The following is a 57,671-nucleotide window of genomic DNA, read 5'->3' as shown; positions in this document are numbered from 1 at the left end:
CGTTGACGCAAGGAAGCATCGATGCCGCGTTCTTTTCCGGCGATTCGGCGCAAGTCCCTGTGATGGCCCGGCTCACGCGCACGCGAGGCGTGCGGCTCTTCTCGTTTTCCCAGGCGGATGCGTACACGCGGCGCTTTCCCTATCTGACCGATGTCGTCTTGCCGATGGGCGCGTTCGATCTCGGCAAGAACGAGCCTCCGCGCACGGTCCACACGCTCGCGCCGACGGTCGAGCTGATCGCCCGCGATTCGCTGCACCCCGCGCTATCGGATCTCCTGATCGAGGCTGCGCGTGCGGTCAACGGCCGGCCGAACCTGCTTCAGCGCGCGGGCGAGTTTCCGGCGCCGATCGCGCACGATTTTCCCATCAGCGATGACGCCGCGCGCTACTACAAGTCCGGCAAGAGTTTTCTCTATCGGCTGATGCCGTTCTGGTTGGCGAGCCTCGCCGACCGGCTCATCGTGTTGATCGTGCCGATCGTCGTCGTGCTGATTCCGGGGCTGCGTCTCGTGCCGTCGCTTTATGCGTGGCGTGTGAAGTCGCGCATTTATCGCTGGTATGGTTCGCTGATCGCGCTCGAGCGCGCTTCGCTCAGCGACACGTCCGAAAGCGAGCGTTCGGCGCTCGTCGACCGCCTCGACGAAATCGAGGCATCGGTCAACCGGCTCAAGATGCCGCTTGCCTACGCGGACCAGTTTTACGTGCTGCGAGAGCACATCGGGTTTGTCCGGGAGCGGCTCGCGAAAAAGAGCTGAGGGGGCGCGCACGCCGCAAGGCAGCGCGCGTAAGATTCAGATACGCGCGGCGTGGCCGGGTAGTCCGGCGGCGCCGCACGGCTCGAGGCGGTCCAGGGTGCAACGGGAGACAACAATGAAGCACGGTATCGATGCGGCCATGCCGCTGTGGTTCTACGACTTCGTGTCGCCGTTCTCGTATCTCCTGCTCGAGCAGCACGACAAATGGCCCAGCCTGCCGTTCGCCCTCGTGCCCGTTTCGGTCCATGCGCTCTATCGCCACTGGGGGCAGCGACCGGCGAGCGAAGTGCCGCCCAAACGGGCGTTCACCTATCGTCACGCGCTGTTTCGTGCCGAACAGCTCGGCATTCCGTTCAAGATGCCGCCGGTGCATCCGTTCGATTCGACGAAGGCGCTGCTGCTCGCGGCTGCCATCGGTGCCGATCTCCCCACTGTTTGCACGATGTTTCGTTTTATTTGGCGCGATGGCCGCGATCCATCGACGCCCGACGGTTTCGCGGATCTTTGCAGCGCGGTCGGCATGCCGCATGGCGAGCGGCTCGTCGAACACGAGGAGACGAAGTCGCGGCTGCAGCGCAATCTCGACGATGCGATCGCGCTCGACGTATTCGGCGTGCCGACGTTCCGGCTCAATCGCCAGCTCTTTTGGGGCGAAGATGCGTTGCCGATGTTGCTGTATTGCGCGCGCTCGCCGGGCTGGCTCGAGTCGCCCGAAGTGCGGCGCCTCGGCGAGTTGCCGAACGGGATTGCCTCGTAGGGCCGATAGCCGATAGGCCGCGCCCTAGCTGCGCTGACTCGTGCGCCGGCGCTCGGCGATCCGGTATTCGGTCGGTGAGATCGCGAGCCGCTTGCGGAAAATCTTCGCGAGCCCGTCGCCGCTGCTCACCCCGCAACGGCGGGCGATCTTGTCCACCGGCAGATCGGTTGCAACCAGCAGCAGACAACTGGCGTCGAGCCGGGCACGCAGCAGATATTCCGACGGTGTGAGACCCATTTGCGATTTGAAGCGGCGCAAGAAGCTGCGCTCGCTCATCGCCGCAACCTGCGCGGCCTTGGCGACCGAAATGGGGCGGCCGTAGTTTTCGCGCATCCATCGTGCCGCGGCGTTGATCTTCTCGCGCGCGCCGCCTTCATCGAGCTCGCCGAGCACGGCGCCGAGACGCCGCCACGCGCCTGGGACCGAGCGTTCGGAGATCTCGCGAGCCGCATCGGCGCCGCGATCGCGTTTGACGATCGATAGCGCGGCAGCGATCGGGCCGAGGGGATCGTCGAGCGCGACGGGCTGCTCGATCAGCGGTGGACTTCCCGCGGCGGCGCCGATCGCGAGCGGCACGCTGGGCACGGGCGATCCCGCTTCCGGATGTTCGTTCACGGCATGGGCGGCGGCCAGGATGGCGAATCCTTCGCCGATCGCCTTCACGATGCGGGTCTTCTCGAGCACCGCTCGTAGATGGCGCAGAAAGGCTTCGTCGGTTTTGGCGAGAGCGGCGCCCGGGCCGCCGGCGATGAAGAGCACATCGAAACCGCGTGCGCCGTCGTCTTCGAGCCGCTCCGACCAGACGCGCATGGCGCCGCTGCTCGCAATACTGCCGCCGACGTCCGACACGACGACGAGTTCGTAGGGTTCGGGCGGCTCATGTGCTTCGGGCATGCCTTGCGGCTCGACGTGAGCCTGGACCCGCGGCTCGGCGCGCGGTGCCGGACTGGTGCGCGACGATGGCGGCGGAGGCTGCCCTGCATGCGTCGCGCCCGCACCGGGGGCCGAGCCTGTGCCGGGGCCCGTCGGCGCGCCTGAGTGCTCCTGCGCTGCGACTTCGCGTTCGAGTTCGATCTCGTCGGCGAGCCGGAACACCTCGGCGACCGAACTCACTTCGACGAGTGAAAACGCGTCGAAGATCAGAATAGCGATGCGTTTGGTCATGAGAGCAATATCGTCGCGACGACATCGGCGCCGCTCGCGGACATTCGCCTTGCAGCGTTCGTGGCAGCCAGCCCGGATTCCCGGCGCCCTGGTTCGACGCGGAAAAAGAATCGTGCACGGGGTGAAAGCTAATGGACTGGCTGCGTCGCATCATATGCGGCGCGGCGCGACGCGCCTCGCGCAGCGTCGGAAAAGCGCGAGATGTTGTCAGATGGTCTCGATACTTTCGCGCTGCACGGCGAAGCTCCGGCCGCGATATGCGAGCCGGTGCGCGTTCGCACGTCGGTGCGCGCCGCCCCAGGTCATTGCCCGGTGTAGCCCGCGGGAACGGTGACGTGGGACATCATGGCGTTGCGGTTCGACGAGACGACGTAGATCGGCGATTCGCTGAGTGGCAGCACGATGCGGCCGTTGCTGTAGGGCATGGATGCGGCGTTGCCCATGACATCGAGCACGGTGACATTGCCGGAGGTGCCGTCAACGTCGACCTTCAGCGAGTACGGCACGGTGTAGGTCGCACTGAAGCCGGTCGCGGCGCTCCACACGGCATTGTTGTGCGTCCACAAGGCGGTGACGATCTTGCCGCCGTTCAAGCGTTGGAACGCATAGCCGTAGACGCCCGAGGGGACGTCCTTGAGATAGCCGAGCGTAGTCGTGCCGTCGATGATGCGCGTCATGGCCGCGACGGCCATGGCGGCGGGTTTCGGGCTGATGTCGTTGGAGCCGTAGCTGCCTTTCGGGTTGGACAAATCGAAGAACAGCCCGTAGCCGGGCGGCGAGTCGGGCGTGTCCGACGAATAGAACACGTAGGTCATATCCGCACCCTCGCCGAGCAGAATCAAGTGCGTGCGCGCGACGACGGCGCCCTGGGCGAAGAGCACGTTCTGCGTGGGGTAGTTGGCGCCGTAGGCGGTACCGATGTCATAACTGATACCGGTTTCGGTCGCGAACAGTTTGGCCCCGGGTTTCAGATACTGAACCATCGCGCGACGCAGCTCGCGCATCGAAGCGGGCAGCGCATTCGCGGCGCGGGCGGCCTCCCCACTGGTTGCGAGCCGTTCGGGCGGGTGCGACGGCGAGCAGCCGACATCGTAATAACCGTGAATCGCCAGGCCGTCGAGGTAGTGCGCGAGACCCAGCGGCGCGAGGCGCTTGAGCCAGCGCGTGTTTTCGCGTACCGATGCGTTGGCGGTGCCCATGACGACGGCGTGCGGATCGGTCGCATGAATCGACTCGTAGGTCGCGCGATAAAGCGCGACGAAGTGGGCATCGGTATCGCGCCAGGGCAGTCCGCCGTCGTAGTCGGGCTCCCAGGTCGTTTGATAATAATTATTCGATTGATTCGGAAAGTAGCGCGCTCGAATGGCCGCGGAGTCCTCGCCGACCCGGCGCATGTAGCTGCGATAGGCGGCCTCGGACGACGGCGCATAGCTGTGCGTGCGCTGGCCGGTGGGACTCGCCCAGCCCGGAATGCCATCGAGCTGGATGAGCCGCATGATGTCGCCCTGTCTGAAGTAGCGCGCGAGCGTCTCGGTACCGGGCTTGAACGTATCGGCCTTTTCCTCCTCTTTCATGTACCAGTTGCGATTGTCGTTGGCCCACGAGAAGCCGAGCGTCGGGTAGAGCGGCCGATAGCCGTCTCCATCGCAGCAGGTTTCGCCGGGCGCGAGGTAGTTGGTCCCTTGTCCGCCGAAACGATGCTGATCTTCGTGCGAATAGGTCGGCGCCGGCAGCACGCGGGCCACATCGGGCAGCACGCCGAATGTGGCGATGCCCGCGGGGCGGGTGCCACGGGCCGGCAATGCAGCACCTGCGTCCGCGAGCCGCGCCGAGACCGCGAAATAGCCGGCCAGCGGCGAACGGCAGCGCAGCGTGGTCGTGCGCGCACCGGCGCTTACGTGCAGACGGCCGCTCGCGCGCACGGCATCGCGCGCGTCGTGTATTTGCCAGACGACGGTGTCGTCGTGTTCGATGTGCGTCGTGAACGCAATCGTAAAGTCCCGCTCCACGGTGAACGTGCGCGTGCCATTGCTGCCCGGCGTATCGGCTTCGAGTGCGTCGCCTTTTTCGCGCGCCGCATGCGTGCTCGCGCCGGGCTCGCAGGCGATCGATCCGCTCACGCTGAACGGCATCGCCTTGGCTGTGGCGGCCGGGGCGGCCGGGGCGGCCGCAGCGCGCGTCGGCTGCGCTTGCGCAGCGTCGGTGCGGCCGCGTTCGCAGGCCGCGAGCGCGCATGCCAGCGAGAGCAGGACCGGCGTCGCGAACGATGCGAGCCGGCTCAGGCGCGGGCGCCGATGCGCCGCGCGGTCGAGGAGGGCTGCGGGCATGAAACGAAGGCGCTCCTGGAAGACGGATTCTCGAGTTCAGCACAGTGTTCGCGCAGGGACCGTGCCCTGGCGAACATTTCGTGTGAACGATCCGCGCTCCCGTCGGAGCGGCCCGCCGCGTCACTGCGCCACGTAGCCGGCGGGAACCGTGACGTGGGACATCATGGCGTTGCGGTTCGACGAGACGACGTAGATGGGCGACTCGCCGAGCGGCAGCGTAATGCGGCCGTTGCTATAGGCCATGGACGTGGCGTTGCCCATGACGTCGAGCACGGTGACATTGCCCGACGTGCCGTCGTCGTCGACCTTCAGCGAGAAGGGCACGGTGTAGGTGGCACTGAAGCCCGCCGTTGCGCTCCACACGTCATTGTTGTGCGTCCACAAGGCGGTGACGATCTTGCCGCCGTTCAAACGTTGGAACGCATAGCCGTAGACGCCGGTGGGGACATCGTTGAGATAGCCGAGCGTGGTGGTGCCATCGACGATGCGCGTCATGGCGGCGACAGCCATCGCGGCGGGCTTGGGGCTGATGTCGTGCGAGCCGTAGCTGCCGTTGGCATTGGACAAATCGAAGAAGAGTCCGTAGCCGGGCCCATCGGGCGTATCGGACGAATAGAAGACATAGGTCATGTCCGCACCCTCGCCGAGCAGAATCAAGTGCGTGCGCGCGACGACGGCACCGTGAGCGAAGAGCACATTCTGCGTGGGGTAGTTGGCGCCGTACGACGTCCCCATGTCGTAGCTGATGCCCGCTTCCGTCGAAAACAGTTTGGCGCCAGGCTTCATATACTGGGCCATCGCGTGGCGCAACTCACGCATCGAAGCGGGCAGCGCGTTGGCCGCATCCGCCGGATTCGGATCGGTTGCATGCCGCTCGGGCGGATGCGACGGCGAATTCCCCACGTCGTAGTAGCCGTGAATCGTCAATCCGTCGAGATACTGGGCGAGGCCCAGCGGCGCGAGACGTGCGAGCCATTCCGAGTTCGTGCGCACGAGCGCGGCCGTGACGCCCATGACCATCGCGTTCGGATCGGTCGAATGCAGGCCCGTGTAAGCGGCACGGTACATCGAGATCATGTTGGCATCAGTGTCGGACCAGTGCGTCGGTCCGCCGCCGTCGGGCTCCCACGTGATCTGGTAGTAGTTGTTCGCCGCTTTCGGGAAGTAGGCCGCGTGGATCATCGCGGAATCGGTGCCTACCCGGCTCGCGTAATCCTGAAACGCTGCCTCCGAGGAGGGCGCATAACCTTCGGTCTGCCCGCCTGTCGGACTCGCCCACGCGGGAATGCCGTCGAGCTGGATCAGCCGCATGATGTCGCCCCCGCGGAAGTACGGTGCGAGTGTTCCCGTACCCGGCGCGAATGTGTTGGGACCGTTCGGTTCTTCCATGTACCAGTTGCGATTGTCGTTGACCCACGCGAGACCGAGGTCGGTGTAGAGCGGCCGATAGCCGTCGCCGCTGCAGCAGGTGGTGCCCGCCACGAGGTAGTTCGCGCCCTGGCCGCCGAACCGGTGCTGGTCTTCGCGCGCGTAGACGGGGGCGGGTAGCGTGGCCGACAAGTCGGGCAGCACACCGAACGTCGCGATACCGGCCGGACGTGTGCCGCGCGATTGCAACTGCGCCCCGTTCGACGTCAGCGATGCCGTGACGGCGAAATAGCCGGCGAGCGTCGAGGAGCAATCGAGGTTCACGGTATTCGCGCCGCTTTGCACGGGAAAGCTGCCGCTCGCGCGTACGACGTTCCAGTCGTCGCGGATCTGCCAGCTCAGCGTATCGGCTTGCCCCGCGCGTGTGGTGAAGGCGAGCTTGAAGTGGCTGCCCGTTGCGAACATGCGCGAGCCGTCGCTGCCGGGCGTGTCGGCTTCGATTGCGTCGCCGCTCGAGGACGCCGCGCTGGTCGGGCTCGATACCGATCCGCAGGTCAGCGCCTGAGCGCCGGCCGCGACGATGGGTGCGGCTGTGTTCGCTTGATTGGCTCCCGCGGAGCCCGAGCCGGCGCCGCCGCCACCCCCTCCGCCGCACGCGGCGAGCGCGAGAACCGCGCACGCGAGTGTGGCCGGCAAGGCGACGTAGGGAGGGGGAAAACTGGAACGCTCGGTGAGCAGGGACGGAAGGAGGCGGGGGGCACGCTTTGACAGCGCAGTTGTTTTCGTCTTCATTCGTAAGGTATGAAAAAAGCCGCGCCGTAAAAAGGGACGAGCGCAGGCATCCCGCATCGCAAGAGCGATGAACGGGGGCCGCCAGAAGGCGGCGCAACCAAGGGAATGACGCGGTGTGTCGATTCGGCACGAAGAGGCGCGACCCGCTTAGGCGGGGCCCTCGACCGCAAGAGCGGCCTTGCCGGAACGGCTCGTGACGCCAGGCGATGAAGAATCGGGCGCGACGGCGATGTGCAAACGTTTGCGTCTGACGAAACCGTACTGGCCGGCGATTCGGTGGACGAAAGACTACCCCGATTCGGTAATTATCGGGAGTGAAACATCTAGCTTATTTGCGCAACGCCAAGTGGCGGATTCGTGCTGGGCCTGGCGTCTGCGGCAACGTCGGGTCGCGGTCTCGGACAGTCCGCAGACGTTGCAGAGATGAATCGATTCGTTGTGGCTGCCGGACATGGCGCAAGGTTTGCCGGTCGCGCAGGGGCCCTTCGCATCTTTCGTGCCCCGGCGAAGCGCGCTGCGCGCAAAGCCCGACTCATGGGCGCCTGGGAGCGGCCAAGCCCGCGGGAAGCCGTGTCGCCTTTCGCCAAGCCGCTGCAATCGGCTTTACTGAGCAGATTAATTAGTGAAGTTATGACATCTCAATGAAGGCGGTCAATGTCTGAAATAGTTGTATATTCGAGCCGCCATTAAATGAGTCATAAATGAAACATGAAAGCGGCAGCACTGCTATCGTTTTGTATTACAAAATAGGAAAACCAGAACTGTGGCGTCCTAAATCGACCGTTTCCGCCATTAGGCGTTATGCGCCAGTGTGGCTTGCGCCACAGATGCCCGGCGCGACTCCGACTATCTTCCTATCGTGCGTTTGTTCGGAAGTGTCTTCGAGGTCTGGTTCGCTAATTGCGGAGCAGATCCGGCAAGTCCTGATTGCCGCGAAGGCGTGACCGTCGCCGCGCGCGGTTCCATCGGCTCGAACGAGGCCGAATCCAGCAGTTCATTCAGCCACATAAGGAGACCGGGTTCGCTCGACGAGGAGCGGGCTTGGGCGTCGGCGGCGTTGCGCCGGCGCGCAGGCGTTCTTTAGCTAAATGATGTGCAGAGGATTCGGAAATTAATCGGATTTGTCTGGTTACGGTAGGAGTGTATTTCGGCAATGGCAGAGAGGGCAGAGGTTTTCGAAGACACCGGACGGCATCAATGCCGCCAAGATGCCGTTCGATTACGTCACGTAATCCGCCAAATGGATACCTGCTGTCTATGATGCACTGCGAATTGCCGAAAAGGGGCTGCCGTTATGCAGGCAACGAATATTGAGGGAAATACCATGCCTTACGCGAGTATCGAACCCGCTGTGATGGGTTGGTTGCGTGCGTCGCAAACGAGCGCCGCGCACACCGCCACGCGCCGTATCGCGATCGTTCTGTTCGACGGCTTTTCGCTCCTCGGCACAGGCCTCGTTGCCGAAGTCTTCCATATGGCCAATGAGATCGTCAGTACACGCTCCAGCGACGAGTGGGTCTACGACGTGACCTTCCTCTCCGCGGGCGGCGGCAACGTGACGTGCTCGTCGTCGGTTCGCGTGTGGACCGATGGGCTCGACGCGCGGCACTTCAGCGGCTTCGATGCGCTCTTTGTCGCAGGCGGCAGGGGTGCGACGGCCGCGGCGCATGACGAGCGGCTGATCGGTTGGCTGCGCCGCGTGCAGGTCAAGACCGCCAATGTGCGCTCCATCGACGAAGGACACTTGCTGCTCGAAGCGGCCGGGATCGGCAATCGCGACAGCGAATATCAGTTCAACTCCTATCTGAAGCAGGCCGGCCGCGACGCCCCCATCGCGGACACAGGCGACCGGCTCGCCCCGATGAAAGGTGCGCTGACGATGGTCAAGCGCGACCTGGGCCTCGACATCGCGCGCAGCGTCGCCGAGCGGCTGATGCCGGGCTCCAGCGCCCGCTTCGTGCCGATTCTCGGAGACGCCGGTGCAGCCAGTGCGGGCGACAAGATTCGTGCGGCGGCGCGTTGGCTCCAGGACAACTGCGAACGGCCGATTTCGATCGCGGATGCCGCGCAGGTTGCCGCCATGAGCGAGCGCAACTTTTTGCGCCGCTTCAAGCTCGAGCTGGGCATGACGCCGTCCGACTATCTGCTGCAGGCGCGTCTGGCGATCACCTGCAGCTTGCTGATCGACTCCGAGCTGCCTGTCGACAAGATCGCCCGCCGCAGCGGCATGGGCAACGGCGATCGGCTCGCGAAGATCTTCCGCAAGCGCATGATGATTTCGCCGACCGAGTTCCGCATGCAAAGCCGCCGCGACGTGGGCGGTTAACGGGAGCATGGCATGAGAACTCCCGAACAACGATATGGCGGTGGGGTTGCCGGGTTGTCCGCTCGTGGACCGATTGCCGCGCTCGGCGCCCAGCTCGCGCGCGAAAGCACGCCGTGCCGGCGGATCGTCCCCGTGGTGCTGGCCGGTGGCTCGGGCACGCGATTGTGGCCGATGTCGCGCGAGCACTATCCGAAGCAACTGATCGACGTCGTCGGTGCCGATACGCTGTTGCAGTCGACGGTACGCCGGCTCGACGGTTTTCCGGAGGAATGGGAACTAGCCGAATCGCCCATCGTGGTCTGTGGCGGCGAACACTGCTTCATCATCGACGAGCAATTGCGCGAGAGCGGCGTCACCCCGCAGCTCATCGTCGAACCGGCGCGCCGCGATACCGCGCCCGCGCTGACGATGGCTGCCGCGCTCACGTGCTCCCACGGCCGTGACGCGATTCTCGTCGTGATGCCATCGGATCACGCGATTACGGATGTGGCCGCGCTGCAATCTTCGATCGAGCTCGCCGCGCGCTATGCGCAGCGCGGCGCGATCGCGACGCTCGGTGTGCCGCCGACACGGCCCGATACCGGCTTCGGCTACATCCGCATCGGCGACGCGTTGGGCGACGGCGCACATCGGATTGGCGGCTTCGTCGAGAAGCCGGCGGCGGAACTCGCCGCGCAGTATCTCGCCGCGGGCAGCTACTGGTGGAACAGCGGCATCTTCGTCATGCGTGCATCGGTATGGCTTGCGACGCTGCGCGCACTGCAGCCCGCGATGCATGACGCGTGTCTCGCGGCGTTCGCGAGCGGCGCGACGCAAGACACGCGTTTCACACCGGGTGCGCAAGCATTCGCGCAGACACCGGCCGATTCGATCGACTATGCGGTGATGGAGCGGCTCGGCGGCGCCGATGCGCCGTGCGAGGGCGTCGTCGTGCCGCTCAACGCGGGCTGGTCGGACCTCGGCTCGTGGGATGCCGTCTGGGATGCGCTCGAGAAGGATGCGCAAGGCAACGTGGCACGCGGCCGCGTCGTCTTCGAAGGCGCGACATCGACCTATGCGCATTCGCAGGGCCGGCTCGTGGCATGTGTCGGAACGGCCAACATCGTTGTCGTGGAGACACCCGACGCCGTGCTGGTCGCCGACCGGTCGCACGTGCAGCGCGTCAAAGGGCTTGTCGCCCGCATCAAGGCCGATCATGCGCCGGAGGCCGATGCGCACCGCAAGGTACGGCGTCCGTGGGGCTTTTACGACTCCATCGATCATGGCGACCGCTTCCAGGTCAAGCGCATCGTCGTCTCGCCTGGCGCGCGGCTATCGCTGCAGATGCACCACCATCGCGCCGAGCATTGGATCGTCGTGCGCGGCACCGCGCTCGTCACGCGCGGCGAGGAGCAGTTCCTGTTGAGCGAAAACGAATCGACGTTCATTCCGCTCGGCGTGCTCCACCGGCTCGACAACCCCGGCAAGATGCCGCTCGAAATCATCGAAGTGCAATCGGGCGCCTACCTCGGCGAAGACGACATCGTGCGTTTCGACGACCAATACGGTCGATGCGCGCCGGCCGCGGCCGAGGACAACCATGGGAGCAATGCGAGCAGCAACGTCAATGGCACCGGCCACGGCCACGGCAGTGGAAACGGCAATGGCGCCAGCAACGGCAACGGCAGTGTCCATGCCGCCAGCAATGGCGACGGCAATGGACATGCGGGCGACCACCACGGCAGCGACCGCCCCGGTAACGACCAGCGCCGCAACGGCAAGGGCCTGGCGTCCTGACGGCCGCCCGATGCTCGCGGAGATACGAACATGCGTGACTTCCAAGGCCTCTTTGCACGATTGTGCGACGTCGCGCTGATCGTCGCGGCGGCGGTCCTGGCGTCGCATTTGCGGTTCGAGGACTGGGCTCGAGACGGCTTTGCGGATGCGTTTGCGCTTTACACCGCGGCCTTTGCGCTCGTGCTGTTCCCCGTGTTCGGCGTCTACGAGTCGTGGCGCGGGCGCTCCAAGCGCGTGTTGGCGGGCCAGGTCGCGCTCGCATGGATCGTCGTGCAGGCTTGCGCGTTGATGGTCATGTTCTCGCTGCGCCAGATCGATTTCATTTCGCGCCTGTGGTTCGCCTACTGGAGTGCATTGGCCGCCGGGTCGCTGATCGCCTATCGCCTCGTCGCGCATGCCCTGCTGGCGCGGCTGCGCCACGCCGGCCTGAATCTGCATCAAGTCGCGATCGTCGGATGCGGTACGCACTGCGAGGGCATCCTGCGGCGGATCGAAGCGGCACCGGCGACCGGTTTCCGTGCAACGGCCGTCTATCTGCCGAACGGCGATCCGCGGCACGAACTGGCCGCGCTCGATCATGCAGACCCGAAGGTGGAGCGGTTCGACGATTTCGATGCCTTCGTCAAGTACGTGCGTGCGAGCGATCTGCACGAACTCTGGCTCGTTTTGCCGTTATCCGAGGAGCGCACGATTTTGCGCGTGGTGCGCGAGTTCCACGAAGATCTCATCAACATTCGCTTCATGCCCGATATTCGCGCCCTCGCCCTGTTCGATACGAGCGGCATCATCGATCTGCTCGGCGTGCCCGCGATCAATCTCATGGCCTCGCCGCTCTCGCCGAGCGCCATGTTGAAAAAGGAGATCTTCGATCGCGTGTTCGCGCTGTGTGCGCTGGTCGGCCTCGCCCCGCTGCTGCTGGTCATTGCGATCGCGGTGAAGGTTTCGTCGCCGGGTCCCGTGTTCTTCCGGCAAAAGCGCAAAGGTGCCGACGGACGCGTCTTCACGATCTACAAGTTCCGCTCGATGCGGATCCACGATGAGAAACCCGGCGTGGTCAAGCAAGCGGTGCGGCACGATCCGCGCGTGACGCGCGTCGGCGCCTTCTTGCGTCGCACGAGCCTGGACGAACTGCCGCAGTTTTTCAATGTGTTGAAAGGCGACATGTCTGTCGTCGGACCGCGTCCGCATGCGCTCGAACACGACGATCTCTATCAGAAGGTTGTCGCCGGCTACATCCATCGCTATCGGATCAAGCCCGGCATCACCGGCTGGGCGCAAGTCAACGGATATCGGGGCGAGACGGACCGCATCGAAAAAATGGAGCGGCGCGTTGCGCACGATTTGTATTACCTCGGCAACTGGTCGTTCGCACTGGACATGCGAATCATCGCCGCGACCGTCGTGAAGGGATTCAGGCATACCAACGCATATTGACGGTCGATGAAGAGCGGCGTCTGCACCGGCACGTTGCGGGCGGGCGCCAAAACCAATAACCGGCACGGGAGGGAAGGGTCATGTGCTATTCGGTCGAGCGCGTTCGCGCATACGTAATGGTTGGGTTCATCGCGCTGGCGGGCACGCTCGGAGCGTGTTCCATCGTGCCGGGTCAGCGCATGGATACCCCGGCGACCGTCGACGAGACGGGCGGCGAGTACAGCAAGGAGCCGGTGCAGAAGACGCAGATTCCAATCACCGACATCAACCTCGCGTTGATTCGGCAAATGGGCACCCAGGCGGGCCAGCCGAAGCTTTCGCCCGACATCCTGAGCTTGTTCGGCAAGGCGGGCCCCTACACGGTCGGCCCGGGCGACGTGCTGCAGATCACGGTCTGGGATCACCCCGAGCTTGCGGCCGCGCTCGGCCAGCCGGCGGCGACGACGCGCGACGCGGACGCGGCACCGGGCTTCGTCGTCGACGAAGCGGGCAACATCCAGTTCCCGTATGCGGGCGTCGTGCATGTGGCGGGCGACAGCACTGAAACGATCCGGCGCAAGATCGTGTCGCGTATCAGCCGGGTCTACAAGAGCCCGGAAGTGACGGTGCGTATCACCTCGTACCGCGCGTCGCAGATCTACGTCGACGGCGAAGTCGGCAAGCCGGGCGCCCAGCAGATCAACGACATCGGCATGACGCTCACGCAGGCCATCGGCCGCGCCGGCGGGTTCACGGGAGCCGCCGATCAGGGCGAAGTCACGCTCGTGCGCGGCGGCACCAGCTACCCGATCAACTTCAACGAGATCGTGAAGAGCGGGCACAACCCCAACGATCTGGTCTTGAAGCCCGGCGACATGCTGCGGGTCGGTTCGCGCGACGAGCACGGCGTCTATGTGATGGGCGAGGTCAACAAGCCGGCGACCGTTCTGCCGATGCGCAGCGGCAGGCTCTCGCTCGCGCAGGCGCTCTCGGAGGCCGGCAGCATCAACCCGAACACCGCCAAGGCCAAGGAGCTCTTCGTCATTCGCACGTCGTCGACGGGCAACCAGCCGCAGATCTATCACCTCGACGCAACGTCGCCCGTTTCGATGGTGCTCGCGAATCAGTTCGCGTTGCAGCCGAAGGACGTCGTGTATGTCGATAACGGTGGGCTCGTCAAGTTCAACCGCGTGCTGAATCTGCTCTTGCCGGCAATCAACGCGGGGCTGACGGCGGCCATCGTGACGAAATAGTGCAACCCATTCGTCCCGTCGTGCGCGGCGCGGCATGACGGGACGGTCAGCAACGGGGCAACGGATATGGCTATGAATTTCGAAAACCGCTACACCGACGTGACGGCAGCCGACGAATTGCGCCTGACGGACTATCTTCAGGCGATCGTCGGAAACTGGCGACTGATCGCGACGATCACGCTGGCCGTGACGCTGGTTTCAGTGGGCTACGCGTTTCTGACGCGGCCCGTATACAAGGCCGATGCAGTCATCCAGGTCGAGGACGTCCAGAATGGCGAAAACGGAGGCGGCGGCAATCAGCAGCAACAGATCGAGCCGCTCTCGCGGATGTTCACGCGCAAGGCGACGACCGCAGCCGAAATCGAACTACTGAAGTCGCGCCTCGTCACCGAGGCGACGGTGCGCGATCTGCACCTCGATACGACCGTCGAACCGCGGACCGTGCCGGTCATCGGCTCGATCCTCGCTGCGCTGACGACGGGCAAGTGGGGTTTCAAGGTCGATCCCTTCATGAACCTCGGCGGCTTCGCGTGGGGCAACGAGAAAATCGGCGTGACCCGCTTCGATACGCCGAAAGCGCTTTACGGCAAACCGTTTACGCTGGTCGCCGGACCGTCGGGCACCTTCACGCTCGAAGATGGCGATGGTATTGCCCTTGCCAGCGGCCGGGTGGGCGAAGACGTGAAAGCCGCGACCGCGGCCGGCACCGTGCTGTTGCATGTCGATCAACTCGCGGCTCGCCCCGGTACGCAGTTTCATCTGACGCGGGCATCGACGCTCGACACGGTCGAGCACTTGCAAAAAGCGTTGCGTGTGGCGGAGACGGGACTGCAATCGGGTGTGATCAACGTGACGCTGCAAGGCGAGAACGCGCAGCTGACGGCCGACATCGTCAACGGTATCGCGCGCCAGTTCATCAAACAGGACGCGGATCGCCGCTCCGCCGAAGCGGAGCACACGCTCGCCTTCCTGGACGAGCAACTGCCGCAGTTGCGCCACGAACTCGATGCGGCGGAGCAGCGTTACAACAATTTCCGGAACACGCATGGCACGGTCGACCTCAGCGAAGAAAGCCGCTTGCTGCTGCAGCAGATCGTCGACAACAAGACGAAGCTCGCTGACTTGCAGCGCCAGCGCGCCGATCTCTCGCAGCGCTTCACGGCCAACCATCCGGCGGTGGCCGCGCTCGATGCGCAGATCGCGCAACTGCAAGGATCGCAGGGGCAGATGTCCAAGAACGTCGCGCAACTGCCCGATACCGAGCAGACGGCGTTGCGTCTGTTGCGCGATGTGCGGGTCGATACGGAGCTCTATACGAATCTGCTGAATAGCGCTCAGCAACTGCGCGTCGTCAAGGCGGGGCAGGTCGGCAACGTGCGCGTCGTCGATTTCGCCGAGACGCCCGATCAGCCGGTCTGGCCGAAACGCTACATCGTGATTCTGATCGGCTTGGGCGGCGGACTCTTCCTCGGCATCGTGGCCGCGTTCGTGAAGAAGGCGCTTTACGGCGGCGTGGAGCGTGCCGACGAGATCGAGAACGCGATCGGCGTGCCGGTTTTCGCGGTGGTGCCGCGAAGCGGCTTGCAATTGCGTCTGCAGCAAAACGTGATGATGCGCCGGCAGGGCTTGCATGTGCTGGCCGCGCAATCGCCGCAGGACATCGCCGTCGAAGGCGTGCGCAGCCTGCGCACCACGCTGCAGCTCTCGCTCGATCAAGCGCGCAACAACATCGTCATGCTGACGGGTTCCCGTCCCGACGCGGGCAAGTCGTTCCTGTCGGTCAACCTGGCTGCGCTCGTCGCATCGGCCGGTAAGCGCGTGCTGGTGATCGACGGCGACATGCGGCGCGGCGAGGTGCATTCGCACTTCGGCGTGCGCCATCAGCCGGGGCTCTCGGATGTCCTGCGCGGGGCCGAGCCGGCCTCCGTCATCCAGCGCGAAGTGCTGCCGGGTCTCGACGTGCTGACGAAAGGCACGCTGCCGAGCCACCCGTCCGAGCTGCTCATGAGCGAGCGCTTCCGCGATCTGCTCGACGCGCTCTCGCGGCATTACGACCTGGTGATCATCGATACGCCGCCGGTGCTCGCGGTCACCGATTCGACGGTGATCGGCAAGTACGCCGGTACGTCGTTGCTGGTCGTGCGGTATGGCCGGCATCCGATCGCGGAGATCACCGAGACGGCGAAACGCCTCGAGACCGGCGGCGTGAACCTGCAAGGTGTCTTGCTCACAGATGTGCCGCCCGCCGTGCCGATGCTGGGTGGCTCGTACAACGGGGGCTACTACGGTTACGAAAGCATCGCCGAGTGAGATCGGCGATGCAAACCCACCGCGCCGGATTGGAAGCGGCGCGGCCACACTACACAGAGGATATTGGCGATGAACCAAAAGGTCGCGTTGATTACCGGGATCACCGGGCAGGACGGTTCCTATCTGGCGGAGCTGCTGCTGGACAAAGGCTATGTCGTGCATGGTCTGAAGCGCCGCACGTCGCTGTTCAATACGGACCGCATCGATCATCTCTATCGCGATCCGCATGAAAGCGGCGAGCGGCTCACGCTGCATCACGGCGACCTGACCGATTCGGCGAGTCTGCTGCGCGTGATTCAAGCCATCGAGCCTGACGAGATTTACAACCTGGCGGCGCAAAGCCACGTTCATGTGTCGTTCGACGAGCCGGAGTACACGGCGAATGCCGATGGCCTCGGGGCGCTTCGCATCCTGGAGGCGATCCGTATCCTCGGCATGGAGAACAAGGCGCGTTTTTATCAAGCGTCCACCTCCGAGCTCTACGGCCTCGTGCAAGAAGTCCCGCAACGCGAGACGACACCGTTTTACCCGCGCAGTCCGTATGCGGTGGCGAAGCTCTTCGCGTACTGGACGACGGTGAACTATCGGGAGGCGTACGGCATCTATGCGTGCAACGGCATCCTGTTCAATCACGAATCGCCCGTGCGCGGCGAGACATTCGTTACGCGCAAGATCACGCGCGCGCTTGCCCGCATTGCGGTGGGCATGCAAACGGAGCTCTATCTGGGCAACCTCTCGGCGCTGCGCGATTGGGGCCATGCGCGCGATTACGTCGAAATGCAGTGGCTGATGCTGCAGCAGGAAGAGCCCGAGGATTTCGTCATCGCGACGGGAGAGCAATACAGCGTGCGCGAGTTCGTCGAGCGTGCCGCGGCCGAGCTCGGCGTGACGATTCGCTTCGAAGGCACCGGCGTGGACGAGGTGGGGATCGTCGAGCAGGTCGCGAACCGCGAAATACGTGTGACGCCGGGCGACGTGATCGTCCGCGTCGATCCGCGCTACTTCCGTCCCACCGAGGTGGAGACATTGCTCGGCGATCCGTCCAAGGCCCACGAAAAGCTGGGCTGGAAGCCGCGCACGTCGTTCGAGGCGCTGGTGAAGGAAATGGTCCGCGCCGATTATCAGCTCGCACGGCGTGATGCGCTCGTTACGCTCGCGGGCTTCACAGCGCTCGAACACCACGAGTGAGGAGACCTGAGCGATGGACAAGGAAGCACGCATCTATGTGGCCGGCCATCGAGGTATGGTCGGCTCCGCACTCGTGCGCGAGCTCGATGCGCACGGTTATCGCAACATCATCACGCGCACGCACGCCGAACTGGACCTGACGGACCAGCATGCGGTCAACGCGTTTTTTCACGATGCCCGTGTCGACATCGTGCTGCTCGCGGCGGCGCGCGTGGGCGGCATCCTCGCCAATGCCACGCAGCCGGCGCGCTTTCTCTACGAGAATCTCGCCATCGAGACCAACGTGATCCATGCGGCCTATCGCGCGCAGGTGGGGCGGCTCGTCTTTTTCGGCTCGTCATGCATCTACCCGAAGCTCTGCCCGCAGCCGATTCGCGAGGAGTACCTGCTCAGCTCGGCGCTCGAGCCGACCAACGATGCCTATGCCATCGCCAAGATCGCCGGTCTCAAGATGTGCAACGCCTACAACAGCGAATACGGCACGCATTACGTTTCGCTGATGCCGACCAATCTCTACGGCCCCAACGACAACTACGATCCGCGCGGCTCGCACGTGCTCCCCGCGCTGATCCGCAAGGCACACGAGGCGAAGCTGGCCCATGCACCCCAACTGACGGTCTGGGGAACGGGCACGCCGCGGCGCGAGTTCCTGCACGTCGACGATCTTGCCGGGGCTACGCGCTTTTTGCTCGAGGGCGACGTGGGAGAGGGCGTCTACAACGTGGGCGTGGGAGAAGATCTATCTATTCGCGAGCTGGCCGAGTGCGTCGCGCGCATCGTCGGCTACGACGGCGAGCTGGTATTCGATGCGACGAAGCCCGACGGCACGCCGCAAAAGCTGCTCGACGTCTCCCGGCTCGCGCAGATGGGCTGGCGGGCGCGCATCGGCCTCGAAGAGGGCATCGCGCGGACTTACGAGGATTTTTGCTCGCACCATTGCGAACTCGAAACGGCTTCGAACGGATGAATCGAAAAATGACAGCAACCGTGACGATCTTTCACAACGTAGTGTGGTCGCGCCACAAGGGCGTTGTGTTTTCAGCGCTGCACTCTTTGTCGACGAGCGGAACCATCCGATACTCGATGGTCCAGATCGCCGATACCGAAACGGATCGCGTCGGCTTTTCGGACGTCGACTACTCGTTTCACCGGTACCCGATGCAAAAGCTCTTCGACGGGTGCTATGAAGACGTGCCGGCCTGGAAGATGATCGGGCGGTTGACATGGGAGGTCGTCAAGGCGAAGTCGGACCTGATCGTGCTGCCCGGCTACCACCGGCCCGAGTATTGGGCGATGCTGGCCGCCTGTATCGTCACGCGCAAGCGGCGCGCCGTGTTTTGCGATTCGACCGGGCGCGACAAGCCTCGCCGATTGGCCACGTCGATTCCGAAGCGGATCTTCTTCTCGCTTTGCGACGGTTATTTCGGTTTCGGCGAGCGCTCGCGCGAATACCTCGTCTCGCTCGGTGCGAAAGCGAACCGCATCTTCGTGCCTTGCCAGGCCGCGGCCTTGCCGCGCTCGTATTCGAGCGAGCACGCACTCGAGGCGCGTATCGACAAGCGCGGGAGCGGCGAACCGGTTTTTCTCTACGTCGGCCGGCTGTCCGAGGAAAAAAGCATCGATACGCTGATACGCGCGTTCGCGCAGCTACGGATGAGCGTACCGTCGGCGACGCTGCGAATCGTCGGCACAGGGCCGATGCTCGATACGTTGAAGACGCTCGTCGATTCGCTCGGCGTGCGCGGCACCGTGCATTTCGTCGGCAGTCTGCAAGACGAGCCGCTTTCGAACGAGTACTTCGCCGCGACGTGCCTCGTGCTGCCGAGCACGAGCGAGCCTTGGGGCCTCGTCGTCAACGAGGCGCTGAGCCACGGTTGTCCGGCTGTCGTCAGCGACCAGTGCGGCTGCGTGCCGGAGCTCGTCGTAAGGGGCGAAACGGGCTATGCATTCGAAGCGGGCAATATCGCCGCGCTGCGCGACACGCTGTTGATGGCGATGGAGCGATTCGCCGATACGCGGGCGACGGCGGAGCAGTGCCTCGAACGCATCGCGCGGTTCGATCCGCGCTCGGCGGCGGCCAATATCGCGCGCGGCTGCGCGACGATGCTCGTCGACAAGAGCGGCGATCAACCGGCGACCGGCGCGGAGCGACTGCGCCAATGAGGCTGCTCGTCTATGGTCTGAACTATGCGCCCGAGTTGACCGGCACTGGCAAGTACACGGCGGAGATGGCCGAGGCACTGGCCGTGCGCGGCCATGACGTGCGCGTCGTCACCGCGCCCCCGTACTACCCTGAGTGGCGCGTGGCCGAAGGGTGGCACGCCTGGCGTTATCGGCGCGAAACGCGCGCGGGCGTGACCGTCTGGCGCGCGCCGCTATGGGTGCCGGCGCGCCCGAGCGGTGCGACGCGTCTCGTGCACCTGGCTTCGTTCGCGCTGAGCTCGGCCGTGCCGATGGCGCGTCAGTTGCGCTGGCGGCCCCATGTCGTCATGGCCGTCGCGCCGACCCTGCTGTGCGCCCCCGCCGCGCTGGCGGTGGCGCGCATGACGGGTGCGCGTGCGTGGCTGCATGTTCAGGACTTCGAAGTGGATGCGGCGTTTGGCCTGGGCATGCTTCGGAGCCCGCGCGCGGCCCGGCTCGCGCGCGGCGTCGAGCGCTCGCTGCTCACGCGCTTCGATGTCGTCTCGTCGATCTCGGCGAAGATGGTCGAGCGGCTTTCGCGTCTCGGCGTCGACGCGTCCAAAGCGTTTTGCGCACCGAACTGGGTCGATGTCGAGGGGATCCGTCCGCTCGATCGCCCGAGCGGGTACCGGCGAACGCTTGCGATCCGCGATGACGCGAAAGTGGTGCTCTACGCGGGCAACATGGGAACGAAGCAGGGGCTCGAGCATCTCGTCCATGCGGCCATCCTGCTCGCCCATCGTACCGACATCTGCTTCGTCTTTTGCGGCGAAGGCCCGACGAAGGCCGGTATCGCCGAACGGTGTGCAGCGCTTCCGAACTGCCGCGTGCTGGGCCTACAGCCTGCCGAACGGCTGAACGAGCTGCTCAATCTCGCCGATATTCATGCGCTGCCGCAGCGCGCCGATGCGGCCGATCTGGTCATGCCTTCGAAGCTCACGGGCATGATGGCCAGCGCGCGCGCCATCGTGGCGATGGCGCGTTCCGGGACGGAGCTTTACGACACCGTCGCTCCGCGCGGGATCGTCGTCGAACCCGACGATGCGCGCGCGTTTGCGCGGGCGATCGTGAATCTTGCCGACGATCCGGCACGTCGTGCGCGGCTCGGCGCGGAGGCTCGGCGCTTCGCCTGCGAGACGCTGTCCACGGCATCGGTGTTGGCGCGCCTGGAGGCGCGGCTCATCGAATGCGCCCGGCGCGCAACGCCGGCGATCGAATCCCGGCGGGCCGGGTGACCCGCGGGGCTTCGGTGCCCCGTGTCGGTGCGGCGTACTTTTACTGATGCCCCATTGAAGTGCGCGAGCGCTGGCAGCCCCGCCGGTCCGCCGATATAACCCGTCGCTGATCCGCGCTCCCTCAAGCCTGGCTTGCATCGGCACGCTAATTGCGTTGATGCGTCCCAACGTCCGGTGGCCTGCCGCACGGCCTGTGCTGCGGGTTTTCCCCCTATCGCGCTCGGCCTCGCAGCCGGCTACCGTGGCGTTGAGCGCCGGGCGAAGCGAGATCGACCGGGCTTTCGAGTGCGGCCGCCGCGTGCTGCCGCCTCCATCGAAGAATGCTTGATACCGAACGACTGCGTCCCGATGAGGGCGATAGTCGGGCTCGACGGGGCCATGCTTTGAGCGCCAACGGCCCCGAATAACGGACGGGAATATCGGCCATGACGCAAGCCTTCTTCAGCGAGATGTTCGAGCGCGATGGACCCGCTATTGCGGGCGTGCCGCCAGCCGAGTTTCCAGGCTGCGGCGAGACACGCGCGCACTACCGTGAATTCCACGGGTGGATGTGCGCGCAAAGCGAGCAGCAGATTGCGAACAAACGCGCCGAAGCGGATCTGAACTTCCGCCGCGTCGGCATTACGTTCGCGGTCTATGGCGCAAAGGACGAGACCGGGGTCGGCACCGAGCGTACGATTCCGTTCGACGTCATTCCGCGCATCTTTCCGGCACACGAGTGGGCGGCCCTCGAACGGGGCCTGCGCCAGCGCGTTTGCGCGCTGAACCGCTTCATTCACGACGTCTATCACGATCAGGCGATCATGCGCGCGGGCGTCATTCCCGCGGAGCAGATCCTCGCCAACGGGCAGTACCGTCCGCAGATGCAAGGCGTGGATGTGGCGCGCGACATCTACGCGCACATCGCCGGCATCGACATCGTGCGTGCGGGTGCCGGCGAGTTCTACGTACTCGAGGACAATCTGCGGGTGCCCTCGGGCGTGTCGTACATGCTCGAGAACCGCAAGATGATGATGCGGCTCTTCCCCGATCTCTTTGCGCGCAATCGCGTCGCGCCGGTCGCGCATTATCCGGACCTGCTGCTCGATACGCTGCGCTCGGCGGCGCCGCACGGCGCGGGTGACCCGACGATCGTCGTGCTCACCCCGGGCATGTACAACTCGGCGTATTTCGAACACGCGTTTCTCGCGCAGCAAATGGGCGTGGAGCTGGTCGAGGGGCAGGATCTGTTCGTCGAGGGCGGCTTCGTCTACATGCGGACCACGCAGGGGCCGCAGCGCGTCGATGTGATCTACCGACGGGTCGACGACGACTTTCTCGACCCGGAGGTGTTCCGACCGGATTCGACGCTCGGCGCGGCCGGTTTGCTCGCGGCCTACCGCGCCGGCAACGTGACGCTGGCCAATGCGGTGGGCACCGGTGTCGCCGACGACAAGTCGATCTATCCGTACGTGCCGGACATGGTGCGGTTCTATCTCGGCGAGGAGCCGATCCTCAACAACGTGCCGACGTGGATGTGCCGCAAGCCGGACGACCTGCGCTACGTGCTCGATCATCTGTCGGAGCTCGTCGTGAAGGAAACGCACGGCGCGGGCGGCTACGGGATGCTCGTCGGTCCCGCGTCGAGCGCGGCCGAGATCGAGGCGTTTCGCGCCGCGTTGATTGCGCAGCCCGACAAGTACATCGCGCAGCCGACACTGGCGCTCTCGACCTGCCCCACCTATGTCGAGGCAGGTATTGCCCCGCGCCACATCGATTTGCGGCCGTTCGTGCTCTCGGGCAGCGAAGTGCGGATGGTGCCCGGAGGCCTCACGCGCGTTGCGTTGCGCGAGGGCTCGCTCGTCGTCAATTCTTCGCAAGGGGGCGGTACCAAGGACACCTGGGTGCTCGAACAGTAGGTCGCGCGGTACCGCCGCATTTTCGCTCTTGCCACGAACGCATCGGGAGACAGTATGTTAAGCCGCACCGCCGACCATCTCTTCTGGATGGCTCGCTATACCGAGCGTGCCGAGAACACGGCTCGCATGCTCGATGCGAACTATCAAATGGCGCTGTTGCCGCAATCGGACGAATACGCGGCGCTGGGCTGGCGCGCCATGCTGTCCATTTCCGAGCTCGCGGACAGGTATGAGGCCGCGCATCCGCGCATGACGAGCCGCGACGTGATCGCCTTCATGTCGAGCGATCGCGACAACCTCTCGTCGATCGTCAACTGCTTGCGTGCCGCGCGGGAAAACGCACGCGCCGTGCGCGGCGCCATCACGACCGATCTTTGGGAAACGCTCAACACGACGTGGCTCGAGTCGCAGCGCATGCTTGCCGACGGCGTGCTCGATCGCGATCCGGGCCAGTTCTTCGAGTGGGTCAAATTCCGCTCGCATCTATCGCGCGGCGTGCAACTCGGCACCATGGTCAAGGACGAGGCGTTTTACTTCATGCGCCTGGGCACGTTCCTCGAGCGGGCCGACAACACCGCGCGCATTCTCGACGTCAAGTACGAGATGCTCGAGCAACGCGGCGGCATGCTGACCCAGCCGCTCGCGCAGTCGCTCGATTACTATCACTGGGCAGCAGTGCTGCGCTCGGTGTCGGGCTTCGAGGTCTATCGCAAGGTCTACCGCGATGTGATCACGCCGGAGCGCGTCGCGGACTTGTTGATCCTCTTCGCGGACTGGCCGCGCTCGCTCGCCGCGAGCCTCGACGAAGTTCGCCAGATCATCGCGCGGGTGCGTAACGCGCGCTCCGCGCACGCCGAGGCGATGGCCGTGCAACTTCATGCCGATGTGCGGGCCGCGTCGATCGGCGACATCCTGCGTGGCGGGCTGCATGCCTGGCTGACCGATTTCCTCGTGCGGATCAACGAACTCGGCAGCCGTGTCAGCCGCGATTTCCTCGTGCCGCTCGCGCCGGAACCGGAGGCTGCCGTCGTTCAAACAGCATCTCAGTCCCAATCGCAATCATCGCAATCGCAATCGCAATCGCAATCGCAAACGCAGTCTCAGTCTCAGCCGCACGCGGCATGAGCGCCGCGGCCGAAACGTTTCCCGCTCACCGCTTCGAGGTACTCACGTGTCGATTCGCGTCGCGTTAAATCATGTCACGCGGTACCGCTACGACCGCCTGGTCGCGCTCGGACCTCAAGTCGTCCGGCTGCGGCCGGCGCCGCATTGCCGCACGCCCATCCTCGGGTATTCGATGCGCGTCGAGCCGGCGAACCATTTCGTCAACTGGCAGCAGGATGCCTTTGCGAACTACCAGGCGCGCCTCGTCTTTCCCGAGCCCACGCGCGAATTCCAGGTCACGGTCGATCTCGTGGCTGAAATGTCCGTCTACAACCCGTTCGATTTCTTCCTCGAACCGGAGGCGGAGAAATTCCCGTTCACTTATGCGAGCGCGCTTGCCGCCGAGCTTGCGCCGTATCTCGTGCGCGCGGCCGAGCCGACGCCGCGGTTTGCCGCTTTCGTCGAAAGCATCGACCGCACGCCGTGCGGCACGGTCGACTTTCTCGTCGCGATCAACCAGCGTCTCGCCGATGAGATCGGCTATTTGATCCGCATGGAGCCCGGCGTGCAAACGCCGGAAGAAACGCTCGAAAAAGGCTCGGGCTCGTGCCGCGACACTGGTTGGCTGCTCGTCGAGACGCTGCGCCATCTCGGCCTTGCCGCGCGCTTCGTCTCGGGCTATTTGCTGCAGCTCGCCCCCGATGAGAAAGCGCTCGATGGTCCGAGCGGAACGGAGGTCGACTTCACCGATCTGCACGCGTGGTGCGAGGTCTATCTGCCGGGCGCGGGCTGGATCGGCTTCGACCCCACGTCGGGGCTGCTCGCCGGCGAAGGGCATATTCCCGTCGCGTGCACGCCGCAGCCGGGCAGCGCGGCGCCGGTAGCGGGCGCACTCGACGAATGCGAGGTCGAGTTTTCGCACAGCATGTCGATCACGCGTGTGCTCGAGACGCCGCGCGTGACCAAGCCTTACGACGATGCGCTCTGGCAGGACATCGAGCGCGTCGGCGCGCACGTGGACGCGGATCTCGAGTCGATGGACGTGCGGCTCACGATGGGCGGCGAGCCTACGTTCGTCTCGGTGCGCGAGCGCGATGCCGCCGAGTGGAACACCGATGCGCTCGGGCCGACCAAGCGTGGCTATGCGGTCTCGCTGATGGACAAGCTGCGCGCCCGATATGGCGCGAACGGCTTCCTGCACGTGGGGCAGGGCAAGTGGTATCCGGGCGAGCAACTACCGCGCTGGGCGCTGTCGCTCTTCTGGCGCGCGGATGGCGAGCCGTGCTGGCAGGACCCGACGCGCTTCGCCGATGAACGCGAGCCGATGCACTACACCGCGGACGATACCGGCCGGTTCATCCGCCATCTGGCGGGCAAGCTCGCACTCGACGACACGCATATCCAGCCCGGCTACGAGGATGTCTGGTACTACCTGTGGCGCGAGCGACGCTTGCCGGTGAACGTCGATCCGTTCGATTCGCGTCTCGACGACGAGCTCGAACGCCTGCGGCTGCGGCGTATCTTCGATGCGGGCCTGGCAGCCGTGACCGGTTACGCACTGCCGATTGCGCGGGAACGGGACACGGCGGCGACACTCGCAGGCCCGCGCTGGATCACGGGGCCCTGGTTCTTTCGCGACGAGCGCATGTACCTGATTCCGGGCGACTCGCCGATGGGCTATCGGTTGCCGCTCGATGCGCTGCCCTGGGTCGGTGCGGCGGACCATCCCCGGCTGCACGAGCACGATCCGTTCGGGCCGCCGGCCGCGTTGCGCAGCGCAACGCAATTGCGTGCGCAGTATGCGTCGCGGGAAGACGCGGCAAACGACGTTGTGAAGCCCGCCCGGGCCGCTGATCGCGCCGGCGCATCGCGAGGGCAAGGCGGCGACGCCGCCGCGGCCGATGCGCGTATGCCGGAGCACGGCGAATCGGCGGCATGGCTACATCGCACGGCGCTTTGCGTCGAAGCGCGCGATCCCGTGCGCGCGGCCGGGCCGCAAGCGGAAGCTGACGCCGCGGCGGCGGGCCGCAAAGGCGGCGCGCTTTATGTCTTCATGCCGCCGCTGGCCGCGCTCGACGACTATCTCGACCTGCTGGCGGCCGTCGAGGCGACGGCTGCGGACCTGCAGGTCAAGATCGTGATCGAAGGCTATCCGCCGCCGCGCGATGCGCGCCTGAAGCTGCTGCAGGTGACGCCCGATCCCGGCGTCATCGAAATCAACATCCATCCGGCCGCGACGTGGAGCGAGCTCGTCGACAATACGGCGTTCCTTTACCGCGCCGCGCACGAATCGTATCTGGGCCCCGAAAAGTTCATGCTCGACGGACGCCATACGGGTACGGGCGGCGGCAATCACATGGTGCTGGGCGCCGCGACGCCGGCCGACAGCCCATTCCTGCGCCGCCCCGATCTGCTCGCAAGCCTCATCGGCTATTGGCACAACCATCCTTCGCTGTCGTACTTGTTCTCCGGGCTCTTCATCGGTCCGACGAGCCAGGCGCCGCGCGTCGACGAAGCCCGCAACGATCAGCTCTACGAACTCGAGATCGCGTTTCGCGAGCTGCAGCGTCAGCTCGACGGACTCGCGGCGCTGGGCGCGGGCGACGAGTCGGTGCCCCCCTGGCTCATCGATCGTGCATTGCGCAACATCCTCATCGACGTGACGGGCAACACGCACCGCGCCGAATTCTGCATCGACAAGCTCTATTCGCCCGACGGTCCTACGGGGCGGTTGGGCTTGCTCGAGCTGCGCGGCTTCGAGATGCCGCCGCATGCGCGCATGAGCCTCGCGCAGCAACTGCTGCTGCGCGCGCTCGTCGCGCGTTTTTGGCGCACGCCGTACACGACGCGTCTCACGCGCTGGGGCACCGAGCTGCACGATCGCTTCATGTTGAGCACCTTCGTGCAGATGGATTTCGACGATGTGCTCGCCGATCTTCGCGCGGCTGGCTACGCGTTCGATCGTGCCTGGTTCGCGCCGCATTTCGAATTCCGCTTCCCGCTCGTCGGCGAGTTCGATGCGAGCGGCGTCGCGCTGACGCTGCGCCATGCGCTCGAGCCCTGGCACGTCATGGGCGAGGAGGGGGGGCCAGGCGGCACGGTGCGCTTCGTCGATTCTTCGCTCGAGCGCATCGAGGTGCGCGCGCTCGGTCTCAACGAAAACCGCCATACCGTAACGGTCAACGGCGTGCCGCTGCCGCTGCAGCCTACGGGCCGTGCGAGCGAGTACGTGGCGGGCGTGCGCTTTCGCGCATGGCAGGCGTCGTCGTCGCTTCACCCGACCATCGGCGTGCATGCGCCGCTCACGTTCGATCTCGTCGACAACTGGGCCGAGCGCTCGCTCGGCGGATGCCAGTATCATGTCGCACATCCGGGTGGACGCAATTATCAGACGTTTCCCGTCAATGCCTACGAAGCGCAGAGCCGGCGGCGTGCGCGCTTCTTTACGATCGGTCACACGCCCGGGCCGATGTCCGTAAAGGCGCGCGAGCGCAGCCTCGAGATGCCTTTTACGCTCGATCTGCGGCGTGTCGGCGGCGACGACTGACCGAAGCCAGAGAGCCTTTTGCCTTTTCAATCGACCCTGCCGTTCGATGCCGCGGCCGATGTCGCCGATGCGCTCGCGCGATTGCTCGACGTTCCGACGCGCGCCGGCCATTGGGACGAGCTGCGCGATGCCACGGGCGCCTTGCGCGCGCCGTGGCGGCGTTTTTTCGGCCTGCTGGGCGTGGACGGCGTCGCGGGCCTCGAGCCTGCCGCAGCCGCTATCGCCCGGCAGATCCGCGACAACGACATCACCTATAACGTCTATGCCGATAACGGCGAGCCGCGGCCCTGGGCGCTCGATCTGCTCCCGTTCATCGTCGACGAGAACGAATGGGCGACGATCGAGCGCGGTGTCGCGCAGCGCGCGCGACTGCTGGAGGCGCTCATCGCCGATATCTATGGTGCGCAGACAGTGCTCGCTCGCGGCTTGTTGCCCGCGGCGCTCGTATTCGGGCATCCGGGCTATCTGCGCCCGATGAAGGGTTGTTTGCCGCCGGGCGGCCGATATCTGCAGATCGTGGCCGTCGATCTGGCCCGCGGGCCCGCTGGCGAATGGACCGTCATGGGGCACCGCACGCAGGCGCCGTCGGGGCTCGGCTACGCGCTGGAGAACCGGCTCATCGTTTCGAGCCTGTTCGCTCAGCCGTTTCGCGCGCTCGGCGTGCAACGGCTCGCCCCGTCGTACTCGCAGTTGATCGCGACGCTCGCGCAGGCGGCGCGCACGACGATGACCGACGACGAGCGCCAGGCCCGAGCCGGCTCGCCGCATATCGCGCTGTTGAGCCCGGGGCCGTTCAGCGAGACCTACTTCGAGCATGCGTTCCTGTCGCGCTATCTCGGCCTCACACTCGTCGAAGGCAGCGATCTCACGGTGCGCGGCGACAAACTCTATCTGAAGACGCTGGCGGGCCTCGAGCGCGTGCACGGCCTGCTGCGCCGGCTCGACGACAGCTTTTGCGATCCGGTCGAGCTGCGCGCCGAATCGAGCATTGGCGTGCCGGGCCTGCTGGAGGTCATGCGCGCCGGCAATGTCGTCGTATCCAACGCCCCGGGGGCCGGTGTGGTCGAGTCCGCGGCGCTGCACGGTTTCTTGCCCAAGATCGCCGAAGCGTTGTTCGGCGAGCCCCTCGCTTTGCCGAGCGTCGCCAGTTGGTGGTGCGGCGAAGCGGCCGTGCGCGAAGACGCATTCGCCCGGCTCACCGATGCATGGCTCGCGCCGACCTGGGCAGGACTGCCGCATCCGGCCTCATCGGACATGCCGCCCGGGCTCGCGGCCGGACCGCAGCGTCTGGCCGACTGGCGCGCGCGCATCGAGCAGGCGCCCGACGCGTTCACGATCCAGGCGCCGCTGCCTTATTCGTGCGCGCCGCGCTACGAGGACGGCACGTTATCGCACCGGCCCTGCGCGCTGCGCGTGTATGCGATCGCGGGGGCGTCGGGCGGCTGGCACGTGCTGCCGGGCGCTTTCACGCGCATGGCGGGCGACCGGCAAACGAGCGTCTCGATGCAGTCGGGCGGCAGCAGCGTCGATACCTGGGTGCTGTCGAGCCGGCCGGGCTCGACCTTTTCGCTGTTGCCCACTCCGATGAAGCCCGGCGATTTCGCCTATCGCCGCCGCACCGTATCGAGCCGCGCCGCCGAAAACCTGTTTTGGGCCGGGCGCTACAGCGAGCGCGCGGAAAACAGCGTGAGGCTCGCCCGCCTCATTCTCGGCTCGCTCGACAGCCACGATTCCGAGGAGATGCTGGCCACGCTCGTGGAGCTCGCCGCGCGCTTCGAGCTCATTGGGGCTGCCGAACCGGCGGCCCGGCCCACGCGCCATGCGTTCGAACGCGCGCTGGTGGCCGGTTTGCACGAGCACTCGGGCACGGCCAGCATCGGTCGCATCATCGCGAGCCAGGCGCGGGCTTGCGGCGAAATCCGCGCGCGGCTCTCGAACGACCACTGGCGGACGATTCTCGCCGCGCGCAACGATTTTCGCGATGCACTGCATGCGCTGTCGCTCGTGCCGCCGTCGAACGCACGAGGGGAGGAGGCGGGGCAGGGCGAGCGCTACGATTCGTACGATCGCGTCGCGCTGATGAACGCGCTGGAGACGCTCGCCATGCAGCTTTCGGCCATCAGCGGCGCGCAAGGCGATCGCATGGTCCGCGACGAAGCATGGCGGCTGCTCTTCGCGGGCCGGCACATCGAGCGCGTGATCGGGATGACGACGCTGTTGCGCGTCGTGGCCGACGCAGGCGTGCTGGCCACGCCTGCCGGCTTCGATCTGCTGCTGCAGCTTTTCGACAGCACGCTGACCTATCGCTCGCTGTATCCGGGGCGGCTCGAGGTGCCCGCATTGATCGATCTCGTCGTCGTCGACCCGACGAATCCGCGTGGGCTCTACGGCGTCTACGAGCGGCTCGCGAAGAAACTCGACGAGATCGCCGCGGCCGCGGGCGGCGCGGTGCGGCGGCCGTTCGGCGAGGCCATGCCGCCCGTATCGTCGCTGCCGACGCTCGAGCGCCTTTGCAGCACCGACGCCGCGGGGCGCTACGCGACGCTCGCCGCCCTATGCGACGAACTGGCCTCGCATGTGGCCGCGGCATCGAACGAGATCAGCAGCCGCTACTTCTCCCACGCGGACAACCCGCTGGCAGCGAGGCTATCGACATGAGCGCAGAGCTGAGGCTGTCGGTTTCGCACGTCACGACCTATCGCTATACGGTGCCGGTCGAGACGGCACAGCATCTCGCCGCACTCCGGCCGCTCGATTGCGCCTGGCAGCGTGTGCTCTCGCATCGTTTGAAGATCGACCCGGTGCCCGCTTACGAGAGTGCCCACATCGATGCGTTCGGTAACGAGGTGCGTTACTTTTCCTTCGAGGCCCCGCACGACTACCTGGAAGTCACGAGCGAAACGACGGTCGAGTTGGCCGAGCGCTGGGCGGCGCTCGACGTGTGGGCGACACCGGCCTGGGACACTGTCGCCGCCGCCCTGCGCTACCGCGCCGGCGAGCCCTATATGCCCGAGAGCGAATTCGTCTTCGCCTCGCCGAACATCGCGCTCGCACCGGAGCTGCGGGCGTACGCGCAATCGAGCTTCGCGCCCGGCACGCCGCTCGCCGTGGGCGCCACCGACCTCATGCATCGGATCCATGCCGATTTCGTCTACGCGCCGCAGGCCACCGAATTCGATACGCCCGCGCTGCGCGCGTTTCATCTACGCCAGGGGGTCTGTCAGGACTACGCGCAAGTGATGATCGGCTGCCTGCGTTCGATCGGCCTGGCGGCTCGCTACGTGAGCGGCTACTTGCGCACGGTGCCACCGGAGGGGACACCGCGGCTCATCGGCGCCGATGCATCCCACGCGTGGGTATCGGTGTTTTGTCCCGGGACCGGCTGGGTCGATCTCGATCCCACCAACGATGTGCTGGCCGATCTCGATCACGTCACGCTCGGCTATGGCCGCGACTATACCGACGTATCGCTGCTGCGCGGCATCATCCTCGGAGGTGGGGAGCATACGGTCGAAGTCGCCGTCCATGTAGCCGCGCAGTAGTCGCGCAGTAGTCGCGCCCTCGCGCGCTACCACGGCATCCGATAGACGGTCTGTCCGTTTGCATTCCCATTGGCCGGGCCCTTGAACGCGTCGCGATAGGCTGCTTGCGCGGCGGCTTGCGGCGTGCGTGCGGGCCCGTTGTCGGCCCCGGCTGCGCCCCCGTTCGCGTCATCCGCCGGGGGCGGCCGGCGACGACCGCCCGGTGGCAGCGGATCGTAGCCAAGGCCAGGGCCGCCGCCTGTCGGCACGCGCTCGGCCTTCATCAATTCCGTTTGACGCGCTTCGTCCGCGTCGCCCGCCGTTGGATACGGATTGCTATAGGCGGGGGGGCCGCCCATGAGCGCTTCCTCGTTGCCGATGCCGCGTAACTGATTGGCGGTGGTGCGCGCCGCGGCCGCTCGGTCCCCGGCCGTGCCGGGGGCTGCGGCGGCGTTGTTGTTGTTGCGGGCATTGCCGGCACCGGGCGCCCCGGCGGGTGCGCCGGGCGGCTGCGCGGCGAGCGGCGCAGCGGCAAGGAGCGCAACGCATGCGGCCGCGGACACGAGTGCGGCGTGCGCGGTCCGCGCGAGCTCAGTTCGCCGCGCTCTGCCTTCTTGCGCCCATCCGGCGCCATGTCGATGCTGCGAAAACAGTGTCACAAGCAGACTCCCTTGTGCAACGTCTGACAGCTCCCATGCTCGCGCGGGCAGACCCTGCGGCGCCGCCAAAACACCGTAACGGCCCGCCATCCGTGCGGCTGCCGACAAATCGTGGCATGCGTCGCGCTCGATAATCCCCGCACGAGAGCAAGAACATTCGAGGGCATCGGCGATGGAGCGCCATATCGACCATGACGAGGCCGCGCAAGCGCGCCTGGACAACGACGACCTGTCAGCGAGGCGGGCCGGGAGTGCGCGCGTGACAGGCGCCCCTGCCGACTCGGCCGCCGCACGGCGCGTCATCGACTTGTCGCGGGCGGGCAAGGGCAATTACGTTGCACGCCGCAGCAGGCTGATCGAAGCGATCTGGTTCCTCGTCGAAGCGTGCGTGATCAACAACAAGCTCCTGCCGATCTCCGCTGTCCGCGTTGCGCTATTGCGCCTTTTCGGCGCGAAGATCGGCACCGGCTGTCGTTTCGTGCATCCGCTGCGCGTGAAGGCACCCTGGAATCTGGAAGTCGGCGATCACTGCTGGTTCGGCGTCGATGTCTGGATCTACAACCAGGCGCCCATTCGAATCGGCTCGCACGTCTGTATCTCGCAAGGCACGTTTCTGAGCGCGGGCTCGCATGACATGTCGACGACGATGGATTTGCGCGTGGCACCGATCGTCATAGAAGACGGTGTCTGGATCACCTCGAAATGCGTGGTGCAGATGGGGGTCACCATCGGGCGCTCGGCCGTGGTCACACCACTGTCGGTCGTGCATCGTTCGCTCGATGCGGAGGGTGTTTATGGCGGCAATCCGTGCCGGCTCCTGCGCAAGCGCTTTTGATAATGCAGATAAAAAGAGCAAACATGACGGTATTGCGTAATTCATCGGATCGTATGCGCAATAATTTTTTTGGTTTTAACTTCGCTTCACCGACTATTCATAATTGAACGGAATTTCGTTGGCCGGAGGCGGCGCGAAATTGGCCGACGAGGAAAACGCACCGGCTCATTATCCCAATAAAACTGGGGAAAAAGAATGTTTGTCGATACGCGCACTGTCGACGAGGGGTACATCGTCGAAGCTACGGTTTGTATTGTTGGCGCGGGCGTGGCGGGGATTACGCTCGCGCTTGAAATGAATCGGCTTGGCATCGATACATGTCTGCTCGAAAGCGGCGGATACAAGGCCGATGATGAAACGCGGGATTTGTATCGGGGCGAAAATGCCGGCCTGCCATACTCGTTTGCCGATGGCAGCCGCAGCCGTTTTCTCGGCGGGAGCAGCAATTGTTGGGGCGGCTGGTGCCGCCCGCTCGATCCATGGGACTTCGACAAGCGCGAGTGGGTGCCGCATAGCGGCTGGCCGTTCGGGCTCGACGAGCTGGCGCCCTACTATGCGCGCACGCATGCGTGGCTCAAGCTCGGCCCGAACAATTTCGATCCGGAATTCTGGGAGCGCGCGATCGGGCGACCGGACGTGCGCCGCATTCCGCTCGTGACGGGCAAGGTCCGCGATACCGTCGCGCAGTTCAGCCCGCCCGCGCGCTTCGGCAAGCTCTATCGCAGCGCGCTCGAGCGTTCGGCAAGCGTGCGGGTTTTTCTGCATGCCAATGCGGTCGATATCGAGACCGATCGCACCGCCTCGCACGTGACGGGCATCGCAGTCGCCACGCTATCGGGCCGCCGCATCGCCGTGCGCGCGAAACAGTACGTGCTTGCCGCGGGCGGTATCGAGAACGCACGCATCCTGCTCGCTTCCAACCGTGTGCAGCCGGCGGGGCTGGGCAACGGCAACGACGTCGTCGGCCGGTTCTTCATGGACCATCCGCGCATCATGTCCGCGAGCGTCCGATTCTCCGAAGCGTGGGCGCGCAACAAGCTCTACGACATCAAGTTCCATTACCAGAACGCCGCCGTGGCCGCGTTGGGCACGCCGATCTCGTCGCAGTTCGCGTTGACGCCCGACGTGCTGCGGCGCGAGCAGCTACTGAACTCGCGCGTCTGGTTCTTCTCCCTGTTCTACGGTGAGGGCAGCGCCGGCGCCGAGGCGCTGATCCGCTGCAAGCAGGCGCTCTTGAAGAAAGATCAACCGGGGTGGCGCTTGCGCGACGATGTCGCCACGATGGCCGCCCATCCCATCGATACGGTCGGCTTTGGCTTGACGCGGCTTTTTCAGCCGCGTGCGCTGATCACCGATGTCAAACTGCAGGCGATCGTCGAGGCGGCGCCAAACCGCGATTCGCGCGTGACGTTGAGCGAATCGCGCGACCGGCTCGGCATGCCGCGCGTCAAGGTTGCATGGCGGCTCGATTCGCTCGTGCAGCGCACGTTCGACCGGACCTTCGCCTTGATGGCCGATGAACTGCGTGCGAGCGGTGTCGCGCAGGTACGGCTCGACGAGCCGCTCGAGGGCCGTGCGTGGCCGTCGTCGCTCGAAGGGACCTGGCATCACATGGGCACCACGCGTATGCACGATTCTCCGCACGAAGGCGTGGTCGACCGCGACTGCAAGGTTCACGGCATCGACAATCTGCACATTGCCGGCTCCTCCGTGTTCCCGAGCGTGGGCGCCAACTTTCCCACCATCACGATCACGGCGCTGGCGCTACGGCTGGCCGAGCGGCTGGCCTCTTCGCTCGGCAGGGTCGATGCACTCCCGGCGAGCAACGACGCGTACGCGAACGCTGGCAACAGCGACGCGAAGGTCGATTCCCTGCCGTTCGCCGCCGCGACGCTCTCGCGCATTGCAAAGGAGTGACGAGCGGCCGCTGCGATATCGCGCGATGTGCGGGCTGCCCGCGCGATCGCGCGGGCACTCAGGGGTCGGGGGCCGAGATCGTCTATGACGACGATAATCGCGCCGAACGCTCGAGCGGATAAGTCGGACGCGCCGCATCGGCCTCGAGCACGTCGACGAGCCGCCTGGCGTGCGCTTCGACGGTGAAGCGCTCGCGGAACGTCGCGGCAGCCCGCGTGCGCATGCGCGTGCGGGCTTGCTCGTCGAGCGCGAACCAGCGCCTCAAGTTGCGCTCCGTACCTGCCACGGTATCGGGGGCGACAAACCCCGCACCATCGCCGGCCACTTCGCGCCAGATGTTGACCTTGTCCGAGATCAAGACGGGCACGCCGCACGCGAGCGCCTCCACGACAGCGATGCCGAAGTTTTCCTGATGCGATGGCAACACGAACGCATCGGCGGCATAGAAGGCACCCCATTTGAGCTCGCCCTTGAGCATGCCGGCCCAGGTGACGCGTGCTTCGATGCCGGCGCGGCGTGCCTCGTCGCGCAGCGCGGCGAGCGTATCGTCGCTGCCGGGGCCGGCCAGCACGAGATGCGCGTCGCCTGCGAGCTGCGCGAGATTGGCGAACGCGCGCAGCAACAGGTCGCAGCCCTTTTTCGGGTGGATGCGGCCGAGAAAGAGAATGAGCCGCTTGCCCTCGAGCTCGGGCCGCGCCGCGAAGAACGCTGCGCGCAGCGGGGCCGCATGAGCGGGCGGTGCCGCCGTGCCATACGAAACCACCTGCTCGCGCGCGCGATACAGCCAGAACGATTGGCGTGCGAGCAGGCGTTCCTCTTCGGTCGTGAACAGGACCGCACGCGCATCGCGCAGCACGCGGTATTCGGCCCAAGGCCAATAAAGCCACTTCTTCACATGTTTGAGCGGATACGCGCGCTTGAACCAGGGGTCGAGCATGCCGTGGGCGAACACGTAGTACGGCACGCCGAGGCGTCGCAGCGCGCGCCACGCGGCGAAGCCGTGATACTGCCAGAGGCCGTTGACGACGACGGCGTCGAAGCGCGGCCCGTGCTCGCGCAGCCACGGCACCGCATGGGGCGTGCGTCCGTATTTTCCTTGCGGCGGCCCGAGTCCGGTGACGATCGCACCCGGCTGAGCGAGGAACGGCGCATCGGGCGCATCGAGCGAGGCGATCTCGACCCGATGCCCGAGCGCGGAAAGCGCCTGGACGCTTTGCCGCACGCCTTCGGCCGGACCGCCTGCTTCCGGATCGAGCGTGGCTGTCAACTGAAGGATTCTCATAGCGTTATTGCGGCTCGATACGGTCGTCGTCGCGGCGCTGCGTGAGCGCTGGCGTCGGAGCTATTGGCGCAGCGAGTGACGGCTCGTGCCGGTCGTCGACGCCGTCGCTCTGCCGCTGTTGCGCGCCGAGCGCGGTCTGAGGCACGGGCCGACCGACCGCCGGTTGATGTCGTATCGGTGCGGGCCTCATCTGCGCTCCCAGCCGACGCAACTGCACGTGCATCGCGATCATCAGTCCGAGCGACACACCGAAGACGAGTCCGGAAAAACGCGGACCGAGCGGATTGCCGCCGATCGAGGTGGCGGGCAAGGCCGCCGTGAGCAGAATCGCGCGACCGAGCACCGGTAGATAGGGAACATGCGGCATATGCATGCGCCATCGCCGGTAGGTGATCGTGCAACGATAGAGCGCGAAAAGGATGGCTACCGGCATGGCGACGCCGAAGAACAACCCGCCCGCAAAGAACTGATAGACCCAGAAGTTGTGTCCGGCCGACCAGTCATGAATCGCGTAGAAGTCCTTTTTGGTCATCTGCCCTTGCAAATCGGGCAAATAGCTCGGCGAATAGCGGTACTCGTGTCCGTAGCCCATACCGAAGAGCGTCGATACCGGCGCGGACGTGACTTCGTCGTACTGATACTTCATTTCGGCCAGACGGGTGACGGTCGTTGGATCCTTGCCCGTCGCCGTCGCCTTCTCGGCGAAGAAAAGCCGCTGTGTCCAGTGGCCGGCCACCGCCGGAAAAAACGTGGCCGCCCCGAATGCCATCCCGCCGAGCAGGATCGTGGCCACCGTCGCGCGCAGGAGCGCCCGCACGAGATAGCGCAGCGAAGGCGCGCTCATCCAGACCGCGAGCGCAAAGAGGAGCGCGGTGCCGACGAGCAAAGAGCGCGTGACACTGAGCAGTTCGATGAGAATGGTCCCCATGAACAGGACGAGCGTGAGCGCGGTGAACCGCTTGGCGATCACGAACTCGTGCAGCAGCACGCCTTGCAATCCAAGAAACGTCGCCGATACGATGCGATAGCGCACGTCTTCGAGCGGCCCGCCCGTTGCCATGCCATAGACGAACGTGAAGGCCAGCGCAATGACATTGGCCCAAAACATCGCCTTTTCGAATTGCTCGACACGGCCTTCCTGCCACGGGCGGCAGGCGACGATGAAGCCCATCTGGAAAAGCACGAAGGGCAACAGTACACGCAGGTATTGCCCGATCGGGTTGTCCTGGATCAATTGCGTGACGAGACTGCCGGGAACCGCGAGCGCAATCGCGAGCCAGACGAACGAGCGCAGGCTCGAGCGGTCCGCGATGCGCGGCGCGATCAACATCAGCATCGCCCCACCGGCCAACGCCGGCACCGCCAGCAGGATTTGCGCGAGGTGGCTCGAGGTATCGCTGATGGCCTTGTAGTCCATCGCGAGCGGGCAGATGAAGATCCAGATCCACAGACTCGCGTAGCGGTTATAGCGTGACACGGGATGCCCGGCCAATGTCGATTGATAGGGGGCAGCGGTTGCCATTGGAGTGGTTTCTCCCTGATTCGTTGTGCGAGCGTCGTCGCTCGACCTTCCTCCTTCGGCTGACGCAAAAAGCAAGCCACGGGGAATGGTTTCCTGTCCGACTATAACGTTGGCCCGGCTGTTCGAAAGCGCGGCTGGCGGATCGAGACTATCGTTCGGCGTCACGAGGCAGACGGCACTGATGCGCGAGCGCAACGGTCGGGCCCCATGTCGCTGATCGGCGCGATATTGGCGGACGGCGGCAGCGGGAGCATCGGAACATCGCTATAGGCAGCGCGCTTCGGAAGCACCGCGGCGCGCAAAGACGATAAAGAGAGAACGAGGTGAAACAGATGGGCACTCTCTTCGGAGGAGCCAAGGCGATCGTCCGAAACCGAACGATCGAACTGGACTTCCTGCGCGGCATCGCGATCATCGCGGTGATGGGCTATCACTTTCATACGGTCGCTACCGGCTTTCGTGTGATACCCATCATCCAATACCCATTCACGCATTTCGGCCGGGAAGGGGTGAACCTGTTCTTCACGCTGAGCGGTTTTCTTGTCGGCGGATTGCTGCTGCGCCAGTACGCGAGCACCGGCGTCATCGATGCACGCCGCTTCATCGTCAGGCGGATCTTCAAGATCTGGCCGGCCTACTATGTACTCATTGCGTTTCATATGGTGGCGGGCCGTCATCCGCTGAGCACGTTCGCCGTGCAAAACCTCACGCATTTGCAGAACTACCTGGGGACGTCGATTTCCCAGACCTGGAGCCTCGCAGTCGAGGAGCACTTCTATCTGCTGCTGCCGGCGCTGCTGCTCCTGTTCGCGCGGTGGAAGCTGCGTGCCAATGCGATCCTCGCGATGCTCGGCTTGATTTGCCTCGCGGTGTTGATCGGGCGTTCGATCGTCGTCGCCAACGGCGGACTCGACGCCGCGTTCTTCCAGACGCAATACCGCATCGACAGCCTGCTCGCGGGCGTCATGCTCGCGGCCGTGTATTGGATGAAGCCCGACCTTTATCGCCGCCTCGCGCAAAAGAAGGGCATGCTGCTCGCGATCGTCGGTTTCCTCGTGGCCTGGCTCGCGTTCGCCACACGCCACGATTCGCTCGACGAGAGCATCGGCTACACCATCCAGTCGGCCGGGTACGTTGCGCTCATCGTCCTCATGCTCGAACATACGGGCGCGATGGCGCGTGTCTGGCTCTTTCGCGCGATCGCATGGGTCGGTGTCTATTCGTACGGGATCTATCTCTGGCACTCGATCGCGTTCGCACCGGCCGATATCCTGATCGCGAAGACGAGCGCGCTCGGCTTGCCGGCGCTGGTCATCTGGGCGCTCGCGCTGGCGTTTCAGATCGCCATCGCCATATCCGCTGGGTACATCACGACGCGGCTCATCGAATTCCCATTCCTGCTCCTGCGCAACGCGCTGTTCCCGGCTCAGGGCGTCGCGAGCGCCGAGCCGAGCGCACCGGTGCCCGTCGTGCCGAAGACGCCGCCGGCCGAGCCCGAGAACGTGCCGGTCGTCGGCAGCCAGCCGTCGTAGGCGTGGCGCTCAGGCCATCGCTTCTTGCAGCGTGCGTTTGAATTGATCGAGCGTGTTGCGTTCGAGCAGCCGCTCGTGCGCGCCTTCCGGCGCTTGCGTGCGATCGGCCGGATCCGCGCTGCGCGCAAATACCTTTTCGATCGCGGCTGCGATGGAGGGCGGCGAAAGATCGTCGATGACGGGGCCCAGCGTGCCGCCGCGGCAAAACCAGCCTATGAGGCCCTCGGCGGTTGCGATCACCGGTTTGCCGAACCGGTAGGCTTGCACCAGGACGCCGCTCATGCCGTAGTGCCCTTGGTAGCCGAGCCAGACGGCATCGCATGCCGAGAAAAGATCGAACTCCATCTCGTTCGTGATGAAGTGGTCCAATACGACGGGTGCAGGCGTCAAGCGCGGCGCGCGCGTGCGCAGGAATTCGCGCGTTTCGCCGTCTTGTTCTCCGGCCACCACGAGCGTCGGTGCGTCGTGCATCGTTTCGAGCGCCGCCACGAGTTCTCGAATGCCCTTGCGATCGGTGATCGAGCCGTACACGAGCAGATGACGCGCGTCGGGCGCGAGCCCAAGCTTCGCGCGGGCCGCGGCAGGGTCGTCCGCACGAGCGTCGGGAAACGGGTCGGCCAGATAACGCACGACGGCAGCGCGCTGGCCGAGCGCCTGCGCACTCCATTCGCTGAGCGTCGGGTCGATCGACAGCAACGCGCGCATGCCCTTCACACGCACGGCCTGGCGAAACAGGTAAGCCTTCACCGCGTTGACGACGCGCCGATCGGGGGCTTTCACGCCGACCGTTCTATGATGAAACGACGAGCGCATCGTGATGCCGATCCAGGGAGCGCCGCCAAACGGCGAACCGAGAAACGGCAGCGCGTAGAGAAAGTAGTCGACGTAGGGCACGACGACGAGCGAGACCGGCTGGAACTGTGCGATGAGCCGGTACGCGTAGCGGAAATAGCGGTGATGGCGCACATATGAAATGCGCTCGAGACCGGCCGCACCGCCTGGCCGCTCCTGCTGCGGATCGACGAACGCGATTTCGAGATCGTCGCGCGCGGCGCTCGTGATCTTGCGCGCGAGGCGATGGTCCTCGTTACGCGATTCGGTCACCACGACGCAACGATACCCGGCATCCGTGTACGCTTCGGCCGCCCACTGCGCGTACCGCCATCGATGTCCGGTGAAGTTGGGCTCGATGACGAGCACGGTGTCGCGCGGTGTCGGTTTGCACGTCGCATCGGGCAGTGCCGCCGGGACCGCTTCGGGTATGGCGCGTGCGCCGGGGGGAGAAATGTCGTTTTGCATCGTCTCGTCGCTCTCGTCGGTCTTGCGGCCCGAAGCTGTTGGGACACGATGACCGTACCACCGGCTGCGCTACGTCATCCGTCATTTTTGCTCACGTCATGGCGGAAAAGAACAGGTCGTCTCGCCAGGATGGCGGGTCGGGCCTACTAGATGGCGCCACCAGCCGCCGTCTACAAGGTACTTTGTGCTTTCTACTTCTGAATCGGGGCAGTTTTTCCAACGTGAGCGCATCGTGGGGCAGGGAAGTGAGATCGAGCATGTTTGCGACGCTATCGATGCGAGCGGGGCTGGGCACGAGCGCGGCCACGTGGGTATTGCTGCAGCAGGTCGCGGTGCGTGGCCTCGTGGCGCTCAAGTTTCTCGCCATCGGGCGCATTCTCGGGCCGACCGCGATCGGTAGCGTCAGTGTGGCGCTGCTCGCCGTGGCGATCGCCGAGTCGCTGTCCGACACGGGACTTGCGCAAGCGGTCATCCAGGGGCGGGAAGCCCCGACGCACACCGAACTGGGCGCGGTGTGGACAACGCTGATGGCGCGGGGCGCGTTCGTCGCGTTGCTGCTGCTCGCGCTCGCGCCGGTGATGGCCGCGCAATTCCATCTCGATGGATCGATCCTGCTGCTGCAGCTTGCCGCTGTGTTGCCGCTCTTGCGCGGCGTGGCGTCGCCGACTTACTTCGTCGTGCAGCGCGAGCGCCGTTTCAAGCACATTGCCGCGGTGGAGATCGCCGCGGCATGTGCCGATTGCGCAGTGGGCCTGTTGCTGGCCATCGCGGGTGCCGGCGCGATCTCCGTGTTGATCGGCATGGCGCTCGGCGAGGCGATCAAGAGCACGCTGACCTGGGCGACGATGCGACCGCGCCCGCCCATCGCGCTGCGCTGGCATGGCATTGGGCACTATGTCGCGTTTTCCCGCTGGATCTGGGCGAGCAGTGTCGTGAACCTCGTGCTCAATCAGTTCGACAAGCTCGTGGTCGGCAAGATGCTGGGACCGGCGCAGCTCGGTGCCTATCAGATGTCGTCGCGCCTCGCGCAAATGCTGCTCGCCGACGCCGCGATCGCCATGTCGCAATACCTCTTTCCGACTTTCTCGGCCCATCATCGAAGCGACGCGGCGCGCGCCGCACGCATTTTTCAGCTCTATCTCGTGGCCGCCGGCGTCGGGCTCGCGCTGATCGTCGTGCTGTTGCGATGGCTCGCGGCGCCGCTGTTTTCGCTCGTGCTCGGACCACAATGGATGCCCGCGGTGCCGCTGTTCCGAATCTTCGTCATCAACATGGCGCTGGGCGCATTGATCGCGGTGCTCGTGTCGTACCTGCGAGCCGTCGGCGATGCGCGCGCGGCGACGCAGGCTTCCGTGATGCAGGTCGTCGTGCTGTTCTCGGTCGTGCCGCCCGCGACCCACTACTGGGGCGTGACCGGCATTGCCTGGGGAATGACCGCGGGACTCGCCACGGCAACGCTATGGATGCTGTACCGAACGGTAAGGGCCAGATGATGCGGATTCTTCATCTCGTGCTCGCACCGCGGTTATCCGGCGCAGAAGTGCTCGCCACCGAGCTCGCCTTGCATCAGCGGGCCGAGGACCACCATGTCTCGTTGACATCGCTGTTGCCCGCGCATGACGATTTCGAGCAATTGCGGCGCCAGCTTGCGCAAGGCGACGTGCCGTGCCGCTTTCCGCTCAAGCGGCACGGCATGGCCGGCAAGCTCTGGCATCTTTACCGGGTCGTTCGCATCGTGCGGCCCGACGTGATCTTCGCGCATGCGACGATACCGGCGTTCTATGTCCGTGCGTTGCCGATCGCAACGCCCATCGTCTACATCATGCATTCGGCAACGAACGACTTCGAGCGGAACCTGTTCCGACGCGTCGAGCGGATTTTGTCGGCGCGTGCGCGCGCGGTGGTCGGCGTCTCGCGCACGAACGTGGACGACTACATCGCCACGGTGGGGCCACACCCGCACATGATCGTGATTCCGAACGGCGTCGACCCGGCGCGCTTTCTTCACGACGCCGCGGCCGAAGCGAGCGGCGGCGCTCCGCAAATCGTGCAGATCGGACGTTACACGGCGATCAAGAACCAGTTGCAGACCGTGCGCGCGTTCGCGCAAGTGATACGCGAAGTGCCCGACGCCCGGCTCCTGCTGTGCGGCGTGATCGAAGATCCCGCTTACCATGCGCAAGTGATCGAGCTCGTCCTGATGCTCGGTCTCACGCATGCCGTGGCGATAGAGGGCCCTCGCACCGACGTCTCGCGGATGCTCGCGCAAGCGAGCGCATTCGCGATGCCTTCGCACTCGGAAGGGCACAGCATCGGATTTCTCGAAGCGCTCGCATCGGGCATTCCGGTGGTGGCGAACACCATCGAGCCGTTCCGTTTCGCGAACGACTTTCCGGGCGTGCAGCTCGTCGACACCGATGACACGGCCGCCTACGCGAGCGCACTCGTCGCGGCGCTCAATCAAAGCCGCGTACAACGCGAACTGACGGGGCTCACGCTCAAGGATTCGGCCGAGCGCTATCTCGACGTTGCTCGCAAAGTGGTCCGTCAAGGCGTCGTTTTCTGATCATCCGGATATCGTGCGCGCCGCGCACGCCGTCGATGCAGGCATCGCGTCAGCGCGATGTCACAGCACGACGAGCCGCACGCCGATCAGTACGAGCACGCCCGCCAGCAGATTGCGTAGCAGCGTTTCGGGTGCGCGTGCCGATAAGTGGCTGCCCAGCGCGATGCCGGGCAGCGAACCGATCAGCAGCGAGAGCAGCATCATCCAATCGACCGAGCCGAGCAGCCAGTGCCCCATGCCCGCGGCGAGCGTGAGCGGTACGGCGTGGGCGATGTCGGAGCCGACGATGCGCGCTGTCGGCAGCGACGGATAGAGCAGCAACAGCACCGTCACACCGATGGCGCCCGCGCCGACCGAAGTCAGCGAGACGAGCACGCCGAGCACGGCGCCCGTCAGGATCGTCAATGCGGTGGTGCTGCCGGCGGAAGGCTGGCGTCGCGTGCGGGCCGCGAATCGCATCAGCTGCGGGCGGAACACGAGCGCGATCGACGTGATCAGCAACGCGGTGCCGAGGATATGCTGCAAGAGCGCTGTCGCGCGCGGCGAGTGGATGCCGTGATGCTGGAGCCACCACAGCGTGAGCGCCGCTGCCGGCACACTGCCGGCGGCGAGCCGGCCCGTGATGCGCCATTCGACCGACCCCTTCAGACCGTGCACGAGCGTGCCCGCCGATTTGGTCGCGGCTGCGTAGAGCAGATCGGTGCCGACGGCCGTCGCCGGATGCACCCCGAACAGCAGCACGAGCAGCGGCGTCATCAGCGAGCCTCCGCCGACGCCGGTCAATCCGACCAGGAATCCGACTGCCAGGCCGGATACGGAGTACAGGAGATCGATATGGGGCAGAGCCATGTGCGATAGGGTGTGGCCGCGACAAAGCGGCGCGAAAGGACCGGAAAGCGGATCGAAAGCGGCGACGCGGTGGCGCTGCACACGCACGATCGACGCGCGAAAACAGCCATTGTCGCAAAAGTGGCGCCGGAACGCTCGATAAGGTCAGATAAGACCGGTCTGTCGATTTACGCCAGCCGTGCGCGGGCGGGCCGAAACCCACTACAAGATGGCGAGCGCACTGGCCCTGCCGCACGTTACTTTGGTGCGCGGGCGGCATGCGGCACGTCCAATGCATGCCGTACATGGGGCGGATTTTTTGCCCTTATTCGCCACAGGGACACTATGCGCATTTTCCAGTTGATCCTCGCGCCGAGGCTTTCTGGCGCCGAGATGCTCGTGAAGGGCATCGCGATCGACCATCAGCAAAGCGGACACAGCGTTTGCATCGCTTCCCTCTTGCCGGCGCACGGCGATTTCGCGCCGGCAGCAGGCGAGCTGGCGGCGCATCGTGTCACCTGTGTCTTTCCGCCCCGGCGCTACGAAAAGCTCGGCCGCCTGCTGTTTCTCTATCGCGCGATTCGCCGCTTCAAGCCCGACGTGATCTTCGCGCACGCCACGATTCCCGCCCTGTACGTGCGTGCGCTACCGGTACGCGTGCCGATCGTCTGGGTCATGCACTCGGGCGTCGACGATTTTCAGGACAACCGCCTGCAGCGTGCGGAGCGGCTTTTGTCGTTGCGCGCCAAGGCTGTAATCGGCGTATCGCAGAAGAACATCGATGAATATCGGCGCGCGATCGGCCGGCATCCGCCGCTCATCGTCGTGCCGAACGGCGTCGACGCGGAACGTTTTCGCCATCGCGAATCGGTGCGTGGTCCGCGCGGCGAGGCGGGTTCGGCCGGCGCGGCAACGGGCGGCGATGCCGCCAAGCGCATCGTCCAGATCGGCCGTTATATTGCCGAGAAGGGGCACCTCGACACGGTACGCGCGTTCAAGCGGGTGCTCGATGTCGAGCCCGATGCGCGGCTCTTGCTGTGCGGTGTCGTGGACGATGTCGCCTACCATGCCAAGGTCTGCGCGCTCGTCGACGAGCTCGGGCTTGCTTCGCATGTCGAGGTCACGGGGCCGCAGACCAATGTCGCCGAGATTTTGGCTGCCTCGAGCGTCTTTGCGATGCCTTCGCGCTTCGAGGCGCACAGCATCGGTTTTCTCGAAGCGCTTGCGTCCGGTATTCCCGTCGTCGCCAATACGATCGATTCGTTTGCCTTCGCGCGTGGATGGCCCGGTGTGCAACTCGTCGAGACGAGCGATATCGACCGCTATGCCCAAGCCCTTGCAACCGCGCTCGGCGAGCCTCGCGCGCAGCGCTCGCTCGACGGTCTGACGCTCGAGGATACGGCCGAGCGCTATCTTGCCATCGCACGGCAGGTGATCGGATAGGCGGTTCCCATCCGGTGGCCCCTCCGGCCTTCGGCAGACGCCGTCCGAGGCCTATTCCAGGCGGTCCAGCCGCAGCGTCTCCGTGTACCGGCCCGGCAACGTGCCGAGCCGTTGTTCGGTTCCCAGCGCGTGCCCGTCGGCCTCGAAGTCGTAGCGCGCCAACGCGGGAGCGCCGCCCCAGTAGTGATACTCGTCGAGGTGGGCATCGGTTCGTTCGAAGAGAACGAGCCGCGAGCGTCCGCTGCCACCTGTGCCGTTGCCGTTGCCGCTGCCCGTGTCGCGCGTAAGCGCAGGCAGCGCATCGGTCCATGCCACATCGAGCGTGCCGATATGCATGGGCGCCGACAACCGTCGCTCCGTGCGGTCTGCGGCGATCGTCCAGACATCGATGCCGCCGCGACCCTCCGGTGAGGGAGCGCGCGCGCCAAGCAGCACGAGTCCGTCCTGTCCGCTCGAATCGATCGGCCCTGCCGCGATACGCGTGAGCGCGGGATCGAACGATGCCGGCAGCACGCGGCGATCGTGCTGCGAAAATGCCCGGCCCGAGCTTATCCATTGGGACAGTGCGAGCGCATGATCGGTGCGTTCCGCTGCCACCATGGCGGCACGCTGCGAGCCGGCGACGCGCAGCGCAAAGAACTGCGTCGCGGCCGCCAGCGGCACGGCCGCCCGCCATCGCGACGGGGCATTGCCCGATGCGCCGCGGCTCGTCAGCACCGAGAAGTCGAAGCCCCGGCCGTCGACGGTGCGTTGCACCGCGAGGAGATCGGCGCGGCCGTCGCCGTCGAAATCGGCCGCCAGATACTGCTGCGTGCGCGCCGGTGCGAGCGTGGCGTCGCTGCGGTACCAGAGGCTCGGCGCGGCGAACGCGCTTCCCGTACTCGCGAAGCGCCAGAAGGCTGTCCCGCCGTGCGCGTCCGGTGCGATCGCCATGAGGTCGGCGCGGCCGGTGCCATCGAAATCGCCGAGCACGAAGCGCGTTTCGTCGAAGCATAGTGCGTCGCCGCGGCAGCTCGGCACGATTGCGTCCGCATCGAACCGAACCGGGTTGGCGTACCAGCGAGCCGCCCGCGCGGCCGGGGCGAGCGGTGCGACCCAGATATCGAAGCCGGGGCCGTCGGTCCGGCGCTCGATATAAACCGCGCTGGATCGGCCCGTGCCGGAGACATCGCCATAGAGCGCGGCGTCGAGACGCAGGTCCCGCCACGGCGCCGCCAACTCCGACGTCCAGCGATAGGCGGTCGTGCGTTGCCCGCAAGCGGCGAGCATGGGCGTGTCTCCGCTTGCGCCGAGGCAGTGGCCGAGCGGCGTACGCACGATGCCGAAGTCCCACGGTGTGAAGCGCTGCGCGAGCGCTTCGTCGTCGCACGGTTCTTCGACGAGCCGGCCCGCGCGCTCCGCGACGCACCGGCCGCTCGCCACGCTCATGAGGGCCGCGTCGTGCGGATTGCCGGGGTAGCTCGGCACGGGCCGCCATCGCCAAGCGCGCGCGGGGGTGCCGTCGCAGGCCGCGAGCGTGATCGTACGGGCGCCAGGTGCCGCGCTCGCGTTACTCGCGTCGGCACTGCTCAAGCATCGGCTCGTGCGCACGTTGACGAGATTGACGGCGGCCATGGCGTCAGGCGACGAATGCGCTCGCGACGATATGGGCGACGGGTCCGCGAACGAGGACCGGGCCGGTAGCGCCGGCGACGACGCAACGGCTCCCGGCGCGCCGAACGCGTAGCGCCGGGCCACCCAATTGCCGTTCCACTCGTATTCGCCGAAGACCTGCGCGATATCGCCGCCGTCCATTGCGAAATAAGTGGCGACCTGATCGCGTTTCATCTGGGTTGCCTGAGCGGACAGGTTCGCCGGCATACCTGCGCTCACGTAAGTGAGGTGATAGCCGATCGGCGCCTGCACGCCGGCCACGCGTGCCGCCTCGCGTGTCGCGCGTGCGGCATAGATGTGATCGGGGTGTTCCAGAAACGGAACGGTGTCGGGATTCAGCGTAAAGATTTGCGTCGCATGCGCGAGTATCGCGCCGAGCGTCGCCGTCAGCGCGGGGCGATCGTAGCGGGCCGCACCGCGGCCGTCGGCCCCCATCGGGTAGCTGGAAACGGATGCGCCCTCGTCCCACAACAGCGCGAGCGGTGCGCGCCCGCCGCGCACCTGCGCGCCCGGCAGCCGCAGCTCGTAGAGCGAGACGCGCGGCATCGCGTCGAGGACCATGCGATGCACGGGCTGGCCGGCGATCGATACCGTCGACTCCGTCCATGCGTTGCGCACTCCCGCCATGCGAGCATACGTCCGGCGGATCGCCCGCTCGCGTGTGAGCACGTAATCGAACTTCGAATTGTCCGCACCGCCGATCAGATGCACGGTGACGATGCACCATCCGGCATGCAGCCGGTCGGTGATGCCGGGATTGACGAAGAGCAGGTCGTCGTCGAGGTGCGCGACCACGGTGACCAGTGTGCCGGCGCTGCAGCCGGGCGGCAGGACCATTCCCGCCTGAGCAATGGCCTGCCGGGTGACGGCCGCGACCGGATGCGTCGCTCCATGTACTGCGGCCAGGCCGGCCGCAACGGCAATCGCGGCGAGCGCCGCGATTGCCGCGCTCAGCCGCACACGTAAACCAACGCTCACAACGAATGCGCCTGCGACTGAGCGGCCGTGCGAGACTGAGTGAGCGCGCTGACGATGAGCAGCACGAGAACGTTGACGGACAGGGCGACGAGGCCGATGTTCGTATCCTTCAGCCGCTCGGGCAGAAACGGAAACCACTGGCCGAGCGTGGCATGCGTCAGCGTCGTGATCGTGACGACGGCAACGCCCGCGACGATACCCGCGAATGCGCCTTGCCACGTCACCCAGCGCCGCGCCGCGAGGCTGGCGAGCACGGCCGGAAAGAGCTGCGTGACGAAACTGTAGCCCATGAGCAGCAGCGCGACGATCGTTTCGCCGCCATGCAGCGTGAAGCCGACCCCCACGAGTGCGATGACCGGCACCAGCACGCGGGCGAGCCGCGTCACCTGGGCGTCGCTGGCCTGGCGCGCGATGCCGCCGCGATAGATGTCGTTGGCGATCAGCGTGGCCGCGGCATTCAGAATCATCGAACCCGGCACGAGCGCGGTCAGCACACCGGCCGCGCCGATCACGCCCACGAACCAGGGGTCGAACGTCGCGAGCGAGAGCCGGAACAGCGACAGATCGATGTCGCCGCCCTTGAGGCCGGGCACCTTGAGCGTTGCCGCGAAACCGACGAAGAAGACGAACAGCAGGATCAGCTGATAGACGGGCAGCACGGCCGCGTTACGCCGGAAGATGCGCTCGTCGCGCGCGGTGAACACCGACGCGAACGTATGCGGCCACATGAAAAAGCCCAGTGCCGTAAGCGCGACCGTCGATTGGAACCAGGTCACGCTCGAGCCCTTCTCGGGGAACGAGAGGAATCCCGGCTTCGCGGCATCGATGGCGTGGAACATCGGCGCATATCCGCCGTAGTAGTGCAACGGCAGGTAGATGCCGAGGAAGAGCACGACGCCCAGAATCATCAGGTCCTTCGTCACCGAATTCCAGGCCGAGCCGCGCACGCCGGAGATCGTCACATAGGCCGTCACGACCAAGGCGCCGATCCAGATGGCGGCCGCGGGCGAGATGGCGCCGTACGAAGTCGTCGCCACGATGATGCCGAGCCCCTTGAACTGAAGGACGAGATACGGCACGAGGGCGACCACATCGACGATCGCGACGAGTACGCCGAGCCCGGGGCTCGCGTATTTGCTCGCGAGAAAATTCGGTTGCGAGACGACGCGGTTGGCCTTGGCATAACGCCAGATCGGCGGTAGCAGCCAGTACGAAAGGATATAGGCGAGCGTGGCGTAGGGGAGGATGTAATAGACGGGGGCGCCTTTGCCATATGCGAAGCCGCTGCCGCCGAGGAACGTGAACGTCGTGTAGATCTCGCCGGCCATCAACAGAAAGACGAACGCCGTGCCGAAGCTGCGGCCGCCGACCGACCACTGCTCGAGATTCATGTCGTGCCCGCGGCGGGCGCGCAGACCCAGGCCGAGCGCCAACAGTGTGAACGCCGCGATGATGAGGAGTGCGCTGCTCATGGGCGCACCTCCTCACCGGGCGATGCGGCCGTGCGGTTGGCCGGGTCCAGCCGGTAGACGAGCGCCATGATGACGGCGGTCAGCACGACCCAGGCGACGATCCATGCGAGCACGAGCGGCATGCCGAGCACGAGCGGCTCGACGCGATTGACGAATGGGACACCGAGCAAAATGCCGATGAACGGCAGCGCGGCGAGCAACCTGAGAACCATGATGAAATCACTCCTGGAAAAGGGGTGCGACATGATCGGACTGCGCGCCACGACTCTATGCCCAACATCGGTGCGCCGTAAAGACTTTCAAAAATGCCGTCCGGCGCCTGCCCACGACGCTTTTTCGTAGGGCGTCAAATCGACAGTCCCTGCATCCGGTGGGCGAAACGCGCGCGCTCGGCTTGCTCCATCAGTGCGAGGAACTGCTCGATATCCATGTGAACGAGCGCTTCGTGATCGCCCGCTTCAAAGTAGACGTCGGGCTCGCGCGCGAGGCTTTCGTCGAGATACGTCTGCATCCCGTAAGCCATGCCGACGGGCGGCAGCGCGCCGATATCGCAGTCCTTGAAGATTTCGCGAATGTCGGCCTCGCTCGCCACGGCGAGTTGCCTGCCCGTGCGCGAGCGCAGCTCGGACAGTCGCACGGCATGCGTCGATGGGAGCACGGCCGCGACATAGCCGTGTTCGTCCGCGAGAAGCACTGTCTTGGCCAGGCGCTCGCCCGGCACGTGCGCGGCGGCGGCCGTTTCGGCGCTCGAGTGGCTATAGGCATGATGCAGTACATCGTAGCGGGCACCCCGGTTGTTCAGACATTGCTCGAGCGTAGTTGACATCGACATGGCGCACCTCCGTCGTTCTAGCGAAAAACGCGTTTGAAACGCGGCCTGCATACGGTTCTCCTAGCATAGGTCGTTTGCTGCGTGCTGCTGCGGATATCGGGAGCATGCCGCGGCGCGTGCACCGGCGTAACAGTTTTTACTCATATGTAAGTGACGAGGCGTTGGAACGCGCTACATTGAACGCCGAGCCGATATGCGCAGCAGCCGGAGTCCCACGCGAGACAACATGGCCAATACAGAACATATGAGCGGCGCGGCGATCGCGCTGAATCGATTCGGGCTCGGCGCGCGCGCCGGCCAGGCCGCTCCCGACGACCCCAAAGGCTGGCTGTTGGCCCAACTCGACGCCTACGAGCCGTGGCCGCCCGCATGGGCCCAGGAGCCCGGCTCGCATGCCGCACTCGAAGCCGTGGCCGAGGCTCGCCGCGTGCGCAAGGAGGCGAAGATGGCCGCGAGCACGGCGGCCGCGAGCCGGGCCGGCGCAGCGGCAAGTCAGGCGGCCGTCCAGGCGGTGCGCAAGGAACTGCGCGACACCTATGTCTCGGCCGTCGACGCCCGTATGAACAGCGCACTGGCGACGAACACCCCGTTCGTCGAACGGCTCGTGCATTTCTGGGCGAATCATTTCGCCGTGTCGGCGGACAAGCCGGAGCTCGCGCCGCTTGCCGGCGCTTTCGAGGCCGAGGCGATTCGCCCGTACGTGCTCGGATCGTTCGAGGACATGCTCGTGGCCGTGGAGTCGCACCCGGCCATGCAGATCTATCTGGATCAGGTCCGCTCCGTCGGCCCGAACAGCCCGGCCGCGTTGCGCGTCGGCGCGCGCAACCCCGCCAAAAAGCCCGGGCTCAACGAAAACCTCGCCCGCGAAATCATGGAGCTGCATACGCTCGGTGTGCGCACGGGCTACACGCAAGACGACGTGACCGAGTTCGCGCGGGCCCTGACAGGCTGGAGCATCGCCGAGGCCCCGGGCGCGGCGCCGGCGATGAAACGCGCCGCGGGAGCCAAACCGGGCTCGGGCACCGCGATCGCCGGCACGTTCGTGTTCCGGCCTGCGCTGCACGAGCCCGGCGAACGGACGGTCATGGGACGACGCTATGCGGCGGCCGAAGCGGATACCGGTGCGACGCAAGCGCTGGCCGTGCTCCACGACCTCGCGCGGGCACCGGCGACGGCGCGTCATATCGGTTTGAAGCTCGCGCGCCATTTCTCGACGGACAACCCGAGCCCGGCCATGGTCGAGCGGCTCGCGCATGCATTCGAGGCAAGCGGCGGCGATCTGCCGAGCGTCTATCGAGCGCTCGTTGCGTCGCCCGAGGCATGGCAGCCCGTGGCGACGAAGTTCAAGAGTCCCTGGGATTGGACGATTTCCGCTTGCCGCGGCATCGGGCTGACCCGACTCGACAATCTGCATGCGGCGCCGCTTCTCGCGCAACTGGGACAGCCGGTGTGGCGGCCCGGTTCGCCGGCCGGCTACGACGATACGAGCGCGAGCTGGGCGGCGCCCGATGCGCTGATGCGTCGCGTCGAACTGGCTCAGCGCATCGCCGCGCGCGTCGGCGAGAGCATCGATCCGCGCACGTTGGCGCCGACGCTGCTTGCCGGGGCGCCGATGCCGGCCACTGCGGCGGCGATCGCGCATGCAGAAAGCGTGCCGACGGCGCTGGCGCTGCTGCTGGTTTCGCCCGATTTTCAACGGAGATGACATGACGCTCTCTCGCCGCAGATTCCTGACCCTGTCGGCCGCGGGTGCCGGCGCCATGCTGGTCTCGCCGATGCTCGCGCTGGCGCGGGTCGAATCGGAGCGCCGCTTCGTGTTCGTCATCCAGCGCGGCGCCGCGGACGGACTGAACATCGTCGTACCCTATGCCGATCCGGCTTATGGCTCGCTGCGCGGGCCGCTCGCGCTCGAGCTATCGTCGGCCGCCAAGCTCGACGGCACGTTTGCGCTGCATCCGGCCTTGCAGCGTACGGCGCAGTTCTACGCCGCCCGCCAAGCGCTCTTCGTTCATGCCGTGGCGACGCCTTATCGCGATCGTTCTCACTTCGACGGACAGAACGTATTGGAGACCGGCAGTACCGCGCCCTATCAGCTGCGCGACGGCTGGCTGAACCGTCTCGTCGCACTGCTGCCGCGCGACGCGGCCCAGGCGATCGCGTTCGCGCCGACGGTGCCCGCCGCATTGCGCGGGCGTTCCAATGTCGAGTCGTACGCGCCTTCGTCGTTGCCGGACGCCTCCGACGATCTACTCATGCGCGTGGGCGAGCTCTACTCGCACGATGCCGAGCTCGGACGGCTCTGGAGCGAGGCGTTGGCCGCGCACGCGATGGCGGGGCGGGCAGGGCCGCGGCAGGACCCCGCGAGCCTCGGCAAGCTCGCCGCCGGCTTTCTGGCGCGCGCGGACGGCCCGCGCATCGCGATGATCGAGACCGGGGGCTGGGATACCCATAGCGCGCAGAACCCGCGGCTCGCCGCGCAACTGAAAGCGCTCGACGCGATGCTCGGTGCACTGCGCGACGGGCTCGGCACGGTCTGGGCCGAGACGACGGTGGTGGTCGCGACCGAATTCGGGCGCACTGCCGCCGCGAACGGCACCGCGGGTACGGACCACGGTACCGGATCGCTGGCGATGCTCATGGGTGGGGCGGTCGCGGGCGGACGCGTCATGGCGGATTGGCCGGGCTTGCGAGCGGGCGATCTTTACGAGGGCCGCGATTTGCGCGCGACGACCTCGCTCGATGCGCTGGTCGCCGGGGCGGCAGCCGAAACGTTCGGCCTCGATCCGGCCCATACCGTGGCCGCGCTCTTTCCGAAGCGTCGCTCGCTCGCCCCGGTCACCGGTGTCGTTGCCGCAGTGGGGACGGCGCGACACGCGTGAGCCGCGGCACGGGCGTTGCTTGCCGCGTTAAGGGTATCTGCATGGAGACGCTTTCATGAGCAACGCCGCTCGCGCCCCCATTCCGCGGCGGGACTTCACTGAACATTTCGTCCGCTTTTACGACGACGAGCTGCCCGTCATAGACGAAGTCGTCCAGTTTGCCCTGCGCGCCTTGCGCGACAAAGGCGTGGCGATCGTCATCGCGACGGACGCGCATTTGTCGGCGATCGTGCCGCGCCTCGAGCGCGCGGCACGCGGACCGCGTTCGGGCAAGCTGATTTGCGCGGAGGCCCAAGCCGCGCTGGCCGGGTTCATGGTCGACGGTTGGCCCGACGACGAGCGATTTTTTGCAACGATCGGCGCGCTCGTGGCTGACGCGGCGGCGCGCGCGGATGCGGCGCCGATTCACGCATTCGGCGAGATGGTGGCGATACTGGGCGCAGCCGGGCAATACGATGCGGCCCTACGGCTCGAAATGCTCTGGAACCAACTGGCGCGGCGCCATGCGTTCAAGCTCTTTTGCGCGTATCCGCAGGCGCTTTTCTCGCATCCCTCGCAACTCGGTGTGTTCAGCGAAATCTGCCGCGCGCACGGGCGCGTGCTGCCCGCCGAGATCCTGACGGACGTGGGCGCCGCCACGGCCAACCGGCTGATCGCTCCGTGGCAACGAAAGGCGGCTGAGCTCGAAAGCGAGGTACAGCGGCGATGCGAAGCCGAAGCGGCATTGCGCCGGCGCGAGCGCGAACTGGTCGACTTCGTCATGAACGTGCCGGTGGCGGCGGCGTTCCTCGCGGGGCCCGACCACGTCTTCCGACTCGCCAACCATGGATATCGCGAGCTCGTCGGTTGCCCCGAGCCGATCGGCCGTACCTATGCCGACGTGTGCCCGGACGAGAAGCTCGGTGGAGATGTCGCCCAACTGCTATCGAGATGCTATACGAGCGGCCGCTCGATCCACCGCGACGAGTACCGCATCGAAATGACGCGGACCGACGGCGCATTCGAGCCGCGCTATTTCTCGTTCAATTTCAAACCCTCACGTTCGGACGGCGGCGAAGTGGAGGGCGTCATTGCCGTGGCCGTCGAGGTGACGGAGCAGGTGCGCAATCGCGAGCGCCTCGAAAAGTCGCATGCCGAGCGCGAGCGGCTGCTGGTCGAGCTCGAGCGCGCAAGCCGCGCGAAGGACGAGTTTCTGGCAATGCTGGGCCACGAATTGCGTAATCCGCTCTCGCCGATCGTCACCGCGCTGCAGTTGATGCGCATGCGCTCGGACGGCGAGACGTCGCGCGAGCAAAGCATCATTGCGCGGCAGGTGGAGCATCTGGTGCGGCTCGTCGACGACTTGCTCGACGTCGCCCGTCTCACGCGCGGCAAGATCGAGCTCCGACGGCGTACGGTGAAAGTCTCGGATGTGCTCAACCATGCGATCGAAATGGCGAGTCTGCTGCTCGAGCAGCGCAATCACCGGCTGACGGTCGAGGCCGAGCAGGACCTCGTCTGGCAGGTCGATGCGGCGCGCATGGCGCAGGTGGTCTCCAACCTTCTCACCAATGCGGCGCGCTATTCGGCGGTGGGCGAGGAGGTGCGTCTTGCCGCTTCGCGCGGGCCCGGCGAGACCATCGAGATCAGCGTACGTGACAACGGTATCGGCATTACCGAGAAGATGCTGCCGCGCGTATTCGACCTGTTTTTTCAAGGCAAGCGCAATCTCGATCGCGCGGAAGGCGGGCTCGGCATCGGCCTCGCGCTCGTCAAGAATCTGGTGGAACTGCATGGCGGCAACGTGAGCGCGGCCAGTGCGGGGCCGGGCCGCGGCAGCGAATTCACGATTCGCGTGCCTGCCCGGGCGGCGGGCCACTCGCATCGATCGCCGGGCGCGCGCGGTCCCTCGGTGCCGTCCGAACGGACAGCGCAGGCTGCGCCGCCACCGAAAAACGGCTGCCGCATCCTGCTCGTCGACGATAACGTCGACGCCGTCGAAGCGCTCGCGCTGCTGCTCACCGAATGCGGCCATCGCGTCGAGGCCGTCCACGATCCCGCTGCCGCGTTGCAGATCGTCGGGCGCTTCAAACCCGAGATCGCGGTCGTCGATATCGGCCTTCCCGTGATGGATGGCTATGAGCTCATCGGCAGCCTGCGCGCGATGCCCGCCACGCGTGAGTGCATGTACATCGCGCTGACTGGTTACGGACAGCAGGCCGATCGCTTGCGCAGCGAGGCGGCGGGTTTCGACCATCACCTCGTCAAGCCGGTCGATCTGGCGCATCTGACGCGTCTCATCGACGCATTCCAGGCTGAGAAAGCGGCGCACTCGGCCGAAAGCCACGGCCCGTGATCGCTGCTTGCCCGGCCGGCTGTTACATCGACTCGCCCGACGCCGGGCGCCCGGCAGCCGTGTTTTGCGCGCCCTGCAGTTTCGTCTCGAGCGCCGTCTCGAAGCTGGCCAGCACGTTCGGCTCGGCGTCCGTCACGGCCCACCACACCATCCCGTTCGCGCGCCAATGCAAGAGGGCATAGCCGTCGCGCACGAGCGTGGCGGACCCGCTTTCGCCGCCGCTGTCCGATGCCTCGCGCTCGGGCATCACATAGACATCGATCACGTGCAGGCGATAGCGGTAGATGAGCACGGCAACACGCCGATGCGCCACGTAATCGAGGCGTCCGCCCGCCAGCGCGAAGCCCTCCGCAGCGAGATCGACGACGGGCGGCGTGTAATCGAGGCGGCCGTTGAACCACGGCTTCACCGTATGTTGATCCGTGGAGATGACGTCGATGCCGTGCCCCGACAGTTGTGCGCGGACATGCGCGCCGACGAGTTCGTCGACGAAGAGCTCGGCGCGATTCGGGCCGCGTAGCGAAGGCGTCAACGCGAGCGTCGCGGCAACGGCCATCGCAACGGCAACGGCGCTCAGCCCGGCGAAGGCTGCGACACGGCCGCCGCCCGTTCGCCCGCCGGCGAGTCCCTGCCATGCGGGCCAACCCGAAGCGGGCCGAGCCGAACCGGGTTGGCGCCAAAGCTGCTTCAGCCAACCGAAGCGTGCGTCTCGCCGCGGCTCGGGGCGATCGGCGGGGGACCTTTGACCGGCTTCGCGCTCGAGCGCGGCCGCGATGCGCATACGCAGTGCATCGGGCGCGTGGTGATACTCGGCGCGCCGCACGCTGCGGCGTATCGCAAGCAGGGCTTCCTGTTCGGCGCGGCACGCGGCGCAGGTTTCGAGATGTTGTCGGACCGCGCGCGCTTCGCCTGACGGGAGTTCGCCGTCGAGGCTCGCATCGATGCGAGGACGGATGTCGTCACATTCCATCAGGCCTCTCCTGCTTACCGTCGGTCGTGCGCACGTGCGAGGCCCCGCGTTGCGGCTCGCGCGATGTGACGATGGCGGCGAATTTGCGCCGCGCGCGGGCGATGCGCGACATGACCGTGCCGATCGGCAATTCGGTGACCGCCGCAATCTCGCGGTAGCTCAAGTCCTCGAGCTCTCGCAGGATCAGGACTTCGCGGAATTCGACGGGCAGCTCGGCAAGCGCCTCGTGCACGAGCCGCGTGTCCTGCTCGCGGATCATCAGCGTTTGCGGATCTTCGGGCGCCGTGCTCCAGCCATCGATCGGCGTGTCGTCGAGTTCCTCGTCGAACTGCACGACCTCATGCGACGATGCGCGACGGCGCCACTCCGAATACCAGGTGCGGCGGACGATCGCGAGCAGCCACGGCCGGGCGCTGTCGCCTTCAAACGAATCGAAAAAGCGCAGGGCGCGCATGAATGCCTCCTGGACGATGTCTTCGGCATCGGCCGAATTGCCACTCAACCAGCGCGCAAGGTTGTATGCCGCATCGAGGTGCGGCAAGGCCAACGCCTGAAAACGGCGAACCTGCTCGCCGTCGTCGCGCTTGCGCGCGGCCTGTCGATCGCTGCTGGTCACCCCGGCTCCTTCGCCCTCACCGATGCACCATCGGCCACCCGTCGAGTGTAGTTCGCTTTTGGGCATATCGAGGGTCCGTTGCGCCACGACGTTTTCACCGGACCACGATCTTGCCGACCATCATCGGATGAATACTGCAGAAGTAGGTGTAGGTGCCCGACTTCGTCAGCTCGGCCGTGTACGAATCGTTCGTGTCGAGTGCGGGCGAGTTCTTGAACGCACCGTTCGTACTGACCACCACATGTGGCTCCTCGTCACGATTGACCCAGACGATGCGCGCGCCGGCCGGCACGTGGATTTCGTTCGGCTTGAATGCGAAGTTGCTGATTTCGACGCGATAAACGGCCGGCTGGCCGGAGCCGCCGGCATTGCCGCCAGCCGCTTGCGCGTCGCCATCGGTCGAGGCTCGGGAAGCGCTCGTTGCAACGGCTGCCATGACCATGAGCAAGGTGGCCGCAACCCGGCCGCGAAAGTACCGTGCGTTCATGACAGCGTCTCCTCGGTGAGGGCAAGCGTGCGAGCGGTCTCGACATGACGCACGACGCGCACGCCGATATAGTCGGCCAGCTTGCCGGCGGGGATCTCTTTGAGCGGTCCGGGCCCGGGGCCCACGCCCGGCGCCGGCTGCGGGTAGGCCGTCGAGCGGGCGGTGAAGAACGTCACGTTGCCTTCGACCTTTTGCTGAATCTGATGGATATGTCCGTTGAGCACCGTCACCGAACCGAAGCGACGCAGCAAGGCGAGCGCTTCGGCCGCGTCATCGGTGCCCCAGCCCCATGATGGATAGAGCGACCAGAGCGGCATGTGGGCGAATACGACGATCGGCGTTTCCGATGTGCGGCTCGCGAGATCGCTGCGCAGCCAGGCGAGCTGATCGGTGCCGAGCGAGCCGAGGCCACCGGCCTTGAGGTTCAGCACATTGATCAGCGCGACGAAGTGCACGCCGCGGTGATCGAAGCTATACCAGCCGCCTTTCGTTGCTTCGCTCCCGAAGCGCCGGAAAAATTCGGCGCCGTTATCTCCGATCACGTCATGCTCGCCCGGGACGAAGAAACGTTGTTTCGTGCGCATCTGGCGCATCAGCTCGGTCACCGTATCGAACTCGCCGGGCTTCGAGAGGTGAGTCAGATCGCCTGTG

Annotated in this window: 41 protein-coding genes (1 of these 41 running past the window's edge); 25 read left to right on the top strand and 16 right to left on the bottom strand. The window is 65.8% G+C overall.

The genetic code is table 11. The annotated features are described in order from the left end of the window. Both ACO1XS_RS03680 and ACO1XS_RS03675 read left to right on the top strand, forming a co-directional pair. Positions 1–755, top strand: partial view of a TAXI family TRAP transporter solute-binding subunit gene (locus ACO1XS_RS03680; protein WP_486390030.1) — the 3' end only. The gene continues 811 nt to the left of window position 1, outside the view; the window shows 755 of its 1,566 coding nt (coding positions 812–1,566); the start codon falls outside the window, past its left edge; the stop codon is at positions 753–755. A gap of 115 nt (positions 756–870) precedes the next feature. After that, entirely contained in the window at positions 871–1,512 is a 642-nt protein-coding gene (locus tag ACO1XS_RS03675) for a DsbA family protein (protein ID WP_331567876.1), read from the top strand. A 24-nt stretch (positions 1,513–1,536) separates the two neighbouring features. On the opposite strand, the gene ACO1XS_RS03670 is transcribed toward ACO1XS_RS03675, so the two are convergent. From ACO1XS_RS03670 to ACO1XS_RS03660, 3 genes are all read right to left on the bottom strand, one after another. Next, positions 1,537–2,676, bottom strand: a complete 1,140-nt coding sequence (locus ACO1XS_RS03670) for a helix-turn-helix domain-containing protein (protein WP_486390029.1) — start codon at positions 2,674–2,676, stop codon at positions 1,537–1,539. A gap of 302 nt (positions 2,677–2,978) precedes the next feature. Further along, on the bottom strand, positions 2,979–5,003 hold the full coding sequence (locus ACO1XS_RS03665; RefSeq protein WP_486390028.1) for a hypothetical protein: 2,025 nt from the start codon (positions 5,001–5,003) through the stop codon (positions 2,979–2,981). Between the two features lie 120 nt (positions 5,004–5,123). Then, positions 5,124–7,163 carry a hypothetical protein gene (locus ACO1XS_RS03660; RefSeq protein WP_486390027.1) on the bottom strand — a complete coding sequence of 680 codons (2,040 nt, stop codon included), beginning with the start codon at positions 7,161–7,163 and terminating at the stop codon, positions 5,124–5,126. Between the two features lie 1,324 nt (positions 7,164–8,487). On the opposite strand from ACO1XS_RS03660, the gene ACO1XS_RS03655 reads away from it, so the two are divergent. The 14 genes from ACO1XS_RS03655 to ACO1XS_RS03590 all read left to right on the top strand — a co-directional run bounded on the left by ACO1XS_RS03655 (position 8,488) and on the right by ACO1XS_RS03590 (position 30,936). Continuing rightward, the gene (locus tag ACO1XS_RS03655) at positions 8,488–9,489 is read left to right on the top strand and encodes a GlxA family transcriptional regulator (RefSeq protein ID WP_331567872.1); all 1,002 of its coding nucleotides are present in this window, start codon (positions 8,488–8,490) and stop codon (positions 9,487–9,489) included. 12 nt (positions 9,490–9,501) lie between these two features. After that, entirely contained in the window at positions 9,502–11,265 is a 1,764-nt protein-coding gene (locus ACO1XS_RS03650) for a mannose-1-phosphate guanylyltransferase/mannose-6-phosphate isomerase (protein ID WP_486390026.1), read from the top strand. A 30-nt stretch (positions 11,266–11,295) separates the two neighbouring features. Beyond that, complete coding sequence (locus ACO1XS_RS03645) at positions 11,296–12,699, top strand: undecaprenyl-phosphate glucose phosphotransferase (protein ID WP_486390025.1); 1,404 nt, start codon at positions 11,296–11,298, stop codon at positions 12,697–12,699. 80 nt (positions 12,700–12,779) lie between these two features. Next, positions 12,780–13,931, top strand: coding sequence for a polysaccharide biosynthesis/export family protein (locus tag ACO1XS_RS03640; protein ID WP_331565807.1), 1,152 nt, complete (start codon positions 12,780–12,782; stop codon positions 13,929–13,931). Positions 13,932–13,997: 66 nt separating this feature from the next. Beyond that, complete coding sequence (locus tag ACO1XS_RS03635; RefSeq protein ID WP_331565809.1) at positions 13,998–16,241, top strand: polysaccharide biosynthesis tyrosine autokinase; 2,244 nt, start codon at positions 13,998–14,000, stop codon at positions 16,239–16,241. Between the two features lie 69 nt (positions 16,242–16,310). Further along, positions 16,311–17,429: a GDP-mannose 4,6-dehydratase gene (gmd, locus tag ACO1XS_RS03630; protein ID WP_331565811.1), complete on the top strand. Its 1,119-nt coding sequence runs from the start codon at positions 16,311–16,313 to the stop codon at positions 17,427–17,429. A 13-nt stretch (positions 17,430–17,442) separates the two neighbouring features. After that, positions 17,443–18,396, top strand: a complete 954-nt coding sequence (locus ACO1XS_RS03625) for a GDP-L-fucose synthase family protein (protein ID WP_486390024.1) — start codon at positions 17,443–17,445, stop codon at positions 18,394–18,396. Between the two features lie 8 nt (positions 18,397–18,404). Then, on the top strand, positions 18,405–19,592 hold the full coding sequence (locus ACO1XS_RS03620; RefSeq protein ID WP_486390023.1) for a glycosyltransferase family 4 protein: 1,188 nt from the start codon (positions 18,405–18,407) through the stop codon (positions 19,590–19,592). Beyond that, positions 19,589–20,845: a WcaI family glycosyltransferase gene (locus ACO1XS_RS03615; RefSeq protein ID WP_486390022.1), complete on the top strand. Its 1,257-nt coding sequence runs from the start codon at positions 19,589–19,591 to the stop codon at positions 20,843–20,845. The genes ACO1XS_RS03620 and ACO1XS_RS03615 overlap by 4 nt, the downstream gene beginning before the upstream one ends. A gap of 425 nt (positions 20,846–21,270) precedes the next feature. Continuing rightward, positions 21,271–22,743: a circularly permuted type 2 ATP-grasp protein gene (locus tag ACO1XS_RS03610; RefSeq protein WP_331565819.1), complete on the top strand. Its 1,473-nt coding sequence runs from the start codon at positions 21,271–21,273 to the stop codon at positions 22,741–22,743. A 54-nt stretch (positions 22,744–22,797) separates the two neighbouring features. Then, positions 22,798–23,868, top strand: a complete 1,071-nt coding sequence (locus ACO1XS_RS03605) for an alpha-E domain-containing protein (protein WP_331565821.1) — start codon at positions 22,798–22,800, stop codon at positions 23,866–23,868. Between the two features lie 46 nt (positions 23,869–23,914). Further along, complete coding sequence (locus tag ACO1XS_RS03600; protein WP_486390021.1) at positions 23,915–27,394, top strand: transglutaminase family protein; 3,480 nt, start codon at positions 23,915–23,917, stop codon at positions 27,392–27,394. A gap of 18 nt (positions 27,395–27,412) precedes the next feature. Next, positions 27,413–30,052 (top strand): circularly permuted type 2 ATP-grasp protein, encoded by a 2,640-nt coding sequence (locus tag ACO1XS_RS03595; RefSeq protein WP_486390020.1) that lies wholly within the window; start codon positions 27,413–27,415, stop codon positions 30,050–30,052. Further along, positions 30,049–30,936 (top strand): transglutaminase family protein, encoded by an 888-nt coding sequence (locus ACO1XS_RS03590; protein ID WP_486390019.1) that lies wholly within the window; start codon positions 30,049–30,051, stop codon positions 30,934–30,936. The genes ACO1XS_RS03595 and ACO1XS_RS03590 overlap by 4 nt, the downstream gene beginning before the upstream one ends. Positions 30,937–30,962: 26 nt before the next feature. Here ACO1XS_RS03590 and ACO1XS_RS03585 read toward each other — a convergent pair whose 3' ends face one another. Beyond that, positions 30,963–31,574 carry a hypothetical protein gene (locus tag ACO1XS_RS03585; RefSeq protein WP_486390018.1) on the bottom strand — a complete coding sequence of 204 codons (612 nt, stop codon included), beginning with the start codon at positions 31,572–31,574 and terminating at the stop codon, positions 30,963–30,965. 172 nt (positions 31,575–31,746) lie between these two features. On the opposite strand from ACO1XS_RS03585, the gene ACO1XS_RS03580 reads away from it, so the two are divergent. Continuing rightward, positions 31,747–32,409 carry an LbetaH domain-containing protein gene (locus tag ACO1XS_RS03580; protein ID WP_331565831.1) on the top strand — a complete coding sequence of 221 codons (663 nt, stop codon included), beginning with the start codon at positions 31,747–31,749 and terminating at the stop codon, positions 32,407–32,409. 195 nt (positions 32,410–32,604) lie between these two features. Next, a complete protein-coding gene (locus ACO1XS_RS03575; RefSeq protein WP_486390017.1) occupies positions 32,605–34,326 on the top strand; it encodes an FAD-dependent oxidoreductase in 1,722 nt (573 codons plus the stop codon). Between the two features lie 82 nt (positions 34,327–34,408). Here the strand turns inward: ACO1XS_RS03575 and ACO1XS_RS03570 are convergent, their stop codons facing one another. Then, positions 34,409–35,608, bottom strand: coding sequence for a glycosyltransferase (locus ACO1XS_RS03570; protein ID WP_486390016.1), 1,200 nt, complete (start codon positions 35,606–35,608; stop codon positions 34,409–34,411). Between the two features lie 4 nt (positions 35,609–35,612). After that, a complete protein-coding gene (locus tag ACO1XS_RS03565; RefSeq protein ID WP_486390015.1) occupies positions 35,613–37,130 on the bottom strand; it encodes a hypothetical protein in 1,518 nt (505 codons plus the stop codon). A 332-nt stretch (positions 37,131–37,462) separates the two neighbouring features. Between ACO1XS_RS03565 and ACO1XS_RS03560 the strand changes: the two genes are divergently transcribed. Further along, on the top strand, positions 37,463–38,662 hold the full coding sequence (locus tag ACO1XS_RS03560; protein WP_486390014.1) for an acyltransferase family protein: 1,200 nt from the start codon (positions 37,463–37,465) through the stop codon (positions 38,660–38,662). Between the two features lie 9 nt (positions 38,663–38,671). Here the strand turns inward: ACO1XS_RS03560 and ACO1XS_RS03555 are convergent, their stop codons facing one another. Further along, positions 38,672–39,961 (bottom strand): glycosyltransferase family 4 protein, encoded by a 1,290-nt coding sequence (locus ACO1XS_RS03555; protein ID WP_331568031.1) that lies wholly within the window; start codon positions 39,959–39,961, stop codon positions 38,672–38,674. A 257-nt stretch (positions 39,962–40,218) separates the two neighbouring features. Here ACO1XS_RS03555 and ACO1XS_RS03550 point away from each other — a divergent pair, with 257 nt between their 5' ends. Together ACO1XS_RS03550 and ACO1XS_RS03545 are read left to right on the top strand one after the other, a co-directional pair. Next, positions 40,219–41,454 carry an oligosaccharide flippase family protein gene (locus ACO1XS_RS03550; RefSeq protein WP_486390013.1) on the top strand — a complete coding sequence of 412 codons (1,236 nt, stop codon included), beginning with the start codon at positions 40,219–40,221 and terminating at the stop codon, positions 41,452–41,454. Continuing rightward, the gene (locus tag ACO1XS_RS03545; protein WP_486390079.1) at positions 41,451–42,527 is read left to right on the top strand and encodes a glycosyltransferase family 4 protein; all 1,077 of its coding nucleotides are present in this window, start codon (positions 41,451–41,453) and stop codon (positions 42,525–42,527) included. Before ACO1XS_RS03550 ends, ACO1XS_RS03545 begins: the two co-directional genes overlap by 4 nt. 60 nt (positions 42,528–42,587) lie before the next feature. Here the strand turns inward: ACO1XS_RS03545 and ACO1XS_RS03540 are convergent, their stop codons facing one another. After that, positions 42,588–43,376 (bottom strand): sulfite exporter TauE/SafE family protein, encoded by a 789-nt coding sequence (locus tag ACO1XS_RS03540; RefSeq protein ID WP_331568029.1) that lies wholly within the window; start codon positions 43,374–43,376, stop codon positions 42,588–42,590. A gap of 324 nt (positions 43,377–43,700) precedes the next feature. Between ACO1XS_RS03540 and ACO1XS_RS03535 the strand changes: the two genes are divergently transcribed. Beyond that, positions 43,701–44,798, top strand: coding sequence for a glycosyltransferase family 4 protein (locus ACO1XS_RS03535; RefSeq protein WP_486390012.1), 1,098 nt, complete (start codon positions 43,701–43,703; stop codon positions 44,796–44,798). A 51-nt stretch (positions 44,799–44,849) separates the two neighbouring features. Here the strand turns inward: ACO1XS_RS03535 and ACO1XS_RS03530 are convergent, their stop codons facing one another. From ACO1XS_RS03530 to ACO1XS_RS03515, 4 genes are all read right to left on the bottom strand, one after another. After that, positions 44,850–47,429 (bottom strand): FG-GAP-like repeat-containing protein, encoded by a 2,580-nt coding sequence (locus tag ACO1XS_RS03530; RefSeq protein WP_486390011.1) that lies wholly within the window; start codon positions 47,427–47,429, stop codon positions 44,850–44,852. Further along, the gene (locus tag ACO1XS_RS03525; protein WP_331567115.1) at positions 47,426–48,901 is read right to left on the bottom strand and encodes a sodium:solute symporter family protein; all 1,476 of its coding nucleotides are present in this window, start codon (positions 48,899–48,901) and stop codon (positions 47,426–47,428) included. Before ACO1XS_RS03525 ends, ACO1XS_RS03530 begins: the two co-directional genes overlap by 4 nt. After that, positions 48,898–49,113 (bottom strand): DUF3311 domain-containing protein, encoded by a 216-nt coding sequence (locus tag ACO1XS_RS03520; protein WP_331567113.1) that lies wholly within the window; start codon positions 49,111–49,113, stop codon positions 48,898–48,900. Before ACO1XS_RS03520 ends, ACO1XS_RS03525 begins: the two co-directional genes overlap by 4 nt. 134 nt (positions 49,114–49,247) lie before the next feature. After that, positions 49,248–49,733, bottom strand: coding sequence for an aminoacyl-tRNA deacylase (locus tag ACO1XS_RS03515; RefSeq protein WP_331567111.1), 486 nt, complete (start codon positions 49,731–49,733; stop codon positions 49,248–49,250). A 226-nt stretch (positions 49,734–49,959) separates the two neighbouring features. Between ACO1XS_RS03515 and ACO1XS_RS03510 the strand changes: the two genes are divergently transcribed. From ACO1XS_RS03510 to ACO1XS_RS03500, 3 genes are read left to right on the top strand one after another with little or no spacing between them, the layout of a single operon-like run. Continuing rightward, on the top strand, positions 49,960–51,438 hold the full coding sequence (locus tag ACO1XS_RS03510) for a DUF1800 domain-containing protein (RefSeq protein WP_486390010.1): 1,479 nt from the start codon (positions 49,960–49,962) through the stop codon (positions 51,436–51,438). Between the two features lies 1 nt (position 51,439). Next, positions 51,440–52,612: a DUF1501 domain-containing protein gene (locus ACO1XS_RS03505; RefSeq protein WP_486390009.1), complete on the top strand. Its 1,173-nt coding sequence runs from the start codon at positions 51,440–51,442 to the stop codon at positions 52,610–52,612. A 55-nt stretch (positions 52,613–52,667) separates the two neighbouring features. Beyond that, positions 52,668–54,947, top strand: a complete 2,280-nt coding sequence (locus ACO1XS_RS03500) for a hybrid sensor histidine kinase/response regulator (protein WP_486390008.1) — start codon at positions 52,668–52,670, stop codon at positions 54,945–54,947. Positions 54,948–54,969: 22 nt separating this feature from the next. Here the strand turns inward: ACO1XS_RS03500 and ACO1XS_RS03495 are convergent, their stop codons facing one another. The 4 genes from ACO1XS_RS03495 to ACO1XS_RS03480 all read right to left on the bottom strand — a co-directional run. Next, positions 54,970–55,917: an anti-sigma factor family protein gene (locus tag ACO1XS_RS03495; RefSeq protein ID WP_486390007.1), complete on the bottom strand. Its 948-nt coding sequence runs from the start codon at positions 55,915–55,917 to the stop codon at positions 54,970–54,972. After that, positions 55,907–56,533 carry an RNA polymerase sigma factor gene (locus ACO1XS_RS03490; protein WP_486390006.1) on the bottom strand — a complete coding sequence of 209 codons (627 nt, stop codon included), beginning with the start codon at positions 56,531–56,533 and terminating at the stop codon, positions 55,907–55,909. The genes ACO1XS_RS03495 and ACO1XS_RS03490 overlap by 11 nt, the downstream gene beginning before the upstream one ends. A 94-nt stretch (positions 56,534–56,627) precedes the next feature. Further along, the gene (locus tag ACO1XS_RS03485; protein WP_331567099.1) at positions 56,628–57,020 is read right to left on the bottom strand and encodes a cupredoxin domain-containing protein; all 393 of its coding nucleotides are present in this window, start codon (positions 57,018–57,020) and stop codon (positions 56,628–56,630) included. After that, the coding region (locus ACO1XS_RS03480; protein ID WP_486390005.1) for a metallophosphoesterase family protein at positions 57,017–57,671 on the bottom strand (655 nt) is incomplete at its 5' end. The genes ACO1XS_RS03485 and ACO1XS_RS03480, both read right to left, overlap by 4 nt.

The organism is Trinickia sp. (assembly GCF_057351765.1).
Note: the sequence above shows the minus strand (reverse complement) of the source record. Positions and strands in the feature narration are given on the sequence as shown.

Excerpts from the sequence above, each read along its gene's own strand:
- ACO1XS_RS03675 (WP_331567876.1), top strand. The coding sequence starts at position 871 with ATGAAGCACGGTATCGATGCGGCCATGCCGCTGTGGTTCTACGACTTC.
- ACO1XS_RS03670 (WP_486390029.1), bottom strand. The coding sequence starts at position 2,676 with ATGACCAAACGCATCGCTATTCTGATCTTCGACGCGTTTTCACTCGTC.
- ACO1XS_RS03665 (WP_486390028.1), bottom strand. The coding sequence starts at position 5,003 with ATGCCCGCAGCCCTCCTCGACCGCGCGGCGCATCGGCGCCCGCGCCTG.
- ACO1XS_RS03660 (WP_486390027.1), bottom strand. The coding sequence starts at position 7,163 with ATGAAGACGAAAACAACTGCGCTGTCAAAGCGTGCCCCCCGCCTCCTT.
- ACO1XS_RS03655 (WP_331567872.1), top strand. The coding sequence starts at position 8,488 with ATGCCTTACGCGAGTATCGAACCCGCTGTGATGGGTTGGTTGCGTGCG.
- ACO1XS_RS03650 (WP_486390026.1), top strand. The coding sequence starts at position 9,502 with ATGAGAACTCCCGAACAACGATATGGCGGTGGGGTTGCCGGGTTGTCC.
- ACO1XS_RS03645 (WP_486390025.1), top strand. The coding sequence starts at position 11,296 with ATGCGTGACTTCCAAGGCCTCTTTGCACGATTGTGCGACGTCGCGCTG.
- ACO1XS_RS03640 (WP_331565807.1), top strand. The coding sequence starts at position 12,780 with ATGTGCTATTCGGTCGAGCGCGTTCGCGCATACGTAATGGTTGGGTTC.
- ACO1XS_RS03635 (WP_331565809.1), top strand. The coding sequence starts at position 13,998 with ATGGCTATGAATTTCGAAAACCGCTACACCGACGTGACGGCAGCCGAC.
- gmd (WP_331565811.1), top strand. The coding sequence starts at position 16,311 with ATGAACCAAAAGGTCGCGTTGATTACCGGGATCACCGGGCAGGACGGT.
- ACO1XS_RS03625 (WP_486390024.1), top strand. The coding sequence starts at position 17,443 with ATGGACAAGGAAGCACGCATCTATGTGGCCGGCCATCGAGGTATGGTC.
- ACO1XS_RS03620 (WP_486390023.1), top strand. The coding sequence starts at position 18,405 with ATGACAGCAACCGTGACGATCTTTCACAACGTAGTGTGGTCGCGCCAC.
- ACO1XS_RS03615 (WP_486390022.1), top strand. The coding sequence starts at position 19,589 with ATGAGGCTGCTCGTCTATGGTCTGAACTATGCGCCCGAGTTGACCGGC.
- ACO1XS_RS03610 (WP_331565819.1), top strand. The coding sequence starts at position 21,271 with ATGACGCAAGCCTTCTTCAGCGAGATGTTCGAGCGCGATGGACCCGCT.
- ACO1XS_RS03605 (WP_331565821.1), top strand. The coding sequence starts at position 22,798 with ATGTTAAGCCGCACCGCCGACCATCTCTTCTGGATGGCTCGCTATACC.
- ACO1XS_RS03590 (WP_486390019.1), top strand. The coding sequence starts at position 30,049 with ATGAGCGCAGAGCTGAGGCTGTCGGTTTCGCACGTCACGACCTATCGC.
- ACO1XS_RS03580 (WP_331565831.1), top strand. The coding sequence starts at position 31,747 with ATGGAGCGCCATATCGACCATGACGAGGCCGCGCAAGCGCGCCTGGAC.
- ACO1XS_RS03575 (WP_486390017.1), top strand. The coding sequence starts at position 32,605 with ATGTTTGTCGATACGCGCACTGTCGACGAGGGGTACATCGTCGAAGCT.
- ACO1XS_RS03570 (WP_486390016.1), bottom strand. The coding sequence starts at position 35,608 with ATGAGAATCCTTCAGTTGACAGCCACGCTCGATCCGGAAGCAGGCGGT.
- ACO1XS_RS03565 (WP_486390015.1), bottom strand. The coding sequence starts at position 37,130 with ATGGCAACCGCTGCCCCCTATCAATCGACATTGGCCGGGCATCCCGTG.
- ACO1XS_RS03560 (WP_486390014.1), top strand. The coding sequence starts at position 37,463 with ATGGGCACTCTCTTCGGAGGAGCCAAGGCGATCGTCCGAAACCGAACG.
- ACO1XS_RS03555 (WP_331568031.1), bottom strand. The coding sequence starts at position 39,961 with ATGCAAAACGACATTTCTCCCCCCGGCGCACGCGCCATACCCGAAGCG.
- ACO1XS_RS03550 (WP_486390013.1), top strand. The coding sequence starts at position 40,219 with ATGTTTGCGACGCTATCGATGCGAGCGGGGCTGGGCACGAGCGCGGCC.
- ACO1XS_RS03545 (WP_486390079.1), top strand. The coding sequence starts at position 41,451 with ATGATGCGGATTCTTCATCTCGTGCTCGCACCGCGGTTATCCGGCGCA.
- ACO1XS_RS03540 (WP_331568029.1), bottom strand. The coding sequence starts at position 43,376 with ATGGCTCTGCCCCATATCGATCTCCTGTACTCCGTATCCGGCCTGGCA.
- ACO1XS_RS03535 (WP_486390012.1), top strand. The coding sequence starts at position 43,701 with ATGCGCATTTTCCAGTTGATCCTCGCGCCGAGGCTTTCTGGCGCCGAG.
- ACO1XS_RS03525 (WP_331567115.1), bottom strand. The coding sequence starts at position 48,901 with ATGAGCAGCGCACTCCTCATCATCGCGGCGTTCACACTGTTGGCGCTC.
- ACO1XS_RS03520 (WP_331567113.1), bottom strand. The coding sequence starts at position 49,113 with ATGGTTCTCAGGTTGCTCGCCGCGCTGCCGTTCATCGGCATTTTGCTC.
- ACO1XS_RS03515 (WP_331567111.1), bottom strand. The coding sequence starts at position 49,733 with ATGTCGATGTCAACTACGCTCGAGCAATGTCTGAACAACCGGGGTGCC.
- ACO1XS_RS03510 (WP_486390010.1), top strand. The coding sequence starts at position 49,960 with ATGGCCAATACAGAACATATGAGCGGCGCGGCGATCGCGCTGAATCGA.
- ACO1XS_RS03505 (WP_486390009.1), top strand. The coding sequence starts at position 51,440 with ATGACGCTCTCTCGCCGCAGATTCCTGACCCTGTCGGCCGCGGGTGCC.
- ACO1XS_RS03500 (WP_486390008.1), top strand. The coding sequence starts at position 52,668 with ATGAGCAACGCCGCTCGCGCCCCCATTCCGCGGCGGGACTTCACTGAA.
- ACO1XS_RS03495 (WP_486390007.1), bottom strand. The coding sequence starts at position 55,917 with ATGGAATGTGACGACATCCGTCCTCGCATCGATGCGAGCCTCGACGGC.
- ACO1XS_RS03485 (WP_331567099.1), bottom strand. The coding sequence starts at position 57,020 with ATGAACGCACGGTACTTTCGCGGCCGGGTTGCGGCCACCTTGCTCATG.